The organism is Celeribacter sp. HF31 (assembly GCF_011806455.1).
GTDB lineage: Bacteria > Pseudomonadota > Alphaproteobacteria > Rhodobacterales > Rhodobacteraceae > Celeribacter.
The window spans coordinates 1-55,837 of sequence record NZ_JAATOT010000006.1; the positions used below are offsets into that span (position 1 = coordinate 1).

The 55,837-nt window shown below is 59.8% G+C and carries 57 protein-coding genes and 1 tRNA gene; 26 read left to right on the plus strand and 32 right to left on the minus strand.

The features are described from left to right. Window positions 1-218 (minus strand): acetyl-coenzyme A synthetase N-terminal domain-containing protein (locus HCZ23_RS18355; RefSeq protein WP_217703208.1); only part of this gene is annotated, 218 nt, incomplete at its 3' end. A 391-nt stretch (window positions 219-609) separates the two neighbouring features. Beyond that, window positions 610-2,538: a methyl-accepting chemotaxis protein gene (locus HCZ23_RS13440; RefSeq protein WP_217703209.1), complete on the minus strand. Its 1,929-nt coding sequence runs from the start codon at window positions 2,536-2,538 to the stop codon at window positions 610-612. A 445-nt stretch (window positions 2,539-2,983) separates the two neighbouring features. Between HCZ23_RS13440 and HCZ23_RS13445 the strand changes: the two genes are divergently transcribed. Both HCZ23_RS13445 and HCZ23_RS13450 read left to right on the plus strand, forming a co-directional pair. Beyond that, window positions 2,984-3,112, plus strand: a complete 129-nt coding sequence (locus HCZ23_RS13445) for an NAD(P)-binding protein (protein ID WP_254870328.1) — start codon at window positions 2,984-2,986, stop codon at window positions 3,110-3,112. Window positions 3,113-3,144: 32 nt separating this feature from the next. Then, window positions 3,145-3,594: a GMC oxidoreductase gene (locus HCZ23_RS13450; protein ID WP_217703210.1), complete on the plus strand. Its 450-nt coding sequence runs from the start codon at window positions 3,145-3,147 to the stop codon at window positions 3,592-3,594. A 27-nt stretch (window positions 3,595-3,621) separates the two neighbouring features. Here HCZ23_RS13450 and HCZ23_RS13455 read toward each other — a convergent pair whose 3' ends face one another. The 3 genes from HCZ23_RS13455 to HCZ23_RS13465 form a co-directional block, all read right to left on the minus strand. Further along, on the minus strand, window positions 3,622-4,656 hold the full coding sequence (locus HCZ23_RS13455; protein ID WP_167602262.1) for a LacI family DNA-binding transcriptional regulator: 1,035 nt from the start codon (window positions 4,654-4,656) through the stop codon (window positions 3,622-3,624). 589 nt (window positions 4,657-5,245) lie between these two features. Further along, window positions 5,246-6,391 (minus strand): acetylornithine deacetylase, encoded by a 1,146-nt coding sequence (gene argE, locus HCZ23_RS13460; protein ID WP_167602263.1) that lies wholly within the window; start codon window positions 6,389-6,391, stop codon window positions 5,246-5,248. Between the two features lie 26 nt (window positions 6,392-6,417). After that, the gene (locus HCZ23_RS13465; protein WP_167602264.1) at window positions 6,418-7,779 is read right to left on the minus strand and encodes an aminotransferase class III-fold pyridoxal phosphate-dependent enzyme; all 1,362 of its coding nucleotides are present in this window, start codon (window positions 7,777-7,779) and stop codon (window positions 6,418-6,420) included. 131 nt (window positions 7,780-7,910) lie between these two features. On the opposite strand from HCZ23_RS13465, the gene HCZ23_RS13470 reads away from it, so the two are divergent. Next, complete coding sequence (locus tag HCZ23_RS13470; protein ID WP_167602265.1) at window positions 7,911-8,714, plus strand: helix-turn-helix transcriptional regulator; 804 nt, start codon at window positions 7,911-7,913, stop codon at window positions 8,712-8,714. Here the strand turns inward: HCZ23_RS13470 and HCZ23_RS13475 are convergent. The 12 genes from HCZ23_RS13475 to HCZ23_RS13530 form a co-directional block, all read right to left on the minus strand. Further along, complete coding sequence (locus HCZ23_RS13475; protein ID WP_167602266.1) at window positions 8,650-9,642, minus strand: LysR family transcriptional regulator; 993 nt, start codon at window positions 9,640-9,642, stop codon at window positions 8,650-8,652. The two genes, HCZ23_RS13470 and HCZ23_RS13475, sit on opposite strands and share 65 nt — an antisense overlap. Window positions 9,643-9,668: 26 nt before the next feature. After that, window positions 9,669-11,162 (minus strand): aldehyde dehydrogenase, encoded by a 1,494-nt coding sequence (locus HCZ23_RS13480; protein ID WP_167602267.1) that lies wholly within the window; start codon window positions 11,160-11,162, stop codon window positions 9,669-9,671. Window positions 11,163-11,226: 64 nt separating this feature from the next. Next, window positions 11,227-11,901 (minus strand): DUF1028 domain-containing protein, encoded by a 675-nt coding sequence (locus HCZ23_RS13485; RefSeq protein WP_167602268.1) that lies wholly within the window; start codon window positions 11,899-11,901, stop codon window positions 11,227-11,229. Window positions 11,902-11,905: 4 nt separating this feature from the next. Continuing rightward, window positions 11,906-12,343 carry a RidA family protein gene (locus HCZ23_RS13490; RefSeq protein ID WP_167602269.1) on the minus strand — a complete coding sequence of 146 codons (438 nt, stop codon included), beginning with the start codon at window positions 12,341-12,343 and terminating at the stop codon, window positions 11,906-11,908. Window positions 12,344-12,451: 108 nt separating this feature from the next. Continuing rightward, complete coding sequence (locus HCZ23_RS13495; RefSeq protein WP_167602270.1) at window positions 12,452-13,465, minus strand: extracellular solute-binding protein; 1,014 nt, start codon at window positions 13,463-13,465, stop codon at window positions 12,452-12,454. Window positions 13,466-13,529: 64 nt separating this feature from the next. Next, complete coding sequence (locus tag HCZ23_RS13500) at window positions 13,530-14,327, minus strand: ABC transporter permease (protein WP_167602271.1); 798 nt, start codon at window positions 14,325-14,327, stop codon at window positions 13,530-13,532. Continuing rightward, complete coding sequence (locus tag HCZ23_RS13505; protein WP_167602272.1) at window positions 14,324-15,199, minus strand: ABC transporter permease; 876 nt, start codon at window positions 15,197-15,199, stop codon at window positions 14,324-14,326. Before HCZ23_RS13505 ends, HCZ23_RS13500 begins: the two co-directional genes overlap by 4 nt. Next, the gene (locus HCZ23_RS13510) at window positions 15,196-16,269 is read right to left on the minus strand and encodes an ABC transporter ATP-binding protein (RefSeq protein WP_167602273.1); all 1,074 of its coding nucleotides are present in this window, start codon (window positions 16,267-16,269) and stop codon (window positions 15,196-15,198) included. The genes HCZ23_RS13505 and HCZ23_RS13510 overlap by 4 nt, the downstream gene beginning before the upstream one ends. Before the next feature lie 77 nt (window positions 16,270-16,346). Beyond that, window positions 16,347-17,942, minus strand: coding sequence for a GMC family oxidoreductase (locus HCZ23_RS13515; RefSeq protein ID WP_167602274.1), 1,596 nt, complete (start codon window positions 17,940-17,942; stop codon window positions 16,347-16,349). 326 nt (window positions 17,943-18,268) lie between these two features. Then, window positions 18,269-19,552 carry an NAD(P)/FAD-dependent oxidoreductase gene (locus HCZ23_RS13520; protein WP_167602275.1) on the minus strand — a complete coding sequence of 428 codons (1,284 nt, stop codon included), beginning with the start codon at window positions 19,550-19,552 and terminating at the stop codon, window positions 18,269-18,271. A gap of 238 nt (window positions 19,553-19,790) precedes the next feature. Further along, window positions 19,791-19,866: transfer RNA gene (locus tag HCZ23_RS13525), tRNA-Ala, on the minus strand. 148 nt (window positions 19,867-20,014) lie between these two features. Further along, entirely contained in the window at window positions 20,015-20,329 is a 315-nt protein-coding gene (locus HCZ23_RS13530) for a TIGR02300 family protein (RefSeq protein ID WP_167602276.1), read from the minus strand. Between the two features lie 160 nt (window positions 20,330-20,489). Between HCZ23_RS13530 and HCZ23_RS13535 the strand changes: the two genes are divergently transcribed. From HCZ23_RS13535 to HCZ23_RS13545, 3 genes are all read left to right on the plus strand, one after another. Next, the gene (locus tag HCZ23_RS13535; protein WP_167602277.1) at window positions 20,490-21,185 is read left to right on the plus strand and encodes a M48 family metallopeptidase; all 696 of its coding nucleotides are present in this window, start codon (window positions 20,490-20,492) and stop codon (window positions 21,183-21,185) included. A 31-nt stretch (window positions 21,186-21,216) separates the two neighbouring features. After that, the gene (locus HCZ23_RS13540; protein WP_167602278.1) at window positions 21,217-21,870 is read left to right on the plus strand and encodes a GntR family transcriptional regulator; all 654 of its coding nucleotides are present in this window, start codon (window positions 21,217-21,219) and stop codon (window positions 21,868-21,870) included. A gap of 484 nt (window positions 21,871-22,354) precedes the next feature. Beyond that, window positions 22,355-22,825, plus strand: coding sequence for an acyl-CoA thioesterase (locus HCZ23_RS13545; protein ID WP_167602279.1), 471 nt, complete (start codon window positions 22,355-22,357; stop codon window positions 22,823-22,825). Window positions 22,826-22,828: 3 nt separating this feature from the next. On the opposite strand, the gene HCZ23_RS13550 is transcribed toward HCZ23_RS13545, so the two are convergent. The 8 genes from HCZ23_RS13550 to sucC form a co-directional block, all read right to left on the minus strand. Further along, window positions 22,829-23,362, minus strand: coding sequence for a hypothetical protein (locus HCZ23_RS13550; protein ID WP_167602280.1), 534 nt, complete (start codon window positions 23,360-23,362; stop codon window positions 22,829-22,831). Window positions 23,363-23,432: 70 nt separating this feature from the next. Further along, a complete protein-coding gene (lpdA, locus tag HCZ23_RS13555) occupies window positions 23,433-24,827 on the minus strand; it encodes a dihydrolipoyl dehydrogenase (protein WP_167602281.1) in 1,395 nt (464 codons plus the stop codon). A 31-nt stretch (window positions 24,828-24,858) separates the two neighbouring features. Beyond that, complete coding sequence (locus tag HCZ23_RS13560) at window positions 24,859-25,254, minus strand: MAPEG family protein (protein WP_167602282.1); 396 nt, start codon at window positions 25,252-25,254, stop codon at window positions 24,859-24,861. Continuing rightward, window positions 25,254-25,646 (minus strand): MAPEG family protein, encoded by a 393-nt coding sequence (locus tag HCZ23_RS13565; RefSeq protein WP_167602283.1) that lies wholly within the window; start codon window positions 25,644-25,646, stop codon window positions 25,254-25,256. Before HCZ23_RS13565 ends, HCZ23_RS13560 begins: the two co-directional genes overlap by 1 nt. 77 nt (window positions 25,647-25,723) lie before the next feature. Continuing rightward, window positions 25,724-27,220, minus strand: coding sequence for a 2-oxoglutarate dehydrogenase complex dihydrolipoyllysine-residue succinyltransferase (gene odhB / locus HCZ23_RS13570; RefSeq protein ID WP_167602284.1), 1,497 nt, complete (start codon window positions 27,218-27,220; stop codon window positions 25,724-25,726). 4 nt (window positions 27,221-27,224) lie between these two features. Continuing rightward, the gene (locus tag HCZ23_RS13575) at window positions 27,225-30,197 is read right to left on the minus strand and encodes a 2-oxoglutarate dehydrogenase E1 component (RefSeq protein ID WP_167602285.1); all 2,973 of its coding nucleotides are present in this window, start codon (window positions 30,195-30,197) and stop codon (window positions 27,225-27,227) included. Between the two features lie 130 nt (window positions 30,198-30,327). Continuing rightward, entirely contained in the window at window positions 30,328-31,215 is an 888-nt protein-coding gene (gene sucD, locus HCZ23_RS13580; RefSeq protein ID WP_167602286.1) for a succinate--CoA ligase subunit alpha, read from the minus strand. Window positions 31,216-31,815: 600 nt separating this feature from the next. Continuing rightward, entirely contained in the window at window positions 31,816-33,009 is a 1,194-nt protein-coding gene (sucC, locus tag HCZ23_RS13585) for an ADP-forming succinate--CoA ligase subunit beta (RefSeq protein ID WP_167602287.1), read from the minus strand. A gap of 373 nt (window positions 33,010-33,382) precedes the next feature. Between sucC and HCZ23_RS13590 the strand changes: the two genes are divergently transcribed. Next, window positions 33,383-34,048 (plus strand): outer membrane protein, encoded by a 666-nt coding sequence (locus tag HCZ23_RS13590; RefSeq protein ID WP_167602288.1) that lies wholly within the window; start codon window positions 33,383-33,385, stop codon window positions 34,046-34,048. 79 nt (window positions 34,049-34,127) lie between these two features. Here the strand turns inward: HCZ23_RS13590 and HCZ23_RS13595 are convergent, their stop codons facing one another. The 3 genes from HCZ23_RS13595 to mdh form a co-directional block, all read right to left on the minus strand. Further along, on the minus strand, window positions 34,128-35,126 hold the full coding sequence (locus HCZ23_RS13595; RefSeq protein ID WP_167602289.1) for a glycosyltransferase family 2 protein: 999 nt from the start codon (window positions 35,124-35,126) through the stop codon (window positions 34,128-34,130). Further along, window positions 35,126-36,094 carry a glycosyltransferase family 2 protein gene (locus HCZ23_RS13600; RefSeq protein WP_167602290.1) on the minus strand — a complete coding sequence of 323 codons (969 nt, stop codon included), beginning with the start codon at window positions 36,092-36,094 and terminating at the stop codon, window positions 35,126-35,128. The genes HCZ23_RS13595 and HCZ23_RS13600 overlap by 1 nt, the downstream gene beginning before the upstream one ends. A gap of 134 nt (window positions 36,095-36,228) precedes the next feature. Beyond that, window positions 36,229-37,191 carry a malate dehydrogenase gene (mdh, locus tag HCZ23_RS13605; protein WP_167602291.1) on the minus strand — a complete coding sequence of 321 codons (963 nt, stop codon included), beginning with the start codon at window positions 37,189-37,191 and terminating at the stop codon, window positions 36,229-36,231. 162 nt (window positions 37,192-37,353) lie between these two features. Between mdh and HCZ23_RS13610 the strand changes: the two genes are divergently transcribed. The 3 genes from HCZ23_RS13610 to HCZ23_RS13620 are packed head-to-tail and all read left to right on the plus strand — an operon-like array spanning window position 37,354 to window position 38,557. Next, the gene (locus HCZ23_RS13610) at window positions 37,354-38,106 is read left to right on the plus strand and encodes a sulfite exporter TauE/SafE family protein (RefSeq protein ID WP_175580909.1); all 753 of its coding nucleotides are present in this window, start codon (window positions 37,354-37,356) and stop codon (window positions 38,104-38,106) included. Continuing rightward, window positions 38,103-38,351 (plus strand): hypothetical protein, encoded by a 249-nt coding sequence (locus tag HCZ23_RS13615; protein ID WP_167602292.1) that lies wholly within the window; start codon window positions 38,103-38,105, stop codon window positions 38,349-38,351. Before HCZ23_RS13610 ends, HCZ23_RS13615 begins: the two co-directional genes overlap by 4 nt. Beyond that, window positions 38,333-38,557, plus strand: coding sequence for a GNAT family N-acetyltransferase (locus HCZ23_RS13620; RefSeq protein WP_167602293.1), 225 nt, complete (start codon window positions 38,333-38,335; stop codon window positions 38,555-38,557). The genes HCZ23_RS13615 and HCZ23_RS13620 overlap by 19 nt, the downstream gene beginning before the upstream one ends. Here HCZ23_RS13620 and HCZ23_RS13625 read toward each other — a convergent pair. Continuing rightward, on the minus strand, window positions 38,554-38,829 hold the full coding sequence (locus HCZ23_RS13625; protein ID WP_167602553.1) for a hypothetical protein: 276 nt from the start codon (window positions 38,827-38,829) through the stop codon (window positions 38,554-38,556). The two genes, HCZ23_RS13620 and HCZ23_RS13625, sit on opposite strands and share 4 nt — an antisense overlap. Window positions 38,830-39,136: 307 nt before the next feature. Between HCZ23_RS13625 and HCZ23_RS13630 the strand changes: the two genes are divergently transcribed. From HCZ23_RS13630 to HCZ23_RS13695, 14 genes are all read left to right on the plus strand, one after another. Continuing rightward, window positions 39,137-39,991: a CoA ester lyase gene (locus HCZ23_RS13630; RefSeq protein WP_167602294.1), complete on the plus strand. Its 855-nt coding sequence runs from the start codon at window positions 39,137-39,139 to the stop codon at window positions 39,989-39,991. A 22-nt stretch (window positions 39,992-40,013) separates the two neighbouring features. Continuing rightward, window positions 40,014-40,562: an NnrU family protein gene (locus HCZ23_RS13635; protein ID WP_167602295.1), complete on the plus strand. Its 549-nt coding sequence runs from the start codon at window positions 40,014-40,016 to the stop codon at window positions 40,560-40,562. Window positions 40,563-40,573: 11 nt separating this feature from the next. After that, window positions 40,574-40,777: a DUF1737 domain-containing protein gene (locus HCZ23_RS13640; RefSeq protein ID WP_167602296.1), complete on the plus strand. Its 204-nt coding sequence runs from the start codon at window positions 40,574-40,576 to the stop codon at window positions 40,775-40,777. Between the two features lie 16 nt (window positions 40,778-40,793). Next, a complete protein-coding gene (locus tag HCZ23_RS13645; RefSeq protein ID WP_167602297.1) occupies window positions 40,794-41,825 on the plus strand; it encodes a MaoC family dehydratase in 1,032 nt (343 codons plus the stop codon). 301 nt (window positions 41,826-42,126) lie between these two features. Next, on the plus strand, window positions 42,127-42,525 hold the full coding sequence (sdhC, locus tag HCZ23_RS13650; protein ID WP_167602298.1) for a succinate dehydrogenase, cytochrome b556 subunit: 399 nt from the start codon (window positions 42,127-42,129) through the stop codon (window positions 42,523-42,525). Window positions 42,526-42,535: 10 nt separating this feature from the next. Beyond that, entirely contained in the window at window positions 42,536-42,910 is a 375-nt protein-coding gene (sdhD, locus tag HCZ23_RS13655) for a succinate dehydrogenase, hydrophobic membrane anchor protein (RefSeq protein ID WP_167602299.1), read from the plus strand. A 22-nt stretch (window positions 42,911-42,932) separates the two neighbouring features. After that, window positions 42,933-44,741 carry a succinate dehydrogenase flavoprotein subunit gene (sdhA, locus tag HCZ23_RS13660; protein ID WP_167602300.1) on the plus strand — a complete coding sequence of 603 codons (1,809 nt, stop codon included), beginning with the start codon at window positions 42,933-42,935 and terminating at the stop codon, window positions 44,739-44,741. Window positions 44,742-44,805: 64 nt separating this feature from the next. Beyond that, window positions 44,806-45,612, plus strand: a complete 807-nt coding sequence (locus HCZ23_RS13665) for a polysaccharide pyruvyl transferase family protein (protein WP_167602301.1) — start codon at window positions 44,806-44,808, stop codon at window positions 45,610-45,612. After that, the gene (locus HCZ23_RS13670; protein ID WP_167602302.1) at window positions 45,609-46,262 is read left to right on the plus strand and encodes a sulfotransferase; all 654 of its coding nucleotides are present in this window, start codon (window positions 45,609-45,611) and stop codon (window positions 46,260-46,262) included. The genes HCZ23_RS13665 and HCZ23_RS13670 overlap by 4 nt, the downstream gene beginning before the upstream one ends. Beyond that, on the plus strand, window positions 46,259-46,606 hold the full coding sequence (locus tag HCZ23_RS13675; protein WP_167602303.1) for a succinate dehydrogenase: 348 nt from the start codon (window positions 46,259-46,261) through the stop codon (window positions 46,604-46,606). The genes HCZ23_RS13670 and HCZ23_RS13675 overlap by 4 nt, the downstream gene beginning before the upstream one ends. Window positions 46,607-46,733: 127 nt before the next feature. Beyond that, window positions 46,734-47,513 carry a succinate dehydrogenase iron-sulfur subunit gene (locus tag HCZ23_RS13680; RefSeq protein WP_167602304.1) on the plus strand — a complete coding sequence of 260 codons (780 nt, stop codon included), beginning with the start codon at window positions 46,734-46,736 and terminating at the stop codon, window positions 47,511-47,513. Between the two features lie 120 nt (window positions 47,514-47,633). Beyond that, the gene (gene creD / locus HCZ23_RS13685; protein WP_167602305.1) at window positions 47,634-49,040 is read left to right on the plus strand and encodes a cell envelope integrity protein CreD; all 1,407 of its coding nucleotides are present in this window, start codon (window positions 47,634-47,636) and stop codon (window positions 49,038-49,040) included. A gap of 46 nt (window positions 49,041-49,086) precedes the next feature. Continuing rightward, window positions 49,087-49,287, plus strand: coding sequence for a hypothetical protein (locus tag HCZ23_RS13690; RefSeq protein ID WP_167602306.1), 201 nt, complete (start codon window positions 49,087-49,089; stop codon window positions 49,285-49,287). A 134-nt stretch (window positions 49,288-49,421) separates the two neighbouring features. Next, window positions 49,422-49,589, plus strand: coding sequence for a hypothetical protein (locus tag HCZ23_RS13695; protein ID WP_167602307.1), 168 nt, complete (start codon window positions 49,422-49,424; stop codon window positions 49,587-49,589). 166 nt (window positions 49,590-49,755) lie between these two features. Here HCZ23_RS13695 and HCZ23_RS13700 read toward each other — a convergent pair whose 3' ends face one another. Then, window positions 49,756-50,739 carry an aldo/keto reductase gene (locus tag HCZ23_RS13700; protein WP_167602308.1) on the minus strand — a complete coding sequence of 328 codons (984 nt, stop codon included), beginning with the start codon at window positions 50,737-50,739 and terminating at the stop codon, window positions 49,756-49,758. A 2-nt stretch (window positions 50,740-50,741) separates the two neighbouring features. Continuing rightward, the gene (deoD, locus tag HCZ23_RS13705) at window positions 50,742-51,452 is read right to left on the minus strand and encodes a purine-nucleoside phosphorylase (protein WP_167602309.1); all 711 of its coding nucleotides are present in this window, start codon (window positions 51,450-51,452) and stop codon (window positions 50,742-50,744) included. A gap of 66 nt (window positions 51,453-51,518) precedes the next feature. Here deoD and HCZ23_RS13710 point away from each other — a divergent pair, with 66 nt between their 5' ends. Beyond that, window positions 51,519-52,061 (plus strand): DUF4329 domain-containing protein, encoded by a 543-nt coding sequence (locus HCZ23_RS13710; protein WP_254870320.1) that lies wholly within the window; start codon window positions 51,519-51,521, stop codon window positions 52,059-52,061. Between the two features lie 3 nt (window positions 52,062-52,064). Here HCZ23_RS13710 and HCZ23_RS13715 read toward each other — a convergent pair whose 3' ends face one another. Beyond that, entirely contained in the window at window positions 52,065-54,044 is a 1,980-nt protein-coding gene (locus HCZ23_RS13715) for a protein meaA (protein ID WP_167602310.1), read from the minus strand. Between the two features lie 354 nt (window positions 54,045-54,398). Between HCZ23_RS13715 and ccrA the strand changes: the two genes are divergently transcribed. After that, on the plus strand, window positions 54,399-55,679 hold the full coding sequence (gene ccrA, locus HCZ23_RS13720) for a crotonyl-CoA carboxylase/reductase (protein ID WP_167602311.1): 1,281 nt from the start codon (window positions 54,399-54,401) through the stop codon (window positions 55,677-55,679). Window positions 55,680-55,837: the final 158 nt, after the last annotated feature.

Sequence of the window (55,837 nt, forward strand, 5' to 3'; positions counted from 1 at the left end):
TCGAAACAGGTCTTTTTGACCTGCGTGTAGGGCTCCATCCAGTCAAGCACTTTGCCCTGTTCCGCCCAGAAAGACACTGGGTCTTCGACGGAGCGCTGGTACATGGTCTCGTAAGTCTCTGCATTGATATGCGCACTCGAGGCAAAAGCCTCAGAAGGTGCGGTCATCTTGGTCATGTCTTCCGACATCGTCGCCTCCCAACTCAAAACACGGCTCATTCACAGAACAAGCCTTCTCCTCGGGATAAGGTTTACAGAGTTTAAAATGAAAACGCGCCTGGCTTGAGACGTTTGGGACGGTTCTTTGTGAATATGTTCACGAAAATTTACTGATCTTTGTAAAATAAGTTAACAGATGAAAATATCATTAGTAGTCAATATGATGGCGGTAGTGTGTTTTTGTTTTTCGGTGTGACAGGTGATTTTTCAACATCTGAGGCACTCTGTACATTTTCTGTAAAAGGTCCGCTTTTACGAAATTGAAGGGGTGTGCTGCGGCTTTGGAGCACAAATAACGCGACTCGTCTCCAAGTCTCGAGGTGTTTTGCGGCATGACCATCGCAGTGAACATGTAGCTGTGCCCGGACGCGGTCCGGGCACTTTAAAAGAATCAGGATGCAAGGCGTATGTCGTCGCTGTCCTTGGTTGTCTTGAGCTGTGCGCTGTCGCGTTCAAGCGATGTCGCCTGTGCCTTCAGTGCTTGGAGTGCTGCAGTGGTTTCTTCAAACATTGCGGCATTATGCTGTGTCACCTGATCGAGCTGACTGACAGCTGTGGTGATTTCCGACAGGCCCACAGATTGTTCGGAGGCAGATGTCGCGATGGTCTGGACCAGGCCGTCCAAGTTGGTGACAAGAGATTCGATTTCTGTCAGGGCGCTGCCGGAGGCATTGACGAGCTGCACGCCTTCATCGACTTGGCGCCCAGAGGTTTCGATCAGTTTGGCGATCTCATTGGCGGCTTCCGAACTGCGTTGCGCCAAGGCGCGCACTTCGGAGGCCACGACGGCAAAGCCACGACCTGAATCACCGGCACGTGCCGCTTCTACCCCAGCGTTCAAAGCCAAGAGGTTGGTTTGGAAGGCGATGTCATCGATCACGCTTGTGATCTTGGAAATTTGTGTTGAGCTTTCGGCAATATCATTCATAGCCTGAACGGTGCGCTGCACCACATCGCGTCCAACAATGGAGCGATCTTTGGTCTGGCCGACTGTTGCAGCCGCATTTTTCGCGCTTTTGGCGGAGCTTTCAACGGACGCGGCGAGCTGAGTGATCGCCGCAGCGGTTTCTTCAAGCGAGGCGGCTTGGGTTTCCGTCCGTCGGCTCAGGTCCATGGAGGCGCTGTTGAGGTTTTCGGTTTCATTGATGATTGTCACCGCACCCTCCGCAATCGCGGCCGCCAGATGCGCAACCTTTTCGACCGCATTGTTGAAGTCGTTGCGCAGTTTTTCATAGGATGCCGGGAAAGCTTCGTCGATGCGCACCGTCAGGTCGCCGCGAGACATCGCCCCCAAACCCATCGCCAGAGTGTCAACGACGCGTTGCTGTTCTTTCAGGTTTTGCTCTCGCTCTTTTTCGACCAAAGCGCGTTCTTTCTCTTTTTCCAGGCGTGCTGCTTCCTGATCCTGACGATGTTGCTCTGCGGCCTCAGCTTCGCGCCGTTGCGTTTGGCGTTCGCGTTCGACATTGGCTTCGCGTTCCTGCGCCAGCTCAGCGTCTTTGATCGCCTGCTGTTTTGCCAGCTCCTCACGCTCAAGCAAAGCGTTCCTGAAGATTTCCAGCACGCGCGCCATCTCGCCGATTTCACTCTTGCTCTCGGTCATTGGCACGGGTGTCGTCGTGTCGCCATCGGACATTTCCGACATGCGGGATTTGAGTGCATTCAAAGGTTTGGTGACGCTGCGGACCAAGAGAGTTGAAATGCCGAGAAGGACGATGAGTGCAACGAATTCAACCGCATGCCCAATATTGCGCATGGTGGCGATCTGGGCTTCGATGTCAGACAGATAGGATCCGGTGCCAACAATCCATCCCCAAGGCTGAAATTCGGCGACGTAGCTAATTTTTTCTTCGTCTCCGTCGCTGTCGGGCTTGTTGAAGAAATAGGTGATCGTCCCGCGTCCTTGCTCTTTTACAAGAGAGGTCATGGCGACAAAGATGTTTGTTCCGCGGGTGTCGGCGTAGCTCGACATATCCTGGCCGATCCATTCCGGTTTGGTGGGGTGCGCGATCATGGTGTTGCTTTTGTCGAAGGCAAAGAAATAGCCAGCCTCATCATAATTGAGGGACATGATGCGCTCTTGCGCGATGGCTTGTGCCTCTTCGCGGGACAGATTTCCGGCCTGAACGTCTTTTTCGAGCATGTCCAGATTTGAGACCACTGTGTCGACAACATCACTCAGATGCTGTTCGCGCATGCCAAAAGACGTGTCGTAGGAGATTCTCAAGATGATTTGCGTGAGCGAAAGGATCATGATCATCGATACGAGGACGATAGCATAGATCCGAACGGAAAGTTTTGAGAGGAGTGCTCGAAGCATGTCGGCCCCATTTTTGCGAGAGATGAAGGTCAATTTCGATCAAAATGGGCCGCCGCGTCTTAAGATTTGGTGTATCGTTTGTCTTTCTGCGAAACTTGGGTTTGGCGTGATGGGGTTTTATCCATTTAAAATATTGAAAATAAAATATTTTTATATGATCTGACGTGCTGGGGTGATGTGGTGACAATATGATTCTAATTAGAGCTAATGTGGACAGTACCGTTGCGCTGAATGGCGGTTCGATCAGGGCTCACTGAGGGCTTATTTGATCAGTATGACCATTTATTGTGCGCAAATTCACGTCATATCCGAATTTCACAGATATTCGCCGGAAAGCTCAGAGATGTTTGGGGTAAAGACTGCAAACGTTTGCATTTGGGCGATAAGCCTCCCCTAAAGACAGATCGACGCGTAAAATCAAATGCCTCATATGAAATACGATGCGATGGTCGTGGGCTCAGGCGCTTCCGGCGCTGTATCTGCACAAGAGCTTACCGAACAGGGACTGACAGTTCTGATGCTTGAAGCTGGACCAAAGCGGGTCGCGACGGAGTTCAAGCGGCGGGGCGTTTGACCATTCGGCACAACGCGGTTGCAGCGCGTTTTTTGAGCGAGAATGGTGCGCGTGCGACCAGGGTCGAGTCTCTGGATCGCACCACGTGGCAAAGCCGTCAGGTCCATGCGGATCACATCGTACTCAGCGCCTCTCCCATCGAGACCGTGTGCCTGTTGTGGACTTCGAAATCCGATCAACATCCCGATGGTGTCGGCAACAATGCCGATCCGTTCACTCGCGTCATGTTCAGAAAATTCTTCCATGAATCCATGAGCATAGGCGCTGCGATCCGTGAAAGTGGAGGGGAAATCGTGGGCGCCGATCCCTCGAGCTCCGTGCTCAACGCTTGGGAGCAGGTCTGGGAGATGTCGAATGTGGTCGTGGCCGATGCCAGTGCGTTCCCGCGCAGCGGTGTGGCCGGGACGACGCTGACCGTGATGGCGCATGCCAAACGCGTATGCCGCCATTTGGCGCGAGGGTCAAACTCGGCCAAGGCGTGAGTGTGATATTGGCTCTGGTCTGAGCGGTCAGATCGGGGCGATGCTGCCGCCGGGAAACAGTTTGGCGGGATACTCGATCGACGCACCTTTCGGTGGTTCGCCACTGTCGATCATATCGATCAAAAGCTGCGCGGCCTGGGCCCCGAGATCCGTCATGTTCTGGTCGAAGGTACAGATCGGCGGACGCATATAGCGCGAGGCGGTCAGCCCGTCGAAGGAGATCAGCGACAGGTCGTCCGGGATGGCAAGTCCCGCATTCAGGATCGCGCTTTGAAAGCCAATCGCTGCCTCATCCGCCCAGCAGATGACAGCCGACGGCCTGTCGTCGAGGGCGAGATAGGCCGCGGCGGCGTCGATGCCCGATTGCACGCTGAAATCCGCACGAAATTTCTGAAGTCCGGTGTCGCTGCCAAAGCGTCGGATCAGGCCTGAGCGCACGCCCGCCTCGCGTTGACGACTGTGGTAGCTGTTGTCCGGGCCGGAGATGAAATAAAAACTGGTGTGCCCAAGATCGGCGAGCGTGTCGATGGCATCCATCATGGATTGTCGGTCGCTGGTCACCACCGAGGGGATGTTGAGATGCGTGAGGTCTTCGGACAGGCTCACGATGGGCAGGCCGCAATCTTGTAGCCGTCGACCATGAAGTTCATAGGGTTGTTCGGCCATCAGGATCAGCCCGCTGGCTTGACCGCCATAGGCGAGTTGCAGGACGTGATCCGCCGTCGCCTCCGTTTCATCCATATGGACCACATTGAGCGCATAGCCCTGTTTGCGGCATTGCGCGCCGATGCCGTATTGCGCCTCGGTCGTGATTGTCGAAACGCTGGTCGCCTTGTGGTTCGGCATCACGGCGAGAAGGGTTTTCGTGTGGCCGAGACGGAGGTTCCGGGCGGCAATATTCGGATGATATCCAAGCTCCCTCGTGACGGCCAAAACCTTGTCCCGGGTCTTGGCGGACAGCCGTTCAGGATGGGCCTGCGCGCGGCTCACGGTCGAGATGGAAACCCCGGCTGCGCGCGCGACATCGTGAAGGGAGGCTTTCTTAGAGCTGGTCTCTGTCATCGAATCATTCCCTTTACAAATAGGGATTACCCTCGCGTGAGGGGGCAGGATTGGCAAACAGACTCTGCGCAGGTTTTTCTCTGGTTGAAAACGTTTGCAGTCCTGTGTTGAGTCTTTGTGTAAAAACACCTGCGGTCCCAGGGGATGGACGAAAAATTGCGATTTTGAGCGAAGTCATGCTTGTCCGGGGAAAATTTTTTGCAAACGTTTTCATCGGCGGTCTGCGAGATGTCAGACCTCAAAAAACGCACAAAGCTCTGATCCGCCGGGTGCCCGTTCCAAGCGGCAGCTCTCCGGACAAGCTTCCAAAATCGGGCAAACGACCGCGAGGAGAGACATGCAAAGGCTGACCCCGTGTGCGAAACCAAATTCGCCGTCGATCTGATCACTTTCTACGACCCCGATTTCTGGGGTGTTGAGCGCGCGTAACAGATCGCCGGGCTGGCGGCACGTGAACCATAGGCCTTTTGGGACAAGATGCTCGATGCGCTGGCCGAGAGCGGCGTGAAAGGGGTTGCGGTTCATCGCGGCCTGTCAGGCGTCGGGCGTGTCCGACGGGCGCTGGACCGCGCTCTGACGACCCGTTTCTTTAGGCTTTCAGACTGTCCAAAATGCGATCCATCATCGCGTCACAGGCGGCCAGTTGCGACAGCGTGACGTATTCGTCGGGCTTGTGTCCCTGACCCTCCATCGAACCGGGGCCGCAGACCACGGTGGGGATGCCAAGCCCCTGAAAGAACCCGGCTTCGGTGCCGAAAGCCACTTTCGTCACCGCATTCGTTTGCGCGAGCGTTTTCGCCAACGTCACGATCTCCGCCTCTTCCGGCACATCGAGGCCGGGGTAGGCGTTGACTTCCGTGACCTCGATCCGCGCCTCGGGGCACTCTGTCGCGAAGCGCTCCGTCACGCGCTGGGCAGCGGCATAAATCCGGGCGGCAATGTCATCTGCGGCATCTGCGGCCAGGTGGCGGTATTCGAACCGCATCTCCGCCCGATCCGGCACGATGTTGAGCGCGGTGCCGCCCGTCAAAGTGCCGAGATGCACAGTCGAATAGGGCACGCCGTAGGCCGGATCGCGGGCGCCTTCGGTGGCATAAAACGCCTGAATTGCGCGCAGCTCAGAGGTGAACTCGGCGGCCAGATGCAGCGCATTGGTGAACAGGGGCGCCAGCGCCGAATGGCCGCTTTCGCCATGACAGACCGCCTCAAACGCCGCCTTGCCCTTGTGCCCGACGGCGACCTGCATCTCCGTTGGTTCACCCACGAAACAAGCGCGGGGTGTGCCCAAAGCCTGAGGCAAGGCGCCGAGCATCTTTTGAATGCCGACACAGCCGATTTCTTCGTCATAAGAGATCGCGAGCTTGAGCGGGTCTTTCAGTGGGGCCTTCGAAGCCCGATCCGCCAGCGCCAGCATGGCGGCCAGATAGCCCTTCATATCCGTCGTGCCCCGACCATATAGCCGGTCACCCTCGCGGGTCAGGCGAAACGGATCGCGGGTCCAGTTTTGTCCCAGGACCGGCACCACATCGGTATGCGCCGACACCATGATCCCGTCGCCCAGAGGCCCCAACACAGCAAACAGCCCTGCCTTCTGACCGCTGGCATCCGGCACGCGGGTCACGCGAAAGCCGCGGGTGCTCAGATAGTCTTCGACAAACTCGATCAGCGGCAGGTTGGACTTGGCGCTGGTGGTGTCAAAGGCGATCAAACGGTCGAGAAGGGTCAGGGTGTCCATGGTGTGCTCGGGTGTGGGCGGCGGGGTCAGAGCCCCGCTGCGACTTCGGTGATGGCCTCGCGCAGGATGCCCTCGATCTCGTCGATCATTGCCTCATCCATGATGAGGGTCGGCGAGAGGATCAGGACATTGCCCAGAGGCCGGGCGATGAGACCGCGTTTCTGACAGGCGCGGGCGACCTTGAGGCCAACCTCGGCCTCGGGGGCATGGCTTTGCTTGGTGGCGCGATCCTTGACGAATTCGAGGCCGATCATGAAATGGCTGCCGCGCACTTCGCCCACAAGCTCGATGTCCGACAGGCCTCGGAGTTTGCGTTCGAAATAAGCGCCGGTGGTGCGGACACGCTCCGGGATGCCTTCGCGTTCCATGATCGCAATATTGGTCAGCGCAGCAGCGGCGGCGGCGGGGTGACCCGAATAGGTCATACCATGCAGGAACATGCCGTCAGGGCCGGAGATCACGTCGTGAATCTCGTCAGACACAATCGTGGCCGACATCGGTTGATAGCCGGAGGTCAGGCCCTTGGCGGTGTTGATGATGTCGGGCGTGGTGTCGAATACGGCCTCGGAGGCAAAGAAATGCCCGAGACGGCCAAAGGCGGTGACCACCTCGTCGGCGATATATTTGATGTCATGCGCGCGACAGATGTCCTGCATCCGGCGGTGATAGCCCTGGGGCGCTGCGATCACGCCGCCCGCGCCCTGAATGGGTTCGGCGATGAAGGCACAGATGTTTTCCGCCCCGATACGGTCGATGTTCCGGGTCAGATCGTCTGCCAGCGCGTCGAGGAATTCCGCTTCGGTCATCTCGCCGCCCTCGCGCCAGAAATGCGGTGCGCGCAGGTGATGCACCAACTCGGAAGCGGCGGTCCAGCCCTCTGAATAGCCGGGCGTGGTCATCGCCATCGAGAGGTGGGTCGAGCCGTGATAGGCGCCGTGACGGGACAGCACCTTGAGCTTGTTCGGGCGGCCCTTGCGGATGTTGTAATGGTGCAGGATGCGGATCGCGCTGTCATTCGCGACAGAACCGGAATTGCCGAAATAGACCGCGTTCAGATCGCCGGGGGCCAGTTGTGCAAGCTTTTCCGACAGGGCCGCGGCCGTCGGGTGGGTGAAGTTGTAGAAGGTCGAATAATAGTCGAGGGTCTGCAATTGAGTGGCGATCGCCTCGATCATCTCGCGCCGCCCGTGGCCGATGTTGACGCACCAAAGCCCGGCGATGCCGTCGATCATCTTTTGCCCGTCATTGTCATAGACATAGGCCCCCTCGGCGCGGCTGATCACGGTGCGCGCACCTTGGGCCTTGAGCGCGTTGAGATCGGCGAAGGATTGGATGAGATGAGCATCCTGGTCGAGGATGGCGGCGGTTGAGGAACGGGCAAAGGTCATGATCTGTCTCTTGGGCTGTGTCCGGAAAGGCGGAATCGGGGCGAACTACCCCTTTTCATACAGATCCCTTTTCCTTTATTTCTATAGCGGGGGTATATACCCCCAAGGAGGTATGCAGGAGCACCACCCCTATGAGCACTGCCCCTATGAGCACAGCAGAGCATCTGGCCGCAGCCATCGCCACCCTTGGCGAAGAGGGCTTTCCCGCCGCGCTCACGCAATGGCTGCACGCGGAGCTGGCCTTCGACAATATGACGCTTTTGAGTTACGTCGAGGATGCTCCGCCGACGCCGGTCTACCGCGCGGCGCGGGACCTGCGCGTGCATGCCCGGCTCGACAGCGCCTATCTCAACGGCGCCTACCTGCTCGACCCGTTCCACCAGCTGCATCTCGACGGGGTGGCGGAGGGGATTTACCGGCTTCAGGACATCGCCCCGGATCATTTCACCCGTGGCGATTATTACCTGACCTATTACGCGGCGACGACGCTGACAGATGAGATCGCCTTTCTGATCACGCCCGCGCCGGGGGTGAGCGTGATGGCCTGTCTGGGGCGCGATGCCACGACGAACCGCAAATTTTCCGCCCGCGATCTGGCAGAGGTGGCGCGGAGTGCGCCGATCTGTCTGGCCCTGATGCGGCGGCATTGGGCGGGGCTGTCTGGCGATCTGACGGGCAAGGCGGGCGAGAGCGTGCCGGATCGTCTGCGCCGCAACGCCGCCACGCTGGGCATCGCTTTGACGCCCCGACAGGCCGATGTCGCGTTCCTGATCCTGAAAGGTCATTCGACCCCCTCTATCGCATTGCGGTTGTCTGTCAGTCCGCAGACCGTGAAAGTCTTTCGAAAACAACTCTATAGCCGCTGTGGCATCAGCTCTCAGGCGGAGTTGTTTTCGCTGTTTCTGCCACTGCTGGGCTCGCCAGAGGACCGCTGATCTCGCGCGGCACGCCGCCCGGCGCAAAGCCGTCGCGCACCCAGCTTTGGGCGAAATCGACAAAGCTGCGCACCACATGGGTGGTGTCTGCGTGGGGCGGCATCAAAAGCCCCATTTTCAAAGGCCGCAAATTGCCCGCCAGCGGAATGAATTTCAGCGCCTTGCCATCCGGCGACAGCCCGTTCAAAGGCCGCAGGTTGGCAATGGAATAGCCAAAGCCATTGGCCACCAGACTGCGGACCACGGCGATGTCGCGGGAGCGTTCGGAAATCTCCGGTTTGATGCCCTTGTCCTGAAAAAACGACAGGAAATAATCCGCGCTTTGCGGCAGATCGAGCAAGACCATCGGCAGGCTGCGCAGCTCTTCGACCTCGATCTCGTCCCGGTCCGCCAGCGGGTGATCTGCGGAGATCAGCACGAAAGGCGGCATTTCGATCAAAGGGATAAAGCTCAGATCGGGCGGCACCACCAGATCATAGGCCAGCGCCACGTCGATCTCGGCGCGCCTGAGCGCACTGACCAGCTCGTTGGCGTCATATTCGCTTTGTGCAAACCGCACGTCGGGGAATTGGTCGGTGAAATCCTTGCGCAGGGCCGGCAGGACCACCTGGGCGAAGGTCAGCATGCAACCGACCATGATCGGGCCGCGCACCTGACCGGATATATCCCCGGCCAGATCGACGAGGCGGTCGGCCTCGCGCAACACCGCGCGGGCCTGATCCATGAGCACCCGCCCGGCCTGGGTCAGGGACAGCCCCTGCGCGTGTTGGCGCACGAAAAGCGGCATGCCGAATTCGGTTTCAAGCTGGGAAATCGCCGTCGAGATCGAGGGCGAGGACACATTGACCCGCCCGGCGGCCACCGTGATGCTGCCCGCCTCTCCGACCGCGACGAAATATTCAAGCTGTCGGAGAGTGAAACGGATCATAGGGCGCCTTTTGTCCATGCTGCGGCTTACAGTTTGTACTTGATCCACGTGGTTTTCAACGCCGTGTATTTGTCGAGCGAATGGAGCGAGAGATCGCGCCCGAAGCCCGATTGTTTCATGCCGCCGAACGGCGTCTGGGCGGAGAGCGCATCGACCGTGTTCACGGAGACGGTGCCGACGTTCAGACGCTCAGAGACCCGCAACGCGCGGCTCAGATTGTCGGTCCAGACCGAGGCGGCGAGGCCATAGATGCTGTCATTGGCCATGGCGATGACCTCGTCCTCGCTGTCAAAGGGGATGACGGCCAGAACAGGCCCGAAAACCTCGTCGGTCGCGATCGGATCGTCCTGGGCCACATCGCCAAAGATCGTCGGCGCAACGAAGCAGCCCTTGCCCGCAAGCGTCACTCGTTCGCCGCCGGACACCAGCCGGGAGGTCGCCGTGGCAGACTCGATGCGGGCCAAGATGGCGGCGGTTTGCTTTTCATCGACGATGGCGCCGAGTTTGGTGGCGGGATCGAGCGGGTCGCCGGGGGTGAGCGCCTCGGCGCGGGATTTCATCAGCGCGAGGAACTCGTCCTGAATGGAGCGCTCGACATAGAGCCGACTGTTGGCGGAACAGACCTGCCCGCCGTTGAAGAAAATCCCGAAGGCGGCCATATCGGCGGCGGCCTCAAGGTCTTCGCAATCGGCGAAAATGATGTTCGGGCTTTTGCCGCCGGTTTCCGGCCAGACCTGTTTCAGGTTCGATTGCCCGGAATATTCCATGAATTTCTTGCCCACAAATGTCGAGCCGGTGAAGGCCAGGCAATCGACATCCATGTGCAGCCCAAGTGCCTTGCCCGCCGTCGCGCCAAAGCCCGGCACGACGTTGAACACCCCGTCGGGGATGCCGGCCTCTTGGGCCAGTTCGGCGAGGCGCAAAGCGGAGAGCGGCGATTGTTCGGCGGGTTTCAGGACCACGGAATTGCCCGCCGCCAGCGCAGGTGCGGATTTCCACGTCGCCATGTCGAGCGGGAAGTTCCACGGCACAACGGCGCCGACAACGCCCAAAGGCACGCGGGTCACAAGGGCCAGATCGCCCGCGCCGGTGGGGGCCACTTCGTCATAAAGTTTGTCGATGGCCTCGGCATACCATTGGAAGAAATGCGCAGAGCCCGGCACATCGACGGTCGCGGCATCCGTCACGGGTTTGCCCATGTCGAGACTGTCCAAAAGCGCCAGCTCAATAAGGTTTTCGCGAATGAGATCCGCGAGTTTGAGCATCACCGCCTTGCGCGCACCGGGATCCATCCGCGACCAGCGTCCGTCCTCAAAGGCCGCCCGCGCGGCCTTGACGGCGCGGTCGATGTCGGCGGCGTCGCATTCGGCGATCTGCGCGATTTCCGCGCCGGTGGCCGGGTTGATGGTGGCAAAGGTCTTGCCGGACAGCGCATCGACGAAGTGCCCGTCGATGAAGGCTTGCGTGCGAAATGTCAGTGCGGCTGCGTTTTCTTGCCAGTCGGAAAAGCTCAGTTCCATGGGTGAACCTCTTAATTGTTGCGGCCTTGGCCGCGCATGTCTTTTGTGCGCCAATGTCCGGCGCTTATTCGTCGCCCGGCACGCCGTAGGAAGGCGCCTCGCGCGGGTCGAGGGCGCGTTGGACATAGGCGTCGAGTTGGGGCTTATAGACCGCCCAGGCGGTGGCGATGGCCTCAATCGGGCAGTCCTCCGTCCAGTCGCAGCGCAGATCGGCGACGGGCCAGGAGACGCGGTCCACGATCTTCATCCCCGCCGAATGCACCGGCCCCGCTTCACCACCGGCGGCGAGGCCTGCGCGCATCGCGGCGATCAGCCGGTCGCCGATATGGCCGGTGCTGGACAGATAAGCCTCCACGATGGCCTGCGGCACGCCGTCATTGGCCAGAAGATTGCCGCCGGAGGCGACATTCTCGGCGCGGGCTTCGGTCCAGATGCCCAGAGAATTCGGGCCGGAATGGATCGCCGTGCAGCCCTGGGCGTCGACGGCAAGCACTTGTCGGTAGTCGATGAATGTCCCCGTCGCCTTGATCTCTGCAATCGCCTGTGCCGCAGTTAGCCCCTCTTCCATCAGATCGAGGGTGAGAGGGCCAAGTGTCGGATCGGTGACGTTTTGCGACGACACCGCGCCGACGCCCGCGCGCGCATAGGAACAACGCGCGGCGACGGCCGGGGAGGAGGACGAGATTGCGACACCGAACATGCCGGTGTCAGGGCAGCGGGCGACGAGGGAAAAGGTCATCGGATCAGGCCTCTTTCGGGGTGTAATCATCCGGGATCACGGCTGTGCCGTCGATCTCGACCAGCCAGTCGGGACGGGCCAGCGCGTTGACCACGAGGCCTGTGGAAACGGGGTGCACGCCTTTGATATATTCGCCCATGGTGCGATAGACCGCCTCGCGGTGCCGCACGTCGGTGATGTAGACGACCACTTTGACGAGATGCTCCATCGCGCCGCCGGACTCTTCGATCAGCTGACGGATGTTCTGCATGACCTTGTGGGTCTGCTCGACCGGGTCGTGGCTTTCGATGTTCTTGGCGTCATCGAGGTTCTGCGGACACTGACCGCGCAGCCAGACCGTTTTCCCGCCCTGGGTGACGACGGCCTGACAGAGGTCGTTGTCGAGGTTCTGCTCGGGATAGGTGTCCTTGGTGTTGAAAGTGCGGATGCGCGTATGTGCCATTGTGGCCTCCATAGGGCGGCCGAAGTGTGCATCGGGCCGCCGGGTCTTGAAAAAATCCCCCGTCCCACAGTGGAAAAAGGGAAGGGAAAGGAACGGGGGAAGGGGACGTTATTGCAAGAGGTCTGTCCAGACTTTGGTCACAAGATCCTGCGCCGCCGGGCTACAGGCCTGGGCGAAGACCACGGGGACGGTCGGGAAGAGCTCCGGCGCGTTTTCCGGCGTGTAGAGCGCTTTGCTCTCATCAATCTCGACCGGCGCGGAGTGGGCGTAGTAGTTGTATTGCTCGGTGGCGTTCTCGACGGTGGACATGAAGTCGATAAAGGCTTTGGCATTGTCGACATTCGCGGCCCCCGCCGGGACGACAAAGCTGTCGAGCCAGCCGACGAGACCCTCTTTCGGGGCGGCATATTCGACATTGGCGCCGGAGTTGCGCAGGCGCAACGTGTTGCCATCCCACCAGAAATGCGCGGAAACCTCGCCCGAACCCAGACGGTTCTCGATGTTGTCGGAGGTATAGGCGACGACGGCGGGTTTCTGTGCGGCGAGGAGGTCATAGACCTTTTTCATCTCGGCCTTGTCCTCGGTGCAATATTCGATGCCGAGGTAGAGCTGGGCTGCGGAGACCACCTCATCGGGGTAGGACAAAAGCGCGATGGAGCCGGCAAGGTCGGTCGGTTCGAACAGCACGGACCAGCTGTCGACCGGGCCGTCGTATGTGTCGCGGTTCACCGAAAACCCTGCGGTGCCGTAGGCGAGCGGGATGGAATAGTCATTCTCCGGGTCCCACCACTGGCCTTTCCAACGCTCATCGAGCTGGGCGTAGGCGGCCATATCGGCGGCGTCGATGTCTTCGAGCAGGCCCTCGTCGGCCATGATTTTCACGAAGTGCTGCGAGGGAGTCACCAGGTCATAGCCCGAAGAACCGGCCTGAAGTTTGGTCAGCGCGTCCTCGTTCGACGAGAAGCTGTCGACATTCACCTCGATGCCGGTTTCTTCCGTAAATTTCGCGATCAGATCGGGGGAAATGGAATCCGCCCAGGCGTAGATGTTGAGCGTGCCTTCGGCGGAGGCCGCCCCCGCCAGAGGCAGGATCAAAGTGGTTGCGAGCAGCAGTTTCTTCATGAGTGTCTCTCCTTGTTGCGCCCTAGATGTTGTTGGGGAGGCCCAAGGGCAGGGCCGTAGGTGATCAGCCGCGCCGCATGGCCCGGACGTTGAGGATCAAAACGAGGGTTGCCATGATCAGCGAGGCGGCGATCAAGAGCGTCGAGATGGCGTTCAGCTCGGGCGTGGTGCCTTGGCGGATGAGGCTAAAGATGTAGACGGGAAGCGTGGTCGCACCGCCGGAGTTCAACAGGTTCGAGGTGATGAAATCATCCATCGACATCACGAATGCGGTCATCGCACCGGCGAAGAGGCCGGGCATGATCATCGGCAGGGTGACCAGACGAAAGGCGGTGAAGGGCGAGGCGTAGAGATCGCGCGCGGCCTCTTCGAAATCCAGTGACATGCCCTGAAGCCGTGCCCGGATCGGCAGGAAGGCAAAAGGCGTGCAAAAAGCGGTATGGGCCAGCACCAGCTTCAAAAGCCCGTTGGTGAGCCCGATCTGGGAAAACAGGATCAACACGGCTACGGCCAGCACGATCTCCGGCAGGATCAGCGGCAGGTTGACCACGGTTTCCGACACCCGGCGGAATTTGAGGTCCGTCGCCCGCGTCAAAACGATGGCGGCCAAAAGCGCGATCAACGTGGCGCAGACGGTCGAGATCACTGCCACTTTGAGCGAGATTTCCAAGGCCCCCATCAGGGCCGCGTTGTCCAATGCGGTGGCGTACCATTTCGTCGAAAACTCGGTCCAGACGGACACCAGCCGGTTGTCGTTGAAGGAATAGATCACGACCACGGCGATCGGCAGGTAGAGCCAGAGAAAGAACAGGATGCTGAAGGGGCGCAGGCCGGGATAGGATCGGATGTTGTGCTGTTTCATAGCGCGGCCTCCATCTGGCTTCTGGCGCGCCGGGCGTTGAGCAACAGCACCAGCACCACGAGGACCAAGAGGACCATGGCGATGGCCGCACCAAAGGGCCAGTTGCGCGCACCGCCGAATTGGGTCTGGATCAAGGTGCCCATCATCAATTGCTTGCCGCCGCCCAAGAGCATGGGTTCGAGCACCGTGCCGAGACAGGGCACGAAGACAAGGATGCTGCCCGCCGTCAGGCCGGGGGCGGCGAGCGGCAGGATCACGCGTTTCAGTGCCGTCCAGCGACCGCCGTAGAGGTCATGGCTCGCCTCAATGAGCGCCGGGTCTATTTTCTCGACGGAGGCATAGACCGGCAGGATCATCAGCGGGATATAGCTATAGACCATCCCTGTGATCATCGCGCCGGGTGTGAAGAGAAAGCCGGAAATATCCGCGCCACCGAACATCCGATACACACGCTCCAACAGGCCGTCATTGCCCAGAATGATCAACCAGGCATAGACGCGCACGATCATCGAGACCCAAAACGGCAGGGTCACGAGATAGAGCAGGATGATTTTCAGCCGGGCAGATTGCTGGGAAATGTAATAGGCGACGGGCAGGGCGAGCAGCAGCGAGATCAGCGTGGCGCCGCCGGCGAACAAAAGCGTCCGGCCGATGATCGCGACATATTTCGGATCGAATTCCAGCTCGTCGGTCCAGCCGACGCTGTAGAGGATTTGCTGGTAGGAGCTGAGATCGAAGGACCAGGTGAAGCCGCCATAGGCGCCGCGTTCGGCGACGCTGACGCCCGCGACGATCAAGATCGGGATGATCAGCGTCAGGATCATCAGCGCCCAGGCGGGCACAAGGCCCCAGAACCGAAAGGACTTGCTCATTGGCCCAACACCCGTGCGTCTGTTTCGCGAAAACCGACCTGCACCGTGTCGCCGATCTCAAGCGAGTCCTGATGCGAATGCGCATTGCGCCGCGATAGCCGCAGGGTCTGGTCGCCGATCTGCACAGTATAGTGGGTAAACCCGCCCATGTAGTTGCGCGCCTGCACCGTGCCGGAGAGGATCACGCCTTCGGCCTGATCGCCGACGCCGATCTTTTCGGGGCGGATCGACATGGTCGCGGGGCCAAGCCCCGTCACGCCCTGATGCGTGGTGGTGATCTCTGTGCCCAAAGCCGTGCGGATCGTCGCCGTGCCGCCGTTCAGCGCGATCACCTCGCCGTCGAGGAAATTCGTATCGCCGATGAAATCCGCCACGAAGCGATTGTGCGGGTCTTCGTAAATCTCTTTCGGCGTGCCGATCTGTTGCACCCGGCCCTTGCCCATCACTGCGATGCGGTCGGACATATCGAGCGCCTCTTCCTGATCATGGGTCACGAAGACAAAGGTGATGCCGGTTTCGCGCTGCAACCGGCGCAGCTCGTCGCGCATGGCTTGCCGCAGTTTCAGGTCGAGCGCGGAGAGCGGTTCATCCAGGAGCAGCACCTCGGGCTCCGCCGCCAACGCACGGGCCAAAGCGATCCGCTGCCGCTGTCCGCCCGACAGTTGATCGGGTTTGCGCGCCGCGAATTGCTCCATATGCACCATCTCAAGCATCTCGCCCACGCGCGTCGTGATCCGCGCCTTGTCCCAGCCGAGGTTCTTGAGCCCGAAAGCGATGTTCTGGCTCAGCGTCATATGCGGAAACAGGGCGTAGTTTTGAAACACCGTGTTCACCCGGCGCTTGTGCGCGGGCATCTGGGCGATCTCGTGACCATTGAGCAAAAGCGTGCCCGAGGACGGCGTCTCGAACCCGGCGATCATCCTGAGAAGCGTGGTCTTGCCACAGCCCGACGGCCCCAGAAGCGTGAAGAATTCGTTCTGGAGAATCTTGAAATCGACATGGTCGAGCGCCGTGTAATCGCCGAAATTTTTCGACACGTTCACGACTTCGATCGCGGAAGAGCGGCTCATGCGTTTGGTCCTTGGGTCAGGGCCAGCTCTGGCGGCTGGCTTGTCGAGCTGATTGGTCGGGCTGGCTTATCGGTCTTTCAGGCGGCGGAGAGGATCATGCGGGCGCATTTCTCCGCGATCATCATCGTGGGCGCGTTGGTGTTGCCACCGATCAGGGTCGGCATCACGGAGGCATCCGCCACGCGCAGGCCCTTGATGCCACGCACCTTAAGGGTCTCCGGATCGGTCACGGCCAGATCGTCGGTGCCCATCTTGCAGGTGCCAACCGGGTGGAACACGGTCAGAGCGGCTTCGCGCAGGTAGTCCAGAATCTGCTCATCGGTTTCGACGGCTTTGCCGGGCAACATTTCCTTGCCGCGAATGCCGTCAAACGTGCTGTCGCCCAGAATGCTGCGCGCCACTTTGATGCCTTCGACCAGAACCTGCGCGTCCTGCGGGTCGGAGAAGAATTTCGGGTCGATCTCCAGCGCGCCGTTTTGGCCGAGGCGAATTTCGCCGATGGATTTCGGGCGCAGCACACAGGTGTGGACCGCGTAGCCATGGCCATATTCGACCACCCGCCCACGGTGGCTGCGATAGCCGGGGACGAAGTGGAACTGAATGTCCGGGGTGTCATTGGCGTATTTCGTGCGGGCAAAGCCACCGGCCTCGACGTAGTTGGTGGTGAACATGCCTTTGCGTTGGGCCAGCCAACGGAAAGGCGCGGCGATGATCGAGGGCAGGTTGAGCACCGACAGGCCGAGCGTTTTGGTGGAATTCGAGCGCACCGTGATCATGCCATCGACATGATCGCGCAGGTTCTGACCCACGCCCGGCAAATCATGCGCCACGCGCACGCCCGCCGCCTGAAGCATCGCAGCCGGACCGATGCCGGAGCGCAGCAGCAGTTCGGGCGAATTGATCGCCCCGGCCGACAGGATCACCTCTTTGTTGGCCTTAAGGGTGGTTTGCCCATCGGGCCCGGAAATCTCGACGCCGGTCGCTTGGCCACCCTCGACGATCAGGCGTTTGGTGTCCGTGCCGGTCAGAATGGTGAGGTTCTGGCGATCGCGCACCGGATGCAGGAAGGCGCGGTAGGAGGACCAGCGTTTGCCGTCATGCTGCGTCACGTTGTAAATGCCGAGGCCTTCCTGGGTCTCGCCGTTCATATCGGTGTTTTCCTCAAGACCCGCCGCGCGGCCCGCCTTGATGAACATCTTGCCCACGGGATTCGGGTCGCGGTGCAATTCGACATGCAACTCGCCGCCGGTGCCGTGGTATTTCGGGTCCTGACCGATGGCGTTGTTCTCGAGATCCTTGAACACCGGCAACACGTCGTTCCACGCCCAGCCGTCGCAGCCCAGCTCCGCCCAGTCGTCGTAATCGGAGGCAGCGCCGCGGATGTAGAGCATCGAGTTGATCGCCGAGGAGCCGCCCAACGCCTTGCCACGGTTGAGCGGGATGCGGCGGTTTTTCAACTCGGGCTGCGGCACGCTCATGTAGCTGTAGTCGTATTTCGGATCGTTGTAGAGCGACAGGATGCCTGCGGGCACCTGCACGCGCGGCGAGGTATCCTTGCCGCCCGCCTCGATGATGCAGACCGTCGTCTTCGGGTCCTTGGACAGGCGATTGGCCAACACACAGCCTGCCGAACCGGCGCCTACAATGATGTAATCATATGTGTCTTTGTGCATTGGAACCTCGCGTTTTCTTACGTGTTAGGTGCCAGCGCCGCGGGCGTGATGCCCATTCATAAGATTTAATGCACTGGTTAGGATGGGTCTAATGTCATTAATATCAGTGTCTTATGTGGAATATGGGAGTCTCCTCTGGCGTGTGTGCTGATTTTTTGATCAAAGTGACTGTTCTTGAGACATAAGTTGGAGGCGGAGGGAAATGGGCGAGCCGTGCGAGGTTGGCGCAGAAAATCTGCGCATGTGACGACATGAAAATGCCCTGCTCGGTGAACCGGGCAGGGCTGGGGAAGTCTTGTGATTTGTGTCTGAGTGTCTTGCCTGCCTCAGGCGTTGGCCACGGCGCCGGAGTGATCCGCCTCGGGGCCTTCGTATTCGGCATAGGTGCGACGTGTGGCGATGTGATCGGCGATGTATTTCGCATCGTGCCAGACGCCCCAGATAAAGGTCGAGCCGCGCCGGGACAGCCAGGGAAGACCGAGGAAATAGACGCCCTGTTCGGTGGACACGCCGCGCTGATGCGCCGGTTTGCCGTTGTCGTCAAAGGCGTCGACCTTGAGCCAGCTGTAATCCTGACCGAAGCCCGTCGACCAGATCACGGTTTTCACGCCGGCAGCGGCCAGATCCAGCTCGGAAAGCGGGTTGATCATGCACTCCGGGTCCGGGCGTTTGAGGCGCGCGGCGGGCTCTTCCGGCAGGTCCAGCCCGTTGCGCGCGATATAGTCATCCGCTGCATCCAAAAGCGAACGCAGATTGTCATCGCCGCCGTCGACATTGGCGACCAGATCGGTGCCAAAAAGCACCTTGCCGTCGGTGTAGCTGTTGGTGCGCCCGACAAGCGTCATGCCGCGCGCGGCGAGATCGCGAAAGTCGATGGTCTTGCCGCCATCGGCTCCGCTCACGGCAATGGTGACATGCTCCTTGCCGGGCTCCATCGCCGGAGCATCCCACAGGCCCAGAACGCCCAGCCACCAGACGAAATCACGGCCACGATAGCTGCGCGGCGGGCGGTCGTGGGGGCCGACGGAGAGGTAGACCTTGCGCCCGGCTTTCATCAGCTCTTCGGCGATCTGCACGCCAGAGGAGCCCGCGCCCACCACCAAGACCGCACCGTCTTCAAGCTGATCGGGATTGCGGTAGGCGCTGGAATGCATCTGCGTCACGGGCGCTTCAGTGGGGATCACCGGCGGGATCACCGGGGTCTGGAACGGCCCGGTGGCGGCAACCACGGTGTTGGCCTCATAGGTGCCGTCCGAGGTCTCGACGATGAACCCCGGCGCGCCGTCTTTTTTGCGCACTTCCTTGACGTCGACGCCGCAGCGGATCGGCGCGTCGATCATTTTGGCATAGTCTTCGAAATAGTCCGCGACGCTGTCTTTCGGGACAAAGTCATCCTGGTCGAAGCCTTTGAAGTCCAGACCCGGAAAGCGGTCGTGCCAGGCCGGACCGTTGGCGACCAGCGAATCCCAGCGCTCGCTGCGCCAGCGTTCGGCGATCCGCGAGCGTTCGAGCGCGACGTGCGAAATCCCAAGCTTGCCGAGATGCTCACACATCGCGACCCCCGCCTGTCCGCCACCCACAACAAGGGTTTCGACCTTTTCAATCGCCATCGGCTCTTCCTTTCATGACATCGTGCATCTGCGCTGATCCGCGCCTTTGCCCTGATGATTACGGAAGAGCCGGGACAGCGAAAAACATGATTTATTGAAGCCTTGATTTTGTTTCAGCTAATCACTGATCGGGACCTGCGTCACGGCATAGGAAAACATGGCTGGCCGACACCTGCATTCAGGTGTGATCTGATCCGCCGTCGGCAGAAGAAAACAGGATATGAAGGTATAGGGAATTTGGTGGAGCCTAGCGGGATCGAACCGCTGACCTCCTGCATGCCATGCAGGCGCTCTCCCAGCTGAGCTAAGGCCCCAAATGACCGGTTTTGCGCCGGTCAGACGACTGTGCGGGTGGGCGTTTCCCGTCCGCCCGCGCTTCCTATTTTGTCTCGCCAGACGTTGCAAGCGAAAAAATGACAGGCAGATGAAATTTCCCATCTGCCTTGTCGGGTGATCCTCAGATCAGTCCTCGTCGTCCGCGGCAACGTCGGCAATCTCGTCGAGGGAGACGTTATCGTCATCCTCGTCATCGTCGAGAAGATCGTCATCGAGATCGATGTCTGCATCATCATCGACCAACAGATCATCCTCGTCGTCGAGATCGTTGGCGGGTTTCGCCTGTTCTTTTTCGGTGATGGCAACGCGGGACTTGTTGTTCACGTCAAACGTCACGATCTCACCGGTGTAGGGAGACACGATCGGATCGCGGTTCAAATCATAGAACCGTTTGCCGGTGGTGGGGCAGACGCGTTTTACGCCCCATTCCTCTTTGGGCATGATGAATCCCTTTCGTTTAATCTGATCCATATGTGGAGACCTGCGGGCCATGCCATATCGCAAGGGAGCTGTCAAAGGCTTTTCCCTCAAAAAATGGTAAAGAGCGTGGCCTCGGCTCCTTCGCCACGATATGTGGGGAGAGTGGACCAGAGAGGCAAGTATGGGCGACATTATTCTCGACGGAAATCCGCCGGTGGGTGTGACTTTGCGGCGCTCGAGCCGGGCAAAGCGGCTGTCTCTGCGGGTGTCGCGTCTCGATGGCCGAGTGACCCTGTCGATGCCCGCGCGGTTGCCGGAGCGTGAGGCCTTGGCGTTCTTGCGCGAAAAGGAAGACTGGATTCGCAAACATCTCGGCACGCGGGCGCCGGAGCAGGCGGCCGTTTTCGGTGCCTCTGTGCCGTTTCTGGGACGCGAGGTGGAGATCGTGCCGGGACTGGGGCGGCGTGCCCTGTTGAAAGACGGGTGTCTTGAGGTGCCCGGTGAGCCAGCGCGTGTTGCCGCAAAGGTCAAAGCTTTTCTGAAACTCGAAGCCCAGATGCGGCTTCGCGAGGCTTCGGATCGTTACGCAGCCATTCTGAAAACCGATTACGGCCGGATCACCCTGCGCGATCCGCGCTCGCGTTGGGGGTCCTGCACCTCGGCGGGCAATCTCATGTATTCCTGGCGTCTGGTGATGGCGCCTGCGGCGGTGCTCGACTATGTCGCCGCCCATGAGGTGGCGCATCGGTTGGAGATGAACCATTCGGATCGCTTCTGGGCCCATGTTGCGCGGGTCTGTCCCGATCATGCCGCGCATCGCCGCTGGTTGCATACAGAGGGTGAAAAGCTACACGCCTGGCGGTTCGAGACGGATTGACATTCCTGGCTTTGTGATCACATTTGCGCGCATGATTACGCCCACGATCCGCCCAACCGAGACCCCGACCGTCGCGCATGATCGCGTCTACCGCGCTCTGCGCACGCGGATCATGCATGGCGAATTCCTGCCCGGTCAGGCGCTGACCCTGCGCGGCATCGGCAAGATGTTCGATGTCTCCATGACGCCCTCGCGTGAGGCGGTGCGGCGGCTGGTGGCGGATGGGGGGCTGAACCTTTCGGCTTCGGGTCGGGTGAGCACGCCGGAGCTGTCAAACGAGCGTTTGGAAGAACTGGCCTCGATCCGGGCGCTGATTGAGCCGGAACTGGCCTCTCGCGCGCTGCCGCGGGCGCATATGGCGCTGATTGACCGGCTTCAGACCATCAATGGCACGATTGCCGAAATGGTCGCGAAACATGACGACGTGGGTTACATCCGCGCCAATCTCGAGTTCCACCGCACGCTCTATTTGCGCGCGCAGGCGCCTGCGATGCTGGCGCTGACGGAAACTGTCTGGCTTCAGCTCGGGCCGACGATGCGGGCGCTCTATGCGCGGCTCAACCGGACCGAGGTGCCGCATAACCATCGCTTGATCGTCGCGGCGCTGCGGGCGGGGGATGAGCCTGGGCTGCGGCTTGCGGTGCGCTCTGATGTGACGCAGGGGCTGCGGATGCTGGCGGTGTGAGACGGCTGATCCCTAATTTTATTAAAATTTTTCAAAAATTGAATTTCAGCGACGGAAGCTGCGGAACATCGCGTTCAAAGCCTTGAAACGCACAACAACTGGTTGGGACATGCCCAAAGCACAGGGACACCGACGCCATATCCAGAACACGACAGACATCTCCGAAGAGGAGGCCTTCGGTACTTTTGGCGCGCGCCAATCGTTGGAGGGCCCTATAAGAGGCTTTCCGCCGATATGTTTTTTTTCCATTGGCCTTTGTTTGACCATGGGGGCTATTCAGCCCTGACAGTTTCCGGCCCTTATCACCCCCCCCCGATGACGGGTCGGACGAGAAGGGATCGCATTTTGGCGGTCCCTTCTCACCTTCCTCTCCCAATCAAGCCTTTCCCAATCAAGACTCCGCTCCGTGGCTTGACCTTTTCTGCGCCGCAGAGTCTTTTGGGTGAGACAGAGTGGCGCAGGGGCAATGAGAGGGGCAATAAGCATGGCACGTTATCTGGAAATGACCGAAATGATGACGCCGGATCTGGCGAATTTTTCGGGCAAGGTGCATGGCGGCGCGCTCTTGCGTCTACTCGATCTTGTGGCCTTTTCCTGTGCTTCGCGCTACTCGGGGCAATATGCCGTGACGCTGTCGGTCGATCAGGTGATGTTCAAACAGCCGATCCATGTGGGCGAGTTGCTGCATTGCCGCGCGACGGTGAATTACGTCGGCCGCACCTCGATGGAGATCGGCATTCGGGTCGAGGCGGAAAACATCCGCACCCAGACCGTGCGCCACACCAATTCCTGCTATTTCACCATGGTTGCCGTAGATGATACGGGCAAATCCGTGACCGTGCCGCAATTTACGCCAGAGACGGAAACGGACAAACAACGCTGGCGCGCCGCTGAGCTGCGCAGGGAATTGCGTATCGAGCATGCCAAGCGGCTGGAAGAAGCGGCCAAGGGGTGACGCTCAGGGGGCAAACTCTGTTGGAGGTTTCGGCCCCTCTTCGGGGTAGGTGATGGACAAGAGCGGCTGAGAAAACCCTGCGCCAAACATCATGAAAATTCCCCAACGCCTCGGATCACCGGTTGGTCCTTCCATCCATCCGATAGACCACTCGGGCTCGAGGCTGTGATCGCGCGGTAAGTCGGGGGTGTAAGTATCTCTTAACTCCTCCAGAGAGGACTCGAGTTGTGCCCGATCTCTTTCAAGGTTGAAGTGCCCAAGTTCATCGGACACGTAGCAAGAGCCCGATGTATAGCTGAGGGAAAAGCCGTCGCGAGGATGTAGAAAATCTACATCTTCCGATGTGATTTGCACGCGCACCAAATGGGTGAGATCGGGGAATGTCCCGGTCTTGAGCGGTTTGAGGCAATAGGACTCAAAGAAATCCAGAAACCTATCTGACATCGGCACGCGACGCTCGACGATTTCCGATCCTGCGGCCCCCAGGCACAACCCGGATATGAGAATGCCCACGAAGGGAAACGGTTTGATTGTCATGCAAAATGTCTCAAAACCAAAAAGGGCGACCCTAAGGCCGCCCTGAGACTGTATTCTATGGGCTTGGATATCAAGCGTGGATCGGACCGTCGCCACAGGCCAGAGCGGCCTCGCGCACGGCTTCCGAGTAGGTCGGGTGGGCGTGACAGGTAAGGGCGATGTCCTGCGCCGAGCCGCCGTATTCCATCGCCACACAGATCTCGTGGATCATGTCGCCAGCCGCCGGGCCGATGATCGCAGCCCCCAAGAGGCGATCGGTTTCCGCATCCGCGATGAGTTTCACGAAGCCGTCGCCCTGGAACACGGCCTTGGCGCGCGCGTTGCCCATGAAGGAGAACTTGCCGACTTTCACTTTGCGGCCTTCTTCTTTCAGTTGCGCTTCGGTCTTGCCGACGGTGGCGACTTCGGGCGAGGTGTAGATCACGCCCGGGATCACGTCGTAGTTCACATGGCCATGTTTGCCGGCCAGAACCTCGGCGACGGCCATGCCTTCGTCCTCGGCTTTGTGGGCGAGCATTGGCCCGACGATGGCGTCGCCGATGGCGTAGATGCCCGGAACATTGGTCGCCCAATGCGCGTCGGTTTTGATCTGGCCGCGCTCGGTCATTTCGACACCCAGCTCAGAGAGGCCAAGCCCGTCGGTGTAGGGTTTGCGGCCCGTGGCCACCAGAACGACGTCGGCGTCGAGCGTATGCTCGCTGTCGTCTTTCTTGAGCTTGTAGTTGACCTTCGCCTTGGTTTTCGAAGCGTCTACGTTTTGCACGGCGGCGCCCAGAACGAAGTTGAGGCCTTGTTTCTCCAACAGCTTTTTGAAGGTGCGCTGCACGTCGGCGTCCATGCCGGGGGTGATGAAATCCATGAATTCCACCACGGTCACCTCGGCGCCGAGACGGGCATACACAGATCCAAGCTCCAGACCGATCACGCCCGCGCCGATCACGACCATCTTCTTCGGCACTTTCGGCAGTTCAAGCGCGCCGGTGCTGTCGACCACCACGCCGCCCTCGTTGTTCACCTCGACACCCGGCAAAGACGTCGGCACGGAACCGGACGCGATCACGATGTTCTTGGCCTCATGGACCTCATCGCCAACTTTGACCTTGCCCTTTTCCGGGATGGAGCCATAGCCTTTGAGCCAGTCGATCTTGTTCTTTTTGAACAGGAATTCGATGCCGCCGGTGTTCTGGCCCACGACGTCATCCTTGTAGGATTTCATCTGTGCCCAATCGACCGACGGGCTTTTGCCCTTGAGACCCATGGCGGCGAAATTGTGCTCCGCCTCATGCAGGTGGTGCGTCGCGTTCAACAGCGCTTTCGACGGGATACAGCCGACGTTGAGGCAGGTGCCGCCCAGCGTCTCGCGGCCCTCGACCACGGCGGTCTTGAGGCCCAGTTGGGCGCAGCGAATGGCGGACACGTAGCCGCCGGGGCCAGCGCCGATGATGATCACGTCGTAGGATGCCATGGTCTTCTCCTTGGTCAGATTTTCGAGCCGCTCAGATCAGCGCGGCGATGAACAGAATGGCACAGCAGAGCAAGGCGATCATCCAGATATAGGACCGCCACGGCTGCCAGCCGAAAGCATAGGCGGGCACATAGAGCACCCGTGCGATCAGATAGACCACGCCCGCGCCGAGGGTGACGGCGCTCGACTGATCCGTGAGGTGGATCAGGAATACGCCCGCAGCGAAGAAGGGGAACATCTGAATGTGATTGTCATAGGCGCGCAGCATCCGCGCCGTGGTCTTGCGCATCTCGCGGCTGGGCGCGCGGTCGCGGGGGCTTGTGGTGTAGCCCGGCCCCAGATCGACATTCGCCATATAAGAGGCCACCACGAATTGCGCGATGTGCAAGAGGCCTGCGAGGGCGAGGAGGGTGAGGAGGGGGGTCATCAGAAGAAACTCGCAATGATCATGGCAAATGTGGCCAGAAAGCCTGCCGTGAAGATCACCGACCGCCACGGCACCCAGCCAAACGCATAGGCCGGAAGGTAGAGCGCGCGGGCGATGACGAAGAGCCAGGCGCAGAGCGCGGTGAAGACCGAATTGCTCTCGGTGAAAGACACCAGCACCACGGCGATGATGAACAATCCGATGTTCTCGATATGGTTTCCGAGCGCGCGGCGCAGGCGTTTCGTGTGATCGGAAAGTTTGCTCTCAAGATTGTCACGTGGGCCGACATTGCCCTCTTTGCCGACGTCGTCTTGCAAAGACCTTTGCGACCACATCACGGCGGCGACGTGGACAAGGGCGGTGGCGGCGAGAGCGGCGAGTTCGGGTGTCATTGCGTGAGACCTTTCCGGATGTCGATCTGTCCGGTCAGATAGAGGCGGGGCGGGAAAAGTCCCGCCCCAACTTTGTTTTACAGATCCATCAACAGACGACGCGGGTCTTCAAGCGCTTCTTTAACGCGCACGAGGAAGGTCACGGCGCCTTTGCCGTCCACGATCCGGTGGTCGTAGGACAGGGCGAGATACATCATCGGGCGGATTTTGATCTCGCCGTTGATGACCATCGGACGGTCCTGAATTTTATGCATGCCGAGGATACCGGACTGCGGGGGGTTCAGGATGGGCGAGGACATCAAGGAGCCGTAGACACCACCGTTGGAGATGGTGAAGGTGCCGCCCTGCATTTCCGCCATGGACAGTTTGCCGTCACGCGCACGTTTGCCTTTTTCCGAGATGGCTTTTTCGATCTCGGCAAAGGACATGATGTCGGCATCGCGGATCACCGGCACGACGAGGCCCTGCGGGGTGCCCGCAGCGACGCCCATGTTGACGTAGTTCTTGTAGACCACATCGGTGCCGTCGATCTCGGCGTTTACTTCCGGCACTTCTTTGAGCGCGTGGCAGCAGGCCTTGGTGAAGAAGGACATGAAGCCGAGGCGCACGCCGTGTTTCTTCTCGAACAGGTCTTTGTACTCTTTGCGCAGAGCCATCACCTCGGTCATGTCCACCTCGTTATAGGTGGTGAGCATGGCGGCGGTGTTTTGCGACTCTTTGAGACGACGCGCGATGGTCTGACGCAGTTTGGTCATTTTCACGCGCTCTTCGCGGGCGGCGTCTTCGGCCGGACGCGGAGCAGCAGGTGCAGCCGCCGGAGCAGGTGCAGCCGCCGGTTTGTTCAGCGCGTTCAGCACGTCTTCTTTCATGATGCGGCCATCTTTGCCCGAACCAGACACAGAGGACGGATCGACGCCTTTTTCGGCCATCAGCTTGTTGGCCGACGGCGCATTCTCGACGTCTTTGCCGGAAGCGGCAGGCGCGGAGGCCGGAGCCGCCGCAGGTTTCGCAGCTGCGCCACCAGCGCCCGAGGACATCTCGGCCAGTTTGCCACCAGCAGCCACCGTGTCGCCTTCGTTTGCGACGATGGCGGTCAGGGTGCCCGCAGCCGGGGCCGGCACTTCGACGGAGACCTTGTCGGTTTCCAGCTCACAGAGCATCTCATCGGCCTCAAAGCTGTCACCCACGGCTTTGAACCAGGTGGCCACAGTGGCCTCGGTCACGGATTCGCCAAGGGTCGGCACCATGATGTCGACGGAGCCACCGGAGGCGGCGGGTTTGTCTTCGACCATTTCGGAATGGTGACGGGGCGCGACCTCTTCGGGGCCGGCGTTGCCTTCTTCGGAGAGCGTCGCCAGGAGCGCGTCAACGCCGACGGTTTCGCCCTCGGCGGCGACGATTTCACCCAGCACGCCAGCGGCGGGGGAGGGCACTTCGACGGTCACCTTGTCGGTTTCCAGCTCGCAGAGCATTTCATCGACCGCCACGGTGTCACCCGGTTTCTTGAACCAGGTGGCAACGGTGGCTTCGGTCACGGATTCACCCAGGGTCGGGACGCGGACTTCAACGGACATAGGATTACCCTTCGATATTGAGCGCATCGTTCACGAGCGCTTGCTGTTGTGCTTTGTGTTGCGAGGCCAGACCCGTGGCGGGCGAGGCGGAGGCGGCGCGACCGGCGTAGACCGGACGCGTGTGCTTGGCTTTGATGCGGCTGAGCACCCATTCGATGTTGGGCTCGACAAAGGTCCAGGCGCCCTGGTTCTTGGGCTCTTCCTGACACCAGACGATCTCGGCGTTTTTGAAGCGTTCAAGCTCCTTGACCATCGACAGCGCCGGGAACGGGTAGAACTGTTCGAGACGCAGGATGTAGGTGTCGTCCTTGCCAGCGGCGTCGCGGGCCTCCAGCAGGTCGTAGTAGACCTTGCCGGAACAGATCACGACGCGCTTGATGTCCTTGTCCGCTTTCAGTTTGATGTCGGACTTGGCGGTGCCGTTGTTGGCGTCGGCATCGTCCCAAAGCACGCGGTGGAAAGACGAGCCGTCGGTGAAGTCAGAGGCCACGGAGGTCGCGAGTTTATGACGCAGAAGCGATTTCGGCGTCATCAGCACCAGAGGTTTGCGGTAGGAGCGGTGCAACTGGCGACGCAGGATGTGGAAGTAGTTCGCAGGCGTCGAACAGTTCGCCACGATCCAGTTGTCCTGACCGCACATCTGCAGGAAGCGTTCGAGACGGGCGGAGGAGTGCTCCGGGCCCTGACCCTCATAGCCATGCGGCAAAAGCATCACGAGACCGGACATCCGCAGCCATTTCGATTCACCCGAAGAGATGAACTGGTCGAACATGATCTGCGCGCCGTTGGCGAAGTCGCCGAACTGGGCTTCCCAAAGCGTCAGCGCGTTCGGTTCGGCCAGCGAGTAGCCATACTCGAACCCGAGCACGGCGTACTCAGAGAGCATCGAGTCGATGACCTCGTAATGCGCCTGACCCTCACGGATGTGATTGAGCGGGTAGTAGCGATCCTCGGAAGCCTGGTCGATCAGGCCGGAGTGACGCTGCGAGAAAGTGCCGCGTGTGGAGTCCTGACCGGCCAGACGCACCGGGTAGCCCTCGGTCAGAAGCGAGCCGAAGGCCAGCGCTTCGCCGGTCGCCCAGTCAAAGCCTTTGCCCTCTTCGAACATCTTCGCCTTGGCGTCCAATTGACGACCCACGGTTTTGTGCAGGTTAAAGCCCTCGGGCGCCTGCGTCAGCGAACGGCCGATTTGCGCCATGGTGTCTTCGGAGATCCAGGTCTGACCGCGCTGATACTCGTCGCCCTCTTTGTTGATGTGCGACCAACGCCCGTCGAGCCAATCGGCCTTGTTCGGTTTAAAGGTCTTTCCGGCCTCGAACTCGTCGTTCAAGAGCGACTGGAAGGCCGCTTTCATGTCCTCGATCTCGCCCTCGGGGATGAGACCATCGGCCACGAGGCGCTCGGTGTAGAGCTGCAATGTGGTCTTGTGCCGCTTGATGTTGGTGTACATCTGCGGGTTGGTGAACATCGGCTCATCGCCTTCGTTGTGACCGAAGCGGCGGTAGCAGAAGATGTCGATGACCACGTCCTTGTGGAACTTCTGACGGAACTCGGTGGCCACTTTGGCGGCGTGCACCACGGCCTCCGGGTCGTCGCCGTTGACGTGGAAAATCGGGGCCTCCACCATGAGCGCGATGTCGGTCGGGTAGGGCGAAGAACGCGAAAAATGCGGCGCGGTGGTGAAACCGATCTGGTTGTTCACCACGATGTGGATCGTGCCGCCGGTGCGGTGACCGCGCAGACCGGAGAGGCCGAAACATTCCGCCACGACACCCTGACCCGCAAAGGCCGCGTCACCGTGCAAAAGCACGGGGATGACGGAACTGCGGGTCGGGTCGTTGTTCTGGTCGGTCTTGGCGCGACATTTGCCAAGGACAACCGGGTTTACCGCCTCGAGGTGCGAGGGGTTGGCGGTCAAGCTGAGGTGGACTTTGTTGCCATCGAACTCACGGTCGGAGGAGGCGCCGAGGTGATATTTCACGTCGCCGGAACCATCCACGTCCTCGGGCTTGAACGAGCCGCCCTGGAATTCGTTGAAAATCGCGCGGTAGGGTTTCGACATCACATTGGCCAAAACGGACAGACGCCCGCGGTGCGGCATGCCGATCACGACCTCTTTCGCGCCGAGGTTGCCACCGCGTTTGATGATCTGTTCCATCGCCGGGATGAGGCTTTCGCCGCCATCAAGGCCGAAGCGTTTGGTGCCCATGTATTTCACATGGAGGAATTTCTCAAAACCCTCGGCCTCAACCAGTTTGTTCAGAATGGCGCGACGACCGTTCTTGGTGAACTGGATTTCCTTGCCCAGACCTTCGATCCGCTCCTTGAGCCACCCGGCTTGCTCCGGGTCGGAAATATGCATGTATTGCAGCGCGAAGGTGCCGCAGTAGGTGCGTTTCAACACGTCGATGATCTGGCGCATCGAGGCGTGCTGAAGGCCCAACACGTTGTCGATGAAGATCGGGCGATCCATATCGCTCTCGGTGAAGCCGTAAGAGCGCGGATCGAGCTCCGGGTGCGGTTCCTGGTCGCGCATCTTGAGCGGGTCGAGATCGGCGATGAGGTGGCCCCGAATACGGTAGGCGCGGATGATCATGATCGCGCGGATGCTGTCGAGCACGGCGCGTTTGATCTGGTCTTCAGAGACAGCGACGCCTTTTTCAGCGGCTTTCTCTTTGATCTTTTTGCCGGCGGCGTTGGCGGCCGCGGCGGGTTCGGCCCATTGACCGTCCAGAGCGTGGGTCAGCTCGTCATTCGGCACCGGCGGCCAGTCCATGCGTGCCCAGGACGGGCCTGCCGCTTCGGCGGTGACATCTGTTGCCGCATCTCCGAGAGATTGGAAAAACTCGGCCCAGGAGGCGTCCACGGAACTGGGGTCCTGGGTGTACTGGGCGTAGACCTGTTCGAGGTATTCCGCATTGTGCCCCTGCATAAAGGAGGAGGCATGGAAGATGTCGTTGGGGCTCTGGTCGTTCATCGGTGTGACCTTGATCTGGGGTGCGTTTCCGTTTCGAGGGCAGGATCGCGTTGCCTTTTGTGGGTGCGCCTGCGCCTTTCTTTACAAAGGGCGCAGGCGAATTTTGTCAAATGCGTTTCACGCGCGGGCCTTAGCCTTTGGCAATGGCTTCCTGCACGGCCTCACCCAGCGTGGCCGGGCTGTCGGCCACGATGATGCCTGCGGATTTCATTGCTTCGATCTTGCTCTCCGCGTCGCCTTTCCCACCGGCGACGATGGCGCCTGCGTGGCCCATGCGGCGGCCCGGAGGGGCGGTGCGGCCTGCGATGAAGCCAGCGGTCGGTTTCCAGCGGCCTTTTTTCTTCTGCTCGGCGAGGAATTCGGCGGCTTCTTCTTCGGCGGAGCCCCCGATTTCACCGATCATGATGATGGAGGTGGTTTCCGGGTCATCGAGGAACATGTCGAGCACGTCGATGTGCTCGGTGCCTTTGATCGGGTCGCCGCCGATGCCCACAGCGGTGGACTGGCCAAGGCCCAAGTCAGACGTCTGTTTCACAGCCTCATAGGTCAGCGTGCCGGAACGGCTTACGACGCCCACGGAGCCACGCTTGTGGATGTGACCCGGCATGATGCCGATTTTGCAGGCGTCCGGCGTGATGACACCCGGGCAGTTCGGGCCGATCAGGCGCGAGGAGCTGTCGACCAGCGCGCGCTTCACCTTCATCATGTCGAGCACCGGAATGCCCTCGGTGATGCAGATGATCAGTTCCATCTCGGCATCAATCGCCTCAAGGATCGAGTCCGCTGCAAACGGCGGCGGCACGTAGATCACGGACGCATTGGCTTCGGTGACGTGCTTGGCTTCGTGCACGGAGTTGAAGACCGGCAGGTCGAGGTGGGTCGAACCCCCTTTGCCCGGCGTCACGCCGCCAACCATTTTGGTGCCATAAGCGATGGCTTGTTCAGAGTGGAAGGTGCCTTGCGAGCCGGTGAAGCCCTGACAGATCACCTTGGTGTTTTCATCTACGAGAATTGCCATGTGGCATCTCCTTTAATGTCGGTGCGGACGAACCGCGATTTCTCTAAGCAGACCTGGATGCTCTGCGTGAACTACTCTTTCTCGAGGCGGACAGTGATAGTGCCATTCCCACCCACGATCTGGAAACCCGCGCGTGCTCTGAGCGAAGTGCCGGATTTCACAAAATACGTTCTGGAGGAGCCGCCCCCGAGTGTTCTTGTCTCTTGCGTGTAGCCTTTTGCTTTAAGCGCCTGAGAGGTTAAGCTCAAAGCTCGCTGAACTCCGCTAATGCCGCCGAGATGGGATACGTAGCACGCATTCCCTTGCTTCCCATTGACATTCACGGGGTTCCCGAAAAGACCGCCAGTACTGTAACGCCAAGCGCCAAGTGCCGTTTTTTGGAAGCCATCAGTCTCGAGTGAGGCAAGCGGTGTGCCGTTCTGAAGAAGATCGGCACATGCTCCAATGCCATCTACGACGTGACTTTCGACAAGCTGCTGCTTGTTCCCCGTCTCGGACTGTGCCGAAGCAGGGGCGCTAACAGCTGGTTGTGTTGTCGATTGGCACGCGGTGAGGGCCAACATAGAACAAGCTACAAGAACACCAGTCAAACGCATCAGGTTACCCTTTGACCGCTTTAACGATTTTCTGGGCGCCGTCTTTGAGATCGTCCGCCGCGATGACATCGAGGCCGGAAGTGTTGATGATCTCTTTGCCGAGCTCCACGTTGGTGCCTTCGAGACGCACAACGAGCGGAACCTGCAGGCCGACCTCTTTCACCGCCGCGATCACGCCTTCGGCGATGATGTCACAGCGCATGATGCCGCCGAAGATGTTCACGAGGATACCTTTAACGTTCTCATCGGAGGTGATGATTTTGAAGGCTTCGGTCACTTTCTCCTTGGTCGCACCGCCGCCCACGTCGAGGAAGTTGGCAGGCTCTGCGCCGTAGAGTTTGATGATGTCCATGGTGGCCATGGCAAGACCCGCACCGTTCACCATGCAGCCGATCTCACCGTCAAGCGCGATGTAGTTCAGGTCGTGCTGGGAAGCGGCCAGTTCTTTCGGATCTTCTTCGGTCTCGTCGCGTAGGCCAACGATGTCGGCGTGGCGGTAAAGCGCGTTGCCGTCAAAGCCGGCTTTACAGTCGAGACATTTCAGATCGCCGGTGTCGGTCACGATCAGCGGGTTGATTTCGAGCATCTCCATGTCTTTGTCGATGAACAGACGATAGAGGTTGGAAATCAGCGCGGCGCACTGTTTGACCTGCTTGCCTTCGAGGCCCAGAGCGAATGCGACGCGGCGGCCGTGGAAGCCCTGAAGGCCGGTGGCCGGGTCGATGGAGAAGGAGAGGATTTTCTCGGGCGTCTTGTCGGCCACTTCCTCGATGTCCATGCCGCCCTCAGTCGAGGCTACGATGGACACGCGGGAGGATTGACGGTCGACGAGCAGAGCGAGGTAAAGCTCTTTTTCGATGTCGGACCCATCTTCGATGTAGATGCGGTTCACTTGCTTGCCAGCCGGGCCGGTCTGGTGCGTGACCAGCGTGTGGCCGAGCATGGCGTTGGCTTCCTGTGCGGCTTCCTCGACGGATTTCGCGAGACGCACGCCGCCTTTTTCGCCAGCGCCGGCTTCCTTGAAGGAGCCTTTGCCGCGACCACCTGCGTGGATCTGGGCTTTCACGACCCACAGCGGGCCGTCAAGCTCACCGGCTGCGGTTTTCGCATCGGCTGCATTGAGAACGACACGACCGTCCGAAACCGGCGCGCCGTATTCCTTGAGAAGGGCTTTCGCCTGATACTCGTGGATATTCATTAGAGATGTCCTCTCCCTGGTTCGATTGCCTTCGTATATGCCATTGGCTGCGGGGCATAAGAAATGGTTTTTTGGCCTGTTGGCGGTAAAACGCTCGTGTTTTGGCGATTTGTGATCACAGGAAAGTTTCGTGTGATCACAAAAAACATATTCCAATTCGTTTTTCGAATCGACCACCAAATTTTAACCGTATTTGAGGCTTTTAGAGAGGCGCGCCCAAGAGAGGCGGAGGTGTTAAACGCTAACATGACCCTCTCTCTCACTGGGCGCGACGCTTTCGCGCGGCTGCGCACAGGTCGCTTTCCTTGCCTGTCGGGCGCAGATTGCGTATCGAAGGACAAAGACTCACCCACTGACATTTCGGGGATAAATCATGAAAGTAATCGGATCAAAAGCCACTCTGGCGCTCGTCGCTGCTCTGGCCATGCCCGTGGCGGCGCAAGCCGGCGAATTCAGCCTCTCTGTCTACGGTGGCTACCAAACCGCGCCGCATAGCGACGTGTCTGGCACCGATGGCGGGACCGATTTCGATTTCAACGCGGGCTGGGACGGCGAAAGCACAGCAATGCCGCCCTACTACGGCATTCGCGGCACCTGGTGGGTGCGGGACAATTTCGGCTGGATCGCGGATTTCAACCACACCAAGGTTTACGCCAATGATGAGACCCTGGCCGACAGCGGGTTTTCGACGCTTGAGTTCACGGACGGTTTGAACAATTTCACCGTGGGCCCGATCTGGCGCTGGCCGGGTCTGTGGAACAATTTCACGCCCTATGCGAGCGTCTCCGCAGGGGTCGTGGTGCCGCATGTCGAGGTGGAGACGCCCTATTCGTCGAACTCGACCTTCGAATATCAACTCGCGGGGCCGAGCATCGCGCTTGTTCTGGGCGCCAGCTATGAGCTGAACGACCGTTGGGATCTCTTCACCGAGTACAAAGGCACCTACAGCCAGCTTGACGTCGATCTCGATGGCGGTGGCAATCTTGAGAGCGACATCATCACCAATGCGCTGAACTTTGGTGTGACTTACAAGTTCTGATCCATCGCCGGAACGCGATAGAAAAGCCGGGCCCCCGTGTCCGGCTTTTTCGTGCCTGGCTTTTTCGTGCCTGGCCTTTTCACATCTCAAGCCCGGCCTTGGCCAGAATTTCGCCGTCCCTCTCCCGCAAAAGTGCATCGAAGGTGGCGCGTGTCAGGTCCAGATCGTCGCAGTCTTTGGGCATAAAGGGATCGAGGTGCAATCGGTCGAGCGCCAAGAGGCTTTCCGCTTGACGCGCATCGAGCGATTGCACCCCCTCCACAAGCCGCAGGATCTCGCGCGGGCGATCGGCGTGGTTACGGGTAAAGCGGTATTGTGCTTCGCGCGCCTCGCCGATTTTACGTTTCGGACCGGAATAATTTTCGAAGGATTTCTTGAGCAGCTTGATTGCATAGTGCAGCGGCGTGAGCCCGTCGAAATGCAGCAAAAGACGTCTGTTTGTTGACGTCAGGAGAGGTTTCGGGCCAGTCCCGAGCGCTTTGGGGTGATGCACCCCCATCTCCCATTTCTGTCCTGTCGGCACGATGGTTTTGCCGGTGTGATGCCCGGTGAGCCCTTGAGAAAGGAACTTGCCGAACCGACCGTAGAGCGCCTGTATATCCTCCGGCGCCAAGACGATTGGGTGTCGAAATCCGCCCTCGAACAGCATCTCGCCGGGAGAGCCGGGCAGGTAGGCGCGCTCGGCATTGCGGATGACGAGGCCTTTGCTGCGATCCGCTTTGACCAACGCTTTGGAAAGTGCGGCGCCGTCGGAGATGAATTCATCGACGTCGCAATGCAAAACCCAGTCGCAGGTCGTGCTTTGATAAACGCTGGTCGAGACGAATTTCTGCCGTCCGGTGTGGCGCTCCGGGCGGCGGCCCTGGTTGACGCGGTCCCAATGTGCCTGATCGCAGGTCGTGATGAAAATCCCGTCCCGATCCCCGATCAGTCGCACCACCTCGGGGTTCGGACGGTCGAGAAATACGTGCACTTCGGAGGCGCCGATGGCCCTGTGGTGCCGGGCAAAGGCCGCGATCAAAGGCGCGGGTTCATCCCCCAAAGCGGCCACGGCCCAAGTGGGAGCGCCCCCCGCCATCAGGCGATCTGTCCCAGTTTGGCCGCAAGTGTTTCGGCGACGGCTTCGGCGGCGCGGGCAGTGTTCGGGTCTTGCAAAAGGCGCGCCATCTCTTGGGTCACGGCTGCCTCGTGTTGGTGGTGACCGGTCTCTTCGCGCGCGTTGAAATTCTTGGCCGCGTAGAAGTCTTCATCCCGCTGCACCTCTTGCGGATTGGCAAAATAGCCGTCGCCGCGCTGGCGTTTGAGGGCAAACATATCCGGCGTGCGGATCGAGAAATGCAGCACGCGTCCGAGCTTATAGGGCTGTTTTTCGACATTGATCCGGTTGAAGGGCACGCGTTTGGTACGGTCGAAAAACCGGGGCTCCATGTCGGTGCCTGCGGAGTTGAGTGCCCGGAAATTTTCCGGCGTTACGTCAGGCGCCAAAATAGGGCGGTGGATGTCCAGCGCCTCGATGGCGTCGGACCACCGGAACAGGGTTTTGACCTGTGTCGATTTGCCTTTCCACACGGGCGCGGCACCGGTGAAGGCGGTGGAAATATGCCGTCCGGGCCAATGCGTATGCCCGCTGTCGCCCATGAAGCGCCAGGCGATGGAGACGGAGGAGGCCTTTGCCGCCTCGGCCGCCGCGATGATGTGCTCCACCGTTCCGCCTTGGGCGGGCAGCAGAAATTCGTCCGCGTCGAGCCACATCACCCAATCGCCGTCCCGGAAAAAGCCGCTGTCTTTCGCAAGACGCGCGGCATGGGTTTGCGGCGGAATGCCCTCTGGGACGATCTGTTTCACATGGGTAATTTCGCCCGCCGCATCGAGCGCGTCGAGCAGCGTGTCGGAGCCATCGTCACAATCGTTAGAGGTGATGAAAATCTCCGTAAACCCGATGATCTTGTGATAGGCGATCCACTCCAAAAGAAACGGCCCCTCGTTCTTTTGCGCGGAAAACAGGACGCGGCGGGCGGGCGAGGTTTGGGGATCGGGAGAGGTCAAAATGAAATGCTCTGTCTCGGCTTTGAAGGGGTTGCGTCAGGTTAGCAGGGGCTGAGGTCCCTTGAAACACGAAAAAGCCCGCGGAGTGTGTCCGCGGGCTTTCGAATTGAGGCTCTCTTTCGAGATCAGGCGTCTCAGGCGAGCGAGCCGTCGATGCCTTTACACGCGTCCATCAGGCCTTTCACGGCGTCGACGGATTTGTCGAACATCACTTGCTCTTCTTTGGTCAGCTTGATGTCGATGACTTTCTCGATGCCGCCAGCGCCGATCACTGTGGGCACGCCCACATACATGTCGGAGACGCCAATCTCGCCGTTGCAATATGCGGCACAGGGCAGCACGCGCTTCTGGTCTTTGAGGTAGGCTTCGGCCATCTCGATGGCGGAGGTCGCCGGGGCGTAGAAGGCGGAGCCGGTTTTCAACAGGCCAACGATTTCGGCGCCGCCGTCACGGGTGCGCTGGACGATAGCGTCCAGTTTCTCTTGCGTGGTCCAGCCCATTTCGATCAGGTCGGGGAGCGGGATACCGGCAACGGTGGAGTAGCGCACGGAGGGCACCATGGTGTCGCCGTGACCGCCCAGAACGAAAGCGGTGACGTCTTTCATGGAGACACCGAATTCGACGGAGAGGAAATGACGGAAACGCGCCGAGTCGAGCACGCCAGCCATGCCGCAGACCTTGTTCGCCGGAAGACCGGAGAATTTCTGCAAAGCCCAGACCATCGCGTCGAGCGGGTTGGTGATGCAGATGACAAAGGCGTCGGGGGCGTGTTTGGCAATGCCTTCGCCGACGGATTTCATGACCTTGAGGTTGATGCCCAGAAGATCGTCGCGGGACATGCCCGGTTTGCGTGCCACACCGGCGGTCACGATGCAGACGTCTGCGCCTGCGATGTCCTCATAGGACTGGGTGCCGGACATGGTGGCGTCGAAGCCTTCGGACGGGCCGGATTCAGCGATGTCGAGCGCTTTGCCTTCGGGCAGGCCTTCGGCGATGTCAAAGAGGACGATGTCGCCGAGTTCTTTGAGGGCTGCGAGGTGGGCAAGCGTGCCGCCGATATTGCCGGAGCCGATGAGGGCAATCTTGGGTCGGGCCATGAGTTTGTCTCCAATCTGTTTGTGAGATTGGCGCATGGGTAGCCCTTTGCTGGCTTTCGTGCAAGTCTGTGCTGCGCTGCCGCGACGTGGCTGTCGGGTCTGGTGGCGCTAACCCCTCGATATTTTCAGGGAAAAACCTCTCGTTGCCCAAAGGCTGTGCTGATGACGCTCGATCTCAATTTCTACCTTTTCGCCGTGCCAGCGGTGATTTTTGCGGGCATGTCCAAGGGCGGTTTCGGCTCCGCTGCGGCCTTTGCTGCCACGCCTTTTCTGGCCTTGATTCTCACGCCGGGGCAGGCGGTCGGGCTGATGTTGCCGCTGTTGATGGTGATGGATGTGACCGCCGTCAGGTTGTTTTGGCGCAAATGGGATCTGCGTGTGGCGGGTGTTCTTATCCTCGGCGCCATTCCCGGAATTGTGATCGGAACGCTGCTCTATGGCGTGGCCGATCCCGCCCTGTTCAAGCTTTTGATCGGCCTCGTCGCGATTGGATTCGTGCTCTGGCAAGTGGCGAAAGCGCGGAGTTGGATCAGGCCGCCGAAACGTGAACTCGGTACGGGAGCCGGGCTGTTTTGGGGTGCGGTGACGGGACTGACCAGTTTCATTTCCCACGCCGGCGGTCCGCCTGCCGCCGTCTACATGCTGTCGAAACGCATGGATAAAACCACCTATCAGGCGTCCAGCGTGCTGACTTTTTGGGCGGTGAATGCGATGAAAGTCGTGCCCTATGCCTTTGTCGGCATTTTCTCGAAAGAGACCCTGATTGCCGATCTGACCCTGATCCCGGCAGCCGTTTTGGGCGTGCTCTTCGGGGTCTGGATGCATCACAAAGTGCCGGAAAAACTGTTCTTCGGACTGGCCTATGTGTTTCTTGTCATCACCGGCAGCAAATTGATCTGGGAGGTTTTGGTGTGACGGACAGTATTTGCATTCGCCCCGCAACAGCCGGTGATTTCGACGCCTGCCATGCACTTTACAAGGCTCTGGTCGGTGAGGTTGCCGTAGCGGATGCGGCGCAGTTTGCCAAGGTTTTGGCGCAATCGGGCACGACGGTTTTCATCGCGGAGAAAGAGGGCAAAGCCGTGTCCATGGCGACGGTGCATCTTTTGGAAAACATGACATATGGCGGGCGCCCTATGCCTTGGTCGAGAATGTGGTGACCCTGTCCAAGCATCGGGGCCAGGGGCTGTCACGCGCGGTGATGCGCCATATCGAGGAGGTGGTCTGGGCCGCGCAGGGCTATAAAATCATGCTGTTGACCGGGCGCGACTATGGCGCGCGCGGATTTTATGAGGCCATTGGCTATGACGGCGAAGAAAAGGTCGCGATGATCCGCCGCCGCACGCCGCCGCGCAAAGCCACTTAGGCGTCGTCGCCCTTGGCCACGGCCACTTCGGCGAGGGTTTCAAAGGCCTGACCGGAGGCGATCAAACAGGTGATGCCGTTGGGGTTGGTCACGAGAATCGTCCAGGTGCCGGTCTCGTCAGAGGCAAAGACCTCGACCACGCCGGAATTGGGCGCAAGGCCGATGGATTGGCGGCTTTCGCCATACTTGCTTGTGAGCCGATCCAGAATCTGGTCGCGCTGGGCGCAGTTTTGTTGCGCGGATGCCGGGGCGGCTACGATCGTTGTGGCCATGAGCAGCGCGGCTCCGGTCAGAGTGGCAATCCGTGTCGTCATCGTCTTGTCCTTTTCTGTTTCGGCGCGACCTGTCTGAAAGATTTGGTGCGCGGGTGTCCGGTGCTGGGCTGTCCCTTTTTCTAACGTGCCGGTATGGATCTCAGCCTGCCGAAAAAGGGTTAAAAAAGCGGTTACCGTAGCGCGCTGCGCTTGGGGTTTTCTTTCTGCAACGCAGGGAAATTCTGCGCTGCGGAAAATTTACCCTTGCGAATTGGTGCGTTTGTGTGGCCTCTTGCGCAATAATATTGCGGAGGAAAAGAATCAAATGACCCAAGTCGCCAACCGTCCCTATCGCTCGGCTCTCTATATCCCAGGTTCGAAAGAACGTGCGCTGGAAAAGGCCAAGGGGCTGGCCTGTGACGCGATCCTGTTCGATCTTGAGGACGCCGTGTCGCCCGATGAAAAAGTCAAGGCGCGCGGCCTGTTGAAAGAGACGTTGGCGCAGGGCGGCTACGGCAATCGGGCCAAGATCGTGCGGGTCAACGGCTTTGACACCGAATGGGGGCGCGACGATGTAGCGGCTTTTGTTGGTGCTGATATTGACGGGATTCTCCTGCCGAAAGTCGAAAGTGCGGCGATGGTCGAGGAGCTGGCACAGGCCATTCCCGATGTGCCGCTCTGGGCGATGATGGAGACGCCGAAGGGGATGCTGAACGCCGCAGAGATCGCCGCACACCCGCGCATGGCGGGGTTCGTCATGGGCACGAACGATCTGGCGAAGGAGCTGAACACGCGGTTCCGGGCTGACCGTTTGCCGATGATGGGGGGCTTGCACATGTGCCTGATCGCGGCGCGCGCCTATGGGGTGATTTGCCTCGATGGGGTCTATAATGCCTTCAAGGATGACGAAGGTCTCAAGGCCGAATGCGAGCAGGGGCGTGACATGGGGTTTGACGGCAAGACGCTCATTCACCCGGCGCAATTGGAGATCGCCAACACGGCCTTCGCACCAAGCGAGGCGGAGATCGATCTGGCCGAACGTCAGATCGCGGCCTTCGAGGAGGCTGAGGCAAATGGTCAGGGTGTTGCAGTTGTCGATGGAAAAATCGTCGAAAACCTCCATATCGTGACGGCACGGGCGATGCTTGCGAAAGCGGAGGCGATCAAGGCCCTGACATAAACACGATATACGGAGTACACGCATGACCCTTCTTAGTCTCGGACTGCTGTTCTGGGTGGCCGCCCATCTGTTCAAACGACTGGCGCCGGAGATGCGCGGGGGGATGGGAGAGAAAGGCAAGGGGCTTGCGGCGCTGGGCATTTTGGTGGGGCTGATCCTGATGATCGTCGGCTACCGGATGAGCGGGACGCATGATCTCTACGCCCTGCCGACCTATCTGCGCCATGTAAACAACACGCTGATGGTGATTGCGGTGTTTTTGTTCGCGCTCGGGCATTCCAAAAGCCGCCTGCGTGGCAAGATGCGGCATCCGATGCTCACCAGTGTCGTGGTCTGGGGCGTGGCGCATCTTTTGGTGAATTCGGATGCGGCCTCTCTGGTGCTTTTTGGTGGCATGACGCTTTGGGCGCTTGTCGAGATGGCATTGATCAACCGGGCGGAACCGGCGCCTGAGCGGTATAAAGGCGGCAGCCTGGCGGGTGACATCCGTCTGGTGGTGATTTCTCTCGTGGTCTTCGGCGCGATTGCCGGGGTACATATCTGGCTTGGGTATAACCCGTTTCCGATGTGATGGAGTGAGAGATGAAAGCCTACAGGTTGCTGACCGAAGAAGACACATCGGCCTTTTGTCACAAGGTGACAGAGGCTCTGAACAAGGGCTGGGCGCTTTACGGCGACCCCAGCTACGCCTTTGACGCCGCATCAGGAAAGATGCGGTGCGCGCAGGCGGTGATCAAGGAGGCCGAGGGGGAATATTCGCCCGAGGTGAAGCTGGGACAGCTATAGTGGGAGGACCATTGAGGTGAAAACCAATCCGGGACGTTTTTTCGAGGATTATAACATCGGGCAGGTGATCGAGCACGCCGTGCCGCGCACCGTGTCGGGCGGCGAACGCGCGCTCTATCATGCGCTCTATCCGGCGCGGCATGCGCTGTATTCCTCCGACGAGTTTGCCGAAAGCTGCGGGTTGGAGAAAAGCCCGCTGGACGATCTGATCGCCTTTCATGTGGTCTTTGGCAAAACCGTCCCGGATATTTCGCTCAACGCGGTGGCGAACCTTGGCTATGCCGAAGGGCGCTGGCTGAAGCCGGTCTATCCGGGCGATACGCTGCGCTCGGTCTCCGAGGTGATCGGGCTGAAGCAGAACTCCAATGGCAAATCGGGCGTGGTCTATGTGCGCACGACTGGCCTCAATCAATTCGACGAACCTGTGTTGGAATATGTCCGCTGGGTCATGGTGCGCAAAGGCGATCTGGATGCGCCTGCGCCCGAGACGGTGATCCCGGAGCTGACCAAGGTGGTGGCGCCTGCGGATCTGGTGATTCCGGAGGGGCTGGATTTCCTGAAATACAACTTCACGCTGGCTGGCGAAGCGCATCGGTTTGGCGATTATGAGATCGGCGAAAAGATCGACCATGTGGACGGGGTGACCATCGAGGAAGCCGAGCACATGATGGCGACCCGGCTCTGGCAGAACACCGCGAAGGTGCATTTTGATGCGACCAATCGCGAGGACGGCAAGCGTTTGATCTATGGCGGGCATGTGATTTCCATGGCGCGGGCCTTGTCGTTCAATGGCTTGGCCAATGCTCAGATGATCGTCGGCCTCAACGGCGGTGCGCATGCCAATCCGTGTTTCACCGGCGACACCGTGCGGGCTTATACCGAGGTGCTCGACAAGGCGGAAACTGAGGCTCCGGGTGTCGGGGCGCTGCGGCTGCGGCTCGTGGCCTATAAACATGGCGCACCGGAGTTTGCCTATAAGACCGAGGAGGGGAAATATCACCCCGATGTCTTGTTGGATCTGGATTACTGGGCCGTCGTGCCCCAGTGAGTCTGGTGTGAGCCTTTCGAGGCTGAATTTGTGATCGCAAAAAGGGGCTGCGCAGGACCGCGTGGCCCCTTTTTCGTGAAATTCTTAATCTGAAGCTCTGAAAATCCTTATAAAAACCCTAGGAAAGCGTCTCGTGTCCAATTTTGTGATCACTGAATGTTTCTTGTGATCACAGAATGCGTTTTCCTGCACGTCAAGCTGGATAAACCGACCTTGTTAGCGCTCACAGGTGGTGACTCCAGAGCAGAAACGTATATTACGAAAAGCAACTTCAACGCATCAATCGTGAAAGGACGCCACCATGGCTGATGTGAATCGCGGCAACCGACCGCTCTCTCCCTTCATGATCGGACCCTATTATCGACCGCAAATGACGTCGATCTCCTCGATCATGGTCCGTATCACCGGCATTGCATCGCTGGGCTCCGTCTTCCTCGCGATCTGCTGGTTCCTCGCAGCCGCAAGCTCCGAGACGGCTTTCAATTTCTTCAACGGTCTCTACGGCAGCTGGATCGGCAACATCGTGATGCTCGCCGCGGCCTGGGCGATCTGGTACCACATGCTGGGCCGGGTGCGTCATGTGATCTGGGACTTCGGCTACTGCCTGGATGTCGAGACCTCCGAGAAAATGGGCTGGGGCATGTTCATCGGGGCGACCGTCCTGACCGTGCTGACCGCTCTTGTGTTTCTGATTTTCTGAGGGGATCGCCATGAACTTTCTCACTGACCGCAAACGTGCGACAGGTCTGGGCTCCGGGCATACCGGTGCGCAACATCACTGGCTGACCATCGCGACGTCCCTGTCGCTTGTCATTCTCGTGCCGCTCTTCGTCTTCACCTTCGGCTATGCCGTGGGGCATTCTTTTGAAGACGTGCTGGCCTTCTACGGCAATCCTTTCGTGGCGATCATCACGGCGCTCTGCCTCGTGGGTGGCATCATCCACCTCAAGACCGAAGTGGACGAGGCCGTCGAAGATTACGTGGGCGGCCTCAAGCGCAAGCTGACGCTGATCGCTGTGGCGGGCTTTTGCTACACGCTGATGGCGGCCGGCCTCTTCGCCCTTTTGAAACTCGCCATTCAGTGATGCGCGGCAAGGAATAAAGACAATGACAGCAGCATATGAATATGAAACCCACGAATACGACGTGGTCGTCGTTGGCGCCGGTGGTTCTGGTCTGCGTGCGACGCTCGGTATGGCTGAGCAAGGTCTGCGCACGGCCTGTGTGACCAAGGTCTTCCCGACCCGTTCGCACACCGTCGCGGCTCAGGGCGGCATCGCGGCCTCTCTTTCGAACATGGGGCCGGACAACTGGCAGTGGCACATGTATGACACTGTCAAGGGCTCCGACTGGCTTGGCGACACCGACGCGATGGAATACCTCGCCCGTGAAGCGCCCAAGGCGGTGTACGAGTTGGAACACTACGGTGTGCCGTTCTCGCGCACCGAAGAAGGCAAGATTTACCAGCGTCCCTTTGGCGGTCACACCACCGAATTCGGTGAAGGCCCGCCGGTGCAGCGCACCTGTGCCGCCGCTGACCGCACCGGCCACGCGATCCTGCACACGCTTTACGGCCAGTCCGTGAAGAACAACGCGGAATTCTACATCGAATATTTCGCCATCGACCTGATCATGTCCGACGACGGTCAGTGTCAGGGCGTGCTCTGCTGGAAACTCGATGACGGCACCTTCCACCTCTTCTCCGCGAAGATGGTTGTGCTGGCGACGGGGGGCTATGGCCGCGCTTACTTCTCCGCGACGTCTGCCCACACCTGCACCGGCGACGGTGGCGGCATGGTGGCCCGTGCGGGTCTCGCGCTTCAGGATATGGAATTCGTTCAGTTCCACCCGACCGGCATCTACGGCTCTGGCTGTCTGATCACCGAGGGCGCGCGCGGCGAAGGCGGCTACCTGACCAACTCCGAAGGCGAGCGCTTCATGGAGCGTTACGCGCCGACCTACAAAGACCTCGCACCGCGTGACTACGTGTCCCGGTCCATGACGATGGAGATTCGCGAAGGTCGCGGTGTGGGCGAGCACAAAGACCACATTTTCCTGAACCTCAGCCACCTTCCGGCCGAGGCTCTGGCGGAACGTCTTCCGGGCATCTCCGAATCCGCGAAAATCTTCGCAGGTGTGGATGTGACCAAAGAGCCGATCCCGGTTCTGCCGACCGTGCACTACAACATGGGCGGTATTCCGACCAACTATCACGGCGAAGTTCTGAACCCGCAGGCAGACAATCCGACCGCTGTCGTTCCGGGTTTGATGGCCGTGGGCGAGGCGGGCTGTGCCTCCGTGCATGGGGCGAACCGTCTGGGCTCCAACTCCTTGATCGACCTCGTGGTCTTTGGCCGCGCCGCCGCGATCCGCGCCGGACAGGTTGTCGATCCGAAGGCGCCGAACCCGGAGCTGAACATGGCGTCCGTGCAAAAGGCCTTTGATCGTTTCGACACGATCCGTTACGCCAAAGGCGCGATTCCGACCGCCGAACTGCGTCTCGAGATGCAGCGCACGATGCAGGCCGACGCCGCCGTGTTCCGCACCGACAAGACGCTGAAAGAAGGCGTCGAGAAGATGACCGCTGTGGCCGGCAAAATGGGCGACGTCTCTGTCACCGATCGCAGCCTCGTGTGGAACTCCGATCTGATGGAAACGCTGGAGCTCACCAACCTGATGCCCAACGCCTTGGCCACCATCCACGGTGCAGAGGCGCGCAAGGAATCCCGTGGTGCGCATGCCCATGAGGATTACCCGGAGCGTGACGATGCGAATTGGCGCATCCACACGATTTCCCGCGTCGAAGGCAATGAGGTTGAGCTCAGCTACCGTCCGATCATCGAGGACCCGCTGACGACCGAAGCCGAAGGCGGCATCAGCCTCGCCAAGATCGCGCCGAAAGCGCGGACCTTCTAAGGCAAAACCAACATGGTCGCCCCGCATTTCGGGGCGGCCCTCCCTTTTCAACCGGACCTGCAAGATGTCGCTGAAACTGTTTTGGTGGAAATCGCAACCGAACTTTGGAGATCGCATCTCCAAGGATATCGTTGCCTATGTTTCCGGCCAGACAGTCGAGTGGGCAGGACCGGAAGAGGCCGAGATGATTGGCGTTGGCTCGATCATGTACGCGGCCCGACAAAGCTTTAAACGCGGCAATAAGGTCAGCCCCTGGCTCTGGGGCACCGGCGCGATGAAGCCGCTGCCGACCGATTTCATCGACCACATCCAGATCGCGGCGTTGCGCGGACCGATCACCCGCGAAATTCTTGGGGTCAAGACCGAGGTCTTCGGCGATCCGGGGCTTTTGATGCCGCTGGTTCTGGGCGGAGCGGTCGAGAAAACCGGCAAGATCGGGGTTATTCCCCATATTTCGCAGGCCGACGAGACGGCTGCGGCGCTGGCGGGGCTTGGCGATAAGCTCGAGATCATCGATCCGCGCGGCGAGAACCACCTCGATGTGGTGCGCCAGATCGCGGGCTGCGACGTGGTGTTTTCCTCAAGCCTGCACGGGCTGATCATCGCGGATGCCTTTGGCGTGCCCAATGTCTGGCTCGATCCCGATGGCAACCACCCCTTTGCGCGGCTGAAATTCTACGATTACGCGGCGGGGATCGGGCGTGTCATGCCCTTGCCAATCTCCGTGCGCCAGATCGAAGCGACGCTAGATGCGGGCATCGCGCAGGTCGACTATGGCGAGAACGTGCGTCAGGCGCAGCAGCGCTTGATGGAGGCCTTCCCGGCTGCGTTCAAGGCCAAGACCGCCCCGAAAGCCGAGGTGGCGGCATGAGTGTGATCGACCACAAAACCGGCGCTGCACGACCGTTGATCCTTCAGATCGGATTCAACCGCTGTGGCACGCTGAGCTTTCATCGGCTGATGGAAGACAATGGCATTCCGGCGCTGCATTGGCAGGAGCCGGAGGGCCGCAATGTCGCGCAGGTGATGGTGAGCAATCTGGCGATGGGCCGCAAACCGTTTGACGGGTTTGAGGGCGTGCGGGCCTTTTCCGACATTGCCTTTCTCAACGGTCAAATGATGATCGACGGCGCGCGGCTTTTCCGCAGCCTCCATGCGGCCTACCCGGACGCCTATTTCTTTTTCAACACGCGGGATAAATCCGATTGGATCGCCTCGCGTGCGGCGCATGCCAATGGCACCTTCCTCAAACGGTTCTGCAAAATGTCGGGCCTTGATGAGGCTGGCGCGAAAGCGGCCTGGGGTGAGATGTTCGACCGCCACACGGCAGAGGTGCAAAGCTATTTCGCGATGGCAGATGCCCGGTTCCTGCAATTCGATCTGGACCGCGATGCGCCGTCGAAAATCGCCGACTGGCTTTCGCCGGATTTCGCAGTGGATGCGTCGCTTTGGGGCCATTACAACCGCAAATCCCAGCCGCGGGCGCTGCGGGCTGAGACGAACAAGGAGGCGCTCGGATGATCCGCCTCGGTTTCAAAACGCCTTTCGCAGGGGGGATCGCCGGGATGATGCTTTTGGCTCTCTCCGGCTGCATCGAGTCCTCCGCTTTGGTCGAGGACACCACGCGCTCGGCGGCCAAATCGGTGGTCAAAACCGTGATCAACGACAAGTTCCCCGGCGTGAATGCCGATGTCTATGTCGACTGCATCATGGACAATGCAGAGATGGATCAGCTTGTCTCGCTCGCTCAGGCGGCGGTGGTGGGCGTCGATCAAAGCACGGTGCAGATCGTGACCGACATCGCCCGCGAACCCGAAACGCTCAGATGTATCGCCCAGGGTGCTCTGGGTGTGCCGAGCGGATAGGGGGCGCGATGACAGATTATTTTCGCCGGATGTCAGACCGAGGCCAGATGGCCCAAGCCGCATCCAAGTCAGATATGAAACACAACTCTCTGCCGGCACGTCCGGCGTCAAACTAGGGGAACAGGCCATGGTTCAGTTTAACCTTCCCAAGAACTCCAAAATCGTGACGGGCAAGACCTGGCCGAAGCCCGAGGGCGCGACCAATGTCCGCAAATTCCAGATCTACCGCTGGAATCCCGATGACGAGAAAAACCCGTCGGTGGACACCTATTTCATCGACATGGACAAATGCGGTCCGATGGTTCTCGACGCGCTGATCAAGATCAAGAACGAGATCGACCCGACGTTGACCTTCCGTCGTTCGTGCCGCGAGGGCATCTGTGGCTCCTGCGCGATGAACATCGATGGGATCAACACGCTCGCCTGCATCTACGGTCTCGACGAGATCAAGGGCGACGTGCGCATCTTCCCGCTGCCGCACATGCCGGTGGTGAAAGACCTCATTCCCGATCTGACCCACTTCTACGCCCAGCATGCGTCGATCATGCCGTGGCTTGAGACCAAGACCAACCGTCCTGAGAAGGAATGGCGTCAGTCCATCGAGGATCGCAAGAAACTCGACGGTCTCTATGAGTGCGTGATGTGCGCTTCTTGCTCGACCTCTTGCCCGAGCTACTGGTGGAACGGCGACGAATACCTTGGACCGGCAGCTCTGCTGCACGCCTACCGCTGGATCATCGACTCGCGCGATGAGGCCACCGGCGAGCGTCTCGACTACCTCGAAGACAGCTTTAAACTCTATCGCTGCCACACCATCATGAACTGTGCGAAAACCTGCCCCAAGGGTCTGAACCCGGCGGCGGCGATTGCGCATATCAAGAAGATGATGCTCGAACGCACCCACTAAGCGGTTTCGACAAAAACGTGAAATGCCCCGCTTCGGTGGGGTTTTTCTTTTGCGCTTCTCCCCCTTGCCTCATGCGTCACGCCCGCCCATCCTGCGCGGAGTTGTTTGAGGAGTTCCCCCATGCGCAAATCCATTGGCGCCCGTTTCCTGATCGTCGGCCTGCTGACGCTTTTGATGTTCATTCCGCTGTTCTTCGTCTCGGACATCGTGCAGAGCCGTAAGACTTATTCGCAAAGCACCCTGCGTGAGGTGGGCCGCGAATGGGGCGGGGATCAGGTGATCGCAGGCCCGATGCTTGTGATCCCGGTCGAGGAAACCGTGGACCGCACCGAACGCGAAGCGGTGATCAACCCGGACACGGGCGAGGTCGTTCTGGACGCCGATGGGTCTCCGCGCCAGCGCCGGGTGACGCGCAAGGTGACCGTGAGCCGCGATCCGATCTATGTCTATCCGGGGCGCTTCGATGTGGATATCGACACGCAAACGCAAATTCGCCATCGCGGTATCTTTTCGGTGCCGGTCTATCAGGCGGGGATCGACATGGGGTTCGATTTCCCCTGGGACCAGATCGACGCGCAGGCCGTGAATGACGAGGTGATCCTCTGGGATCGGGCCGAGCTGATCCTGTCGCTGTCTTCCAACGCCGCGCTGCGCGGGCAGGCGGTGTTGACCGTCGATGGCGCCGAAGTGCCGCTTGAACCGATTGCCTCGGCCGACGATGCCGCCGGTATCATGGCGGCTTTGGGCGATCCGCGTGGCAAGAGTGACTATGCGCTGACGCTCGGCGCCAATGGCGCGCAGTCCTTTCAGATCGCGCCGGTCGGACGTCAGACGGCTGTGACCATCAGGTCCGACTGGCCGCACCCGAGTTTCCGGGGCGCCTTCCTGCCGGACGGTTCGGAGATTTCCGAAGAGGGCTTCTCCGCCACCTGGACCATCCCGCATCTGGCCCGCACCCTGCCGCAGATGACCCGCGAGAATTACACCCGGACCCTGCGCTACAATATGGCCTTCGGGGTCGATTTCATCGAGCCGAATGACTTTTATCAAAAGTCCTTCCGTGCGGCGAATTATTCGATCCTTTTCATCGCGCTGACCTTTCTCACCGTTTTGCTGGTGGAAAAAGGTGCCGAACGCCCGGCCCACCCGGTGCAATATATCCTGATCGGTCTGGCGCAATCGATTTTCGTCCTCTTGATGGTGGCCTATTCCGAACAGATCGGCTTTGGCCCCGCCTATGCGCTCTCTGCCGGGGCGACCATTGCGCTTTTGACCTTCTTTGGCGCTGTGGGGCTGAAACTCGGACGGCGCACGGCGGTTCTGGGCGTCATGCTTTTGGTGCTTTATGGCGTGCTCTATCTGATCCTGCGCTCTGCGGATTATGCATTGCTTGCGGGGGCGTCCCTGTCCTTTGTGGCTCTGGCCGCGACCATGTTCTTTACCCGCAACGAGGATTGGTACGGGCCGGAGGGCAGCGGCTTGTTCGCGCGTAAACGCAAGGAGCCTGCGCCCAAAACAACGTCGTAACATATCCGTGGTTTTCCATTCGGCAAGACACGGCGTATGAGGGGGCATGGTCATTTTCATCCCCCTCATCCTCATCGCGCTCTACGTGGGCATGTATGTCTTGCGCACGGATCGCACGTCGGATTGCCGCTGGCGTCAGACCGGCAAGGATGCGGAGGGCATCACCTTTCGCTGTCAGGTCTGTGGCGCAGAGGCCCGCACCGTGAAGGGCGAGCCGACACATTGCGGGGCCAAGCCCAACACGTAAAGACCCCAACACGCATGGCGCTGCATTGCAGCATGCGCATGGCGACTATGCGACATTAGGGGGCTGTCTTTCGCGGCGTCGCAGCATACCTCAGTGCACAAGGGAGACAACTACACCTCCACGGAGTTTATGACATGACCCTGCACGATGTTGCACTGAACGACAAAGCCAAAGACGCCGCGATGAAAGTGTCCGAATGGCTCGAATACTACGCCCCGGCCACCCCGGCGGTGAAAACCAGCGAACAGGTTGTTCCGGGCAAACTCGATGTGCTCGATCAAATGTACGCCTACTACGAATAAGGCCTCCCGCCTTCGTAGACTGAAAAGCCCCGGCAGAGCGGGGCTTTGTCATGTTAAAGCGTTTTTCGTTTAATCTGAATGAGATTGAGCGAAAAACGTTGCCACACTGAATTGATAGTGCTGCGTTTCTCAATAATTGAGTGCTTCAAGTTTCTTGAGAAACGCTTTAGCAGTAGCGTTCGACGCCGAGGATTTGCTGATCGGCATAGCGATCCCCCGCCGCCCAACCTGCTGGCAAAATCTGTTCGATCTCCCAAAGATCGTCCTCCGACAGGCCGATCTCGCCCGCGTGGGCCCAATCGGCGAGGTGTTCTTTGGTGCGCGTTCCGGGAATCGGGATCAGGTGATCGCCTTGGTGCAGCACCCAAGCGAGCGCCAGTGCCGGGGTCGAGACGCCTTTCTTCTCGGCATAGGCTTGGAACGCGTGGATGTAGTCCAGGTTTTCCAGCCAGTTCTGCCCCATGAAACGCGGGTTCACTTTGCGGAAATCATTGTCGGAAAACTGCGCGGGGTCGAGATCGGCCACGCCAAGCGCGCCACGGGCCACCGGAGAGAAGGGGATGAAAGCGATCCCCAGCTCTTCGCAGGTCTGGATCACGCCCAGCTCCGGCTGTCGGGTCCAAAGCGAATATTCGTTCTGCACCGCCGTCACGGGCACGACCTTGTGCGCACGCCGGATCGTCGAAGGCGCCACTTCGGACAGGCCCCAGGCGTCGATCAGACCCTCTTCAATGAGCTTGCCCATGGTCTCGGCGACCCTCTCCACCGGCAACTCTTGTTGCCGACGGTGGATGTAATAAAGCTCGACCTTGTCGCGGTTTAGCTTTTTCAGTGAGCCTTCCAGCTCAGAGCGGATGTAATCTTCCTCATTGTTAAAGCTGCGCTCCGGGCCCATGACGATGCCGCACTTGGTGGCCAGCGTCACATCGGCCCCGCTTTCCTTGAGGTATTGACCGACAAGCTTTTCAGACCGCCCCATGCCGTAGATGTTCGCGGTGTCCCAAAAGTCGATCCCGGCGGCTTCGACGGCGGCGAGGGTTTCGAGAGAGGTGTCGTCATCGGCGGCACCGAAGAACCCGGCGAAGCTCATGCAGCCAAAGCCGATGGCGCTCACCAGAGGTCCGTTTGTGCCAAGTTGGCGTTTGGGCATTCTCATGCGAAAGCGGCCTCCAATGCGATCTCGACCATATCGCCAAAACTCTTTTCCCGCTGGTCGGAGGGCAGCGCCTCATGCGTCAGAAGGTGATCGGAAACGGTCATCACGCCCAGTGCCCGCACGCCATGCCGCGCGGCGACGGTGTAAAGCTCGGCGGCTTCCATTTCGACGCCGAGGATGCCGTGACGGATCATCACCTCATCGAGATCAGGACGTTCGGCATAGAAAATGTCCGACGAATAGATGTTGCCGACATGGACGCCGGTGTCTTTCTGACGCGCGGCGGCGACAGCGGCCTCCAACAGGCCGTAATCGGCACAGGGCGCGTAGTTAATCTCCTTGAAGAACCCGGCCGACGGCGTTGTGCCCATCGTGGTGGCGGTCATGGCGATCACCACGTCACGCACTTTGATATGATGCTGCATCGCGCCGCAGGACCCGATGCGGATGAGGGTCTTGGCGCCATATTCGGTGATCAGCTCATTGGCATAGATCGAGATCGACGGCATGCCCATGCCGGAGCCGTGGATGGTCACGGGATGGCCCTTATAGGTGCCGGTAAAGCCCAGCATGCCCCGCACCTCGTTTACCAGTTTGATGTCGTCGAGATAGGTCTCGGCGGCCCATTTCGCGCGGTAGGGATCGCCCGGCATCAGGACGGTTTCGGCAATCTCGCCGGGCTTTGCGGCAATATGGGGGGTCGGCATATCCATGCTCCTCGTGCTATCGGTCTTTGGGCCACAGTAAGACAGCCGGGGACAGGATTGTATAGAATGCAGCGCAGGATTTTTTCGCGCACCGCCATGATGGTTTCTGCGGTGCTCCTCGCAGGGCCTGAAAGCGTGATGGCCGAGGAGCCGGAAGAGTTGGAAATGGTCAAGACGATCTTCGCCGAGATCCAACCGCTCTCGTTCCAGAAAAAGCGCGAATACTGCGGGTTGATCGGGCGGGATGCCGACGGAAAGCTGATCGCCAGCCCTGCGAAAAAGGGCTCCATCGACGGTTGCACCCCGCGCGACACAGAGGAGATGGAGGTGGTCATCGCCTCCTATCACACCCACGGCAGTTTTATGCGCGGCTACGTGTCGGAGGTGCCGTCGGTCAACGACATGGAGGCCGACGAGAGCGATGGCATCGACGGCTGGGTCGCCACGCCGGGAGGGCGGCTTTGGTATGTCGACAGTTCGGAGATGGTGATTTCTCAGGTCTGCGGGCTGGGCTGCCTTCCGGTCGATGCACGGTTCGAGCCGCATGACAGCGGGCCCGTCGCAGAAAGCTATTCCTACGACGAGTTGGTCACGTTTTTCGAAGAGTAGGCCTTACTCCGCCGCCTCTTTGCTCGGGTCCACGAGTGCCACGATGTCGAACATGATGCGGTTCAGCTCGAAATCTTTCGGCGTGTAGACGCGGGCCACACCGATGGAGCGCAGGTGCTCGGCGTCCTCTTCCGGGATGATGCCGCCGGCGACCACCGGAATATGGCTCAGACCGGCCTCTTTCATCTGCCGCATCAGCTCCTCGATCAGCGGAATATGCGAGCCTGACAGAATCGACAGCCCCACCACATGGGCGTCATCGGCCTTGGCCGCGGCGACGATTTCCGCAGGGGTCAGGCGGATGCCCTCATAGGCGATCTCCATGCCGCAATCGCGGGCGCGGGCGGCAATCTGTTCGGCGCCGTTGGAGTGACCGTCGAGGCCGGGTTTGCCGACGAGGAACTTGAGCTTGCGTCCCAAGGAGGCGGACACACGGGCGACCTCTTCGCGAATTTCATCCAGCCCCTCGGTGCGGTTCGACGGGTTGGCGGACACGCCCGTGGGCCCGCGATACTGACCGAAAGCGGCCCGCACCACATCGCCCCATTCGCCCGTCGTCGCGCCCGCTTTTGCCGCCTTGATTGAGGCGGGCATGACGTTGACGCCGCTGGCCGCTGCCTCGCGTAGCTCTTTGAGGGCGGCCTGAACGGCGGGCTCATCGCGACTCTCGCGCCACGCGTCGAGACGCGCGATCTGATCGGCCTCGGCTTCGGGGTCGGCCTTCATGATGCCACCGTCGCCTGCCGTGAGTGGCGAGGGCTCGCCGGTGGTCCATTTGTTCACGCCGACGACCACGGTTTCGCCCGCCTCGATCTTGGCGATCCGTTCTGCATTGGCCTCCACAAGGCGCGATTTCATATACTCAATCGACTCGATCGCGCCGCCCATGCCGTCGAGTGTCTCAAGCTCGGCCCGCGCGCCCTCTTTCAGAGCGGCCACTTTGCGTTCCACGGCGGGGTTGTTGTCGAAGAGGTCCTCATATTCCAAGAGGTCCGTCTCATAGGCGAAAATCTGTTGCATGCGCAGCGACCATTGCTGATCGAAGGGACGCGGCAGACCAAGCGCCTCGTTCCATGCCGGAAGCTGCACCGCGCGGGCACGGGCGTTTTTGCTGAGCGTCACGGCGAGCATTTCGATCAGAATGCGGTAGACGTTGTTTTCCGGCTGCTGCTCCGTGAGGCCCAGAGAGTTGACCTGAACCCCATAGCGGAAGCGGCGGAATTTCGGGTCCTCGACGCCGTAACGTTCGCGGGTGATCTCATCCCACAGCTCGACAAAGGCGCGCATCTTGCACATCTCGGTGACGAACCGGATGCCTGCGTTCACGAAAAACGAAATCCGTCCAACCATATTGGGGAAGGCCTCTGCGGGCACTTTCTCTTTCAGGTCGTCCAGCACGGCGATGGCGGTGGCCAGCGCAAAGGCCAGCTCCTGCTCGGGCGTCGCGCCGGCCTCCTGCAGGTGGTAGGAACAGACGTTCATCGGGTTCCATTTCGGCAGATGCTCGCGGGTGTAAGCGGCGACATCGGTGATCATCCGCAACGACGGGCGGGGCGGGCAAACATACGTTCCGCGCGACAGATACTCTTTGATGATGTCGTTCTGCACCGTGCCTTGCAGTTTGGAAATATCCGCGCCTTGTTCCTCGGCGACGGCAATATAAAGCGCCAAGAGCCAAGGTGCCGTGGCGTTGATCGTCATGGAGGTGTTCATTTGTTCGAGCGGGATCTCGTCAAAGAGCATGCGCATGTCGCCCAGATGCGCGACCGGCACGCCGACCTTGCCGACCTCGCCCTTCGCCAGCTCATGATCGCTGTCGTACCCCGTTTGTGTGGGCAGGTCGAAGGCGACGGACAGGCCGGTCTGCCCCTTGGACAGGTTGGTGCGATAGAGCGCGTTGGAAGCCTTTGCGGTCGAGTGCCCCGCGTAGGTACGGAACAGCCAGGGACGATCTTTGGTGATCCCGGTTTTATCTTCACTCATCGCAAACCTCCCAATATTGCGTTGCAACATTATTTCTCAGAGTGCGTTATGCTTGAAATATTGTGCCATTGTCAATTCGCCGCAACGCGGCAGAGGTGGAAAAATCTGTGACGTCAGGGAATTTTGCATCGGCGAGACGCGGAATCCCTTTGTTTTATAAGGATGTCAGATAAGTTTCTGCATTCGCTCGGTTATAAAATTACAAAAATAGACTTATCAACATTGCATAATTACTTTGTGAAGCGTATCACCATGGCATACCCCGCGATTCTGCATCGCGGCACGACAAGGCTCACAGCGCTCTCCCGTGACGGCACGGAGAGGCAAAGAGACGGAAAGATTTGGAGGAGAAACATGGCGCTCGACACGAACCAGCCGGCCTACGAGGCCGAAGAGAAAGACCTCTACGAGATCGGGGAAATCCCGCCGATGGGCTATGTGCCTGAAAAGATGTACGCTTGGGCGATCCGTCGCGAGCGTCATGGCGAACCCGAGACCTCGTTCCAAAGTGAAGTCGTCGAGACGCCGAAGCTCGACAGTCACGAGGTTCTGGTGCTCGTGATGGCCGCGGGCGTGAACTACAATGGCATCTGGGCAGGTCTCGGCGTGCCGATCTCTCCTTTTGATGGACATGGCGCCGAGTATCACATCGCGGGTTCCGACGCCTCCGGCATCGTTTGGGCGGTGGGTGATCGGGTGAAAACCTGGAAAGTCGGCGACGAGGTCGTGATCCACTGTAACCAGGACGATGGCGATGACGAGGAATGCAACGGCGGCGATCCGATGTATTCGCCCTCGCAGCGCATCTGGGGCTATGAGACGCCGGACGGCTCTTTCGCGCAGTTCACCCGCGTGCAGGCGCAACAGCTTCTGCCGCGTCCCAAACATCTGAGCTGGGAAGAGAGTGCCTGCTACACGCTGACGCTGGCGACCGCCTATCGCATGCTCTTCGGCCACCATCCGCATGAGTTGAAACCGGGTCAGAACGTTCTGGTCTGGGGCGCGTCGGGCGGTCTCGGGTCCTTCGCGATCCAACTGGCCAATGCGGCGGGTGCGAATGCGATCGGGGTGATCTCCGACGAGGATAAACGCGATTTCGTCATGGGCCTGGGTTCCAAAGGTGTGATCAACCGCAAGGACTTCGATTGCTGGGGCCAATTGCCCACGGTGAACACGCCGGAATACGCCGCATGGTTCAAAGAGGCGCGCAAGTTTGGCGCTGCGATCTGGGCCATCACCGGCAAGGGCAACAACGTCGACATCGTCTTCGAACATCCGGGCGAAGCAACCTTCCCGGTCTCGACGCTGGTCTGTAAAAAAGGCGGTATGGTCGTGATTTGCGCGGGCACCTCCGGCTTCAACTGTACCTTCGACGTGCGCTACATGTGGATGCATCAAAAGCGTTTGCAGGGCTCGCACTTCGCGCATCTGAAGCAAGCGGCGGCGGCAAACAAGCTGATGATCGAACGTCGGATCGATCCGTGCATGTCCGAAGTCTTCCCTTGGGATGAAATCCCGGCGGCACATACGAAGATGCTGAAGAATCAGCACAAGCCGGGGAACATGGCCGTTCTGGTTCAGGCTCCGAAAACCGGGCTTCACACTTTGGAAGATGTGTTGGAAGCCGGAAAATAAGTCGCTTTTTCGACCATTGTTGCTTGGTCTCGAGCCCGCCCCTTAACCATGGGGCGGGTTTTTTCTGTGCTGTTGAATTTATGCAACTATAGGTTGTTCTGGAACCGAGGGCCGCTGTTGCGTCCTGCAAAGCCTCAAAATGTCTCTAAGTTCCTTGG

Coding starts and splice junctions, on each gene's coding strand:
- HCZ23_RS13710 (WP_254870320.1), top strand. CDS start 51,519: ATGCAGCGCAGGATTTTTTCGCGCACCGCCATGATGGTTTCTGCGGTG.
- HCZ23_RS13675 (WP_167602303.1), top strand. CDS start 46,259: ATGATCCGCCTCGGTTTCAAAACGCCTTTCGCAGGGGGGATCGCCGGG.
- HCZ23_RS13490 (WP_167602269.1), bottom strand. CDS start 12,343: ATGGCACATACGCGCATCCGCACTTTCAACACCAAGGACACCTATCCC.
- mdh (WP_167602291.1), bottom strand. CDS start 37,191: ATGGCCCGACCCAAGATTGCCCTCATCGGCTCCGGCAATATCGGCGGC.
- argE (WP_167602263.1), bottom strand. CDS start 6,391: ATGGACACCCTGACCCTTCTCGACCGTTTGATCGCCTTTGACACCACC.
- creD (WP_167602305.1), top strand. CDS start 47,634: ATGCGCAAATCCATTGGCGCCCGTTTCCTGATCGTCGGCCTGCTGACG.
- HCZ23_RS13510 (WP_167602273.1), bottom strand. CDS start 16,269: ATGAGCCGCTCTTCCGCGATCGAAGTCGTGAACGTGTCGAAAAATTTC.
- HCZ23_RS13470 (WP_167602265.1), top strand. CDS start 7,911: ATGAGCACTGCCCCTATGAGCACAGCAGAGCATCTGGCCGCAGCCATC.
- HCZ23_RS13495 (WP_167602270.1), bottom strand. CDS start 13,465: ATGAAGAAACTGCTGCTCGCAACCACTTTGATCCTGCCTCTGGCGGGG.
- sdhA (WP_167602300.1), top strand. CDS start 42,933: ATGACAGCAGCATATGAATATGAAACCCACGAATACGACGTGGTCGTC.
- HCZ23_RS13500 (WP_167602271.1), bottom strand. CDS start 14,327: ATGAAACAGCACAACATCCGATCCTATCCCGGCCTGCGCCCCTTCAGC.
- sucD (WP_167602286.1), bottom strand. CDS start 31,215: ATGGCAATTCTCGTAGATGAAAACACCAAGGTGATCTGTCAGGGCTTC.
- HCZ23_RS13475 (WP_167602266.1), bottom strand. CDS start 9,642: ATGATCCGTTTCACTCTCCGACAGCTTGAATATTTCGTCGCGGTCGGA.
- HCZ23_RS13625 (WP_167602553.1), bottom strand. CDS start 38,829: ATGGCCACAACGATCGTAGCCGCCCCGGCATCCGCGCAACAAAACTGC.
- HCZ23_RS13565 (WP_167602283.1), bottom strand. CDS start 25,646: ATGACACCCGAACTCGCCGCTCTCGCCGCCACCGCCCTTGTCCACGTC.
- HCZ23_RS13455 (WP_167602262.1), bottom strand. CDS start 4,656: ATGACAGAGACCAGCTCTAAGAAAGCCTCCCTTCACGATGTCGCGCGC.
- HCZ23_RS13445 (WP_254870328.1), top strand. CDS start 2,984: ATGGTCGTGGGCTCAGGCGCTTCCGGCGCTGTATCTGCACAAGAGCTT.
- lpdA (WP_167602281.1), bottom strand. CDS start 24,827: ATGGCATCCTACGACGTGATCATCATCGGCGCTGGCCCCGGCGGCTAC.
- HCZ23_RS13610 (WP_175580909.1), top strand. CDS start 37,354: ATGACGCTCGATCTCAATTTCTACCTTTTCGCCGTGCCAGCGGTGATT.
- sdhC (WP_167602298.1), top strand. CDS start 42,127: ATGGCTGATGTGAATCGCGGCAACCGACCGCTCTCTCCCTTCATGATC.
- HCZ23_RS13690 (WP_167602306.1), top strand. CDS start 49,087: ATGGTCATTTTCATCCCCCTCATCCTCATCGCGCTCTACGTGGGCATG.
- sdhD (WP_167602299.1), top strand. CDS start 42,536: ATGAACTTTCTCACTGACCGCAAACGTGCGACAGGTCTGGGCTCCGGG.
- HCZ23_RS13630 (WP_167602294.1), top strand. CDS start 39,137: ATGACCCAAGTCGCCAACCGTCCCTATCGCTCGGCTCTCTATATCCCA.
- HCZ23_RS13440 (WP_217703209.1), bottom strand. CDS start 2,538: ATGCTTCGAGCACTCCTCTCAAAACTTTCCGTTCGGATCTATGCTATC.
- HCZ23_RS13670 (WP_167602302.1), top strand. CDS start 45,609: ATGAGTGTGATCGACCACAAAACCGGCGCTGCACGACCGTTGATCCTT.
- HCZ23_RS13575 (WP_167602285.1), bottom strand. CDS start 30,197: ATGAACGACCAGAGCCCCAACGACATCTTCCATGCCTCCTCCTTTATG.
- HCZ23_RS13550 (WP_167602280.1), bottom strand. CDS start 23,362: ATGACAATCAAACCGTTTCCCTTCGTGGGCATTCTCATATCCGGGTTG.
- HCZ23_RS13465 (WP_167602264.1), bottom strand. CDS start 7,779: ATGACCTTTGCCCGTTCCTCAACCGCCGCCATCCTCGACCAGGATGCT.
- HCZ23_RS13515 (WP_167602274.1), bottom strand. CDS start 17,942: ATGCACAAAGACACATATGATTACATCATTGTAGGCGCCGGTTCGGCA.
- HCZ23_RS13680 (WP_167602304.1), top strand. CDS start 46,734: ATGGTTCAGTTTAACCTTCCCAAGAACTCCAAAATCGTGACGGGCAAG.
- sucC (WP_167602287.1), bottom strand. CDS start 33,009: ATGAATATCCACGAGTATCAGGCGAAAGCCCTTCTCAAGGAATACGGC.
- HCZ23_RS13545 (WP_167602279.1), top strand. CDS start 22,355: ATGGCACGTTATCTGGAAATGACCGAAATGATGACGCCGGATCTGGCG.
- HCZ23_RS13485 (WP_167602268.1), bottom strand. CDS start 11,901: ATGACCTTTTCCCTCGTCGCCCGCTGCCCTGACACCGGCATGTTCGGT.
- HCZ23_RS13635 (WP_167602295.1), top strand. CDS start 40,014: ATGACCCTTCTTAGTCTCGGACTGCTGTTCTGGGTGGCCGCCCATCTG.
- ccrA (WP_167602311.1), top strand. CDS start 54,399: ATGGCGCTCGACACGAACCAGCCGGCCTACGAGGCCGAAGAGAAAGAC.
- HCZ23_RS13715 (WP_167602310.1), bottom strand. CDS start 54,044: ATGAGTGAAGATAAAACCGGGATCACCAAAGATCGTCCCTGGCTGTTC.
- HCZ23_RS13505 (WP_167602272.1), bottom strand. CDS start 15,199: ATGAGCAAGTCCTTTCGGTTCTGGGGCCTTGTGCCCGCCTGGGCGCTG.
- HCZ23_RS13560 (WP_167602282.1), bottom strand. CDS start 25,254: ATGACCCCCCTCCTCACCCTCCTCGCCCTCGCAGGCCTCTTGCACATC.
- HCZ23_RS13595 (WP_167602289.1), bottom strand. CDS start 35,126: ATGGCGGGGGGCGCTCCCACTTGGGCCGTGGCCGCTTTGGGGGATGAA.
- HCZ23_RS13480 (WP_167602267.1), bottom strand. CDS start 11,162: ATGGAACTGAGCTTTTCCGACTGGCAAGAAAACGCAGCCGCACTGACA.
- HCZ23_RS13520 (WP_167602275.1), bottom strand. CDS start 19,552: ATGGCGATTGAAAAGGTCGAAACCCTTGTTGTGGGTGGCGGACAGGCG.
- HCZ23_RS13640 (WP_167602296.1), top strand. CDS start 40,574: ATGAAAGCCTACAGGTTGCTGACCGAAGAAGACACATCGGCCTTTTGT.
- HCZ23_RS13665 (WP_167602301.1), top strand. CDS start 44,806: ATGTCGCTGAAACTGTTTTGGTGGAAATCGCAACCGAACTTTGGAGAT.
- HCZ23_RS13700 (WP_167602308.1), bottom strand. CDS start 50,739: ATGCCCAAACGCCAACTTGGCACAAACGGACCTCTGGTGAGCGCCATC.
- HCZ23_RS13530 (WP_167602276.1), bottom strand. CDS start 20,329: ATGCCCAAAGAGGAATGGGGCGTAAAACGCGTCTGCCCCACCACCGGC.
- HCZ23_RS13590 (WP_167602288.1), top strand. CDS start 33,383: ATGAAAGTAATCGGATCAAAAGCCACTCTGGCGCTCGTCGCTGCTCTG.
- odhB (WP_167602284.1), bottom strand. CDS start 27,220: ATGTCCGTTGAAGTCCGCGTCCCGACCCTGGGTGAATCCGTGACCGAA.
- HCZ23_RS13535 (WP_167602277.1), top strand. CDS start 20,490: ATGGGCGACATTATTCTCGACGGAAATCCGCCGGTGGGTGTGACTTTG.
- HCZ23_RS13540 (WP_167602278.1), top strand. CDS start 21,217: ATGATTACGCCCACGATCCGCCCAACCGAGACCCCGACCGTCGCGCAT.
- HCZ23_RS13695 (WP_167602307.1), top strand. CDS start 49,422: ATGACCCTGCACGATGTTGCACTGAACGACAAAGCCAAAGACGCCGCG.
- deoD (WP_167602309.1), bottom strand. CDS start 51,452: ATGCCGACCCCCCATATTGCCGCAAAGCCCGGCGAGATTGCCGAAACC.